This window comes from Pseudomonas sp. Z003-0.4C(8344-21) (genome assembly GCF_900104975.1).
Classification (GTDB): Bacteria; Pseudomonadota; Gammaproteobacteria; order Pseudomonadales; family Pseudomonadaceae; genus Aquipseudomonas; species Aquipseudomonas granadensis.
In genome coordinates this window covers 4,953,261-5,008,263 of sequence record NZ_LT629756.1, presented here as the reverse complement: position 1 = coordinate 5,008,263, position 55,003 = coordinate 4,953,261, and the positions used below count along the sequence as shown (strand labels likewise).

Below are 55,003 nucleotides of genomic sequence, written 5' to 3'. Positions count from 1 at the left end.
ACCAACGGAATTGCTCACGCCAGTACCCTTCACGTGATCAATGCGGGCACCGGTATCTTGACGATCAGTCCGGCAGCCAATGAACAGATCGAAACCTGTAACGGCACATTCGGACCGCTGAAGCTGGATCTTGGTGATTCCGCTTATCTGATCAAGCTGAGCAATCAGTGGCGATTGTATGGGGGATCGGTCAGCGACAGGTACGCCACAGCGCATTCCGGTGTCGTAGGCAACGTCGGTTATCAACGCTATCCCAGCGGTAACATCGACCAGTGGGGTGTTGGCACCACGGATGCCAAAGGCGACGTTAATGTCAGCTTTCCTATCTCTTTTCCTAACGCGTTTTCATCGATCGTGGCCATCCACTCGGGGGGCGATGGCGCGATGGTTACCATGTACTCCAACTCTGCGACGAAACAGGGCTGCCGGCTGAAGGTGCGAAGCTACACCGGTGACGTCAGTGCGAACTGGGGTGTTTTTTACCTTGCAAAGGGCTACTGAATGAATCCGTTCAATATTTTGTTCAGCGCCAGTACCCGGGGCGCCTATGTACCGGGTATCAATTCGTCGGACATTCCCGACGACGTTATCGAAATTCCTCAGGGGTACTGGATCTCGTTGCTGCAGCAGATGGCGGTCATCCCGAAAGTGATTGGTGTGCGTGCCGATACCGGCTATCCGGTTCTGGTCGATCCACCGCCGCCTTCACCGGATGAAGCTGCTGACATCGAGCGCTTGTGGCGTACAGCGCAGCTCGCCGCCACCGACGGCCTGGTCGCACGCGACCGCGATGAACTGGAGGACGGCGGCGGCACGACATTGACCACTGAGCAATACGCCGAACTGCAAACGTATCGACGGGCGTTGCGCGAGTGGCCGCAAGGTTCATTCTTCCCATTCAGTGAGCATCGGCCGGTGGCACCGCGCTGGCTGGCTGCCGCGCTTTAAATCATCAGGGACGTGATATGGATTATCCGAAAAGCATTCCGGGCTCAGGTCTGGAAAACGGCAGGTTTGTCGACGAAGACCCGATTGCAGGAAAGCCGGGGTCGCTGATTCCGGCGAGTTGGGGCAACAGTGTTACCCAGGAAATTCTCAATGCAATTACAGCCGCTGGCCTGACGCCTGACGAAGAACAGACCGATCAATTGGCCCACGCCATTCGACAGCTTTCCAGGCCTGACCCGTTGCAACAATTCCCGGTGCAGGTCTATTGCAGGAATTTGTTGATCAACGGTGATTTCCGGATCTGGCAGCGTGGCACAACCAACCAGGGGCCCAATACCGGCGGCTATGTGGCGGACCGATTTCGCTGCGACTGGAACGGTAATGCGGGCGTGAGCATCACTCGTCAGAACTTTGCTCTCGGGCAAGGCGAGGTCTCCGATGAGCCGGCCTGCTTCCTGCGCTGGCAGCAAACCGCTGCGGGCGCGGGCGCGACCGTTCACAAAATCTCCCAGAATATCGAGTCGGTCAGAACGCTCGCGGGTAAAACCGCGACGTTGACGTTTTGGGCCCGATCCGATGCCGCGCGATCATTACAAGTAACCATTGCGCAACAATTCGGCGCGGGCGGATCGGCCCCCGTTGGCAAGCTGGTCGATGCGTTTCAATTGAGCACGGCATGGACTCGCTACACCGCAACGTTCCAGGTTCCTGCCATTGCCGGGAAGATGCAAGGCAGCGGCGACTGCCTGATATTGGCGTTCGACTTGCCTCTCAACGTTCTGCAAACGGTGGACCTGGCACAGGTTCAATTGGAGGAGGGTCCGGTATCCACTCCCTTTGAACATCGGTCCATCGCGCAAGAGCTGGCGTTGTGTCAGCGCTACTATGAAAAGTCTTTCGCGTCCGGGCTGCCGGTCAAAGCCAACAATGGCACCAATACCTGTATCTCGACCTTCACCCAGGTCCCGGCAGGAAACACCGGCCAATACGGGATGACGATCGGCTTTCTGGTGCAGAAAAGAGTTCAGCCGACTGTTACCGCCTATTGCCCGGCAGACAGCAGTAATCAGGTATGGAATCAAACAATCAGCAAGGCTTGCACCGGTACGCTTCTTCAGGGCGTAACCGATCGTAGTGTTTCTTTTGCTACTGTCACGCCGGTCGGCAGCGCACCGGGGCAGACCTTGCAACTTGAATGGACAGCGGACGCTGAAATCTAGGAGCGACATTCATGGCTTATCAACTCAGCGCCTGCGGCGTGCTGCGCCTGGCTGACTGTGCATTTATCCCCGAGGAACCCGGCAATCGCGACTGGCTGGAATTTCAACAATGGCAGCTATCGGGGGGGCAGGTGCTGCCGGTGGATGGAGTACCCGCAGAAACTGGCGCGACCGGAACCCTGAAAACTCTGGCAAATAAATGGTTGGCACGCAGCAACCGCCAGCCATGATTCAATCGGGGCAATCCAGGGAGAATCAAGCATTATGCAAATAACCGAAAACAACCTTATCGACATCATGCCCAACGCCCGCTCCCAAGCGGGCGTTTTTGTTTGTGCACTGAACAACGCCATGGCGCGTCGTCGCATCGACTCGCCCAAGCGCATTGCCGCGTTTCTTGCGCAGATCGGCCACGAGTCGGGACAGTTGCGTTACGTGCGCGAACTGGGCAACAACCAGTACCTGAGCAAATACGACACGGGTACGTTGGCATTGCGTCTGGGCAACACGCCGGAGGCTGACGGCGACGGGCAGAAGTATCGCGGCCGCGGCCTGATCCAGATCACCGGCCGCAGCAACTATCGCCAGTGCAGCCTTGGGTTGTTCGGCGATGAACGCCTGTTGTCCCTTCCCGAACTGCTTGAGCAGCCACAGTGGGCGGCCGAGTCTGCGGCATGGTTTTGGGAACAGAAGGGCCTGAATGAGCTGGCCGATCGTGATCAGTTCAACATCATCACCCGACGCATAAACGGCGGGTTGAACGGTTTGCAGGATCGACTGGAAATCTGGGCGCGGGCGAGGGCGGTGCTATGCCAATCCCCTGGCGAGTGATTGGCATTGTATGGCTGGCCGCCGGTGCTTTTGCGGCGGCCTGGCAGTTTCAGGACTGGCGTTACGGGCGGCAACTGGCGGAGCAGTCACGGTTAAACGCTGAAGCCGTCAATCAACAGAATCTCGCCGCCGCCACCGCGCAACAGGCTGAACAGGATAAACGCCTGGCACTGGAGCAGCGGCTCGCGAGCAGTGAACAAACCCATTTTCGAGCGCTGAGCGATGCCCAACGTGATCAGGATCGCCTGCGCGATCGTCTTGCTACTGCTGATGTGCGCCTGTCAGTCCTTCTCGACGCCGGCGACGTTGCCCCAGGCTGCAACGTGCCAGCCACCGCCGGCCCCGGCCGCGTGGATCATGCAGCCGTACGCGCCCGACTTGACCCGGCGCATGCTCAACGAATTGTCGCCATCACCGACACCGGCGACCGCGGATTGATTGCCTTGCAGGCCTGTCAGGCCTATGTCAGAGCGCTGGCGCCTGCACATTTTGAATGATTCTGTGTAGTGAAGATGCAACCGGCTCGTGTACGGTGGTACGCATTCCACACGATCCGGAGTGCGCCGTGAAAGAGATCACCCAACTGGCCGCCGAACTTGGCCGTCGTCTGCAAGTGCTCAATGCTCATGTGACTACTGCCGAGTCCTGTACCGGTGGCGGTATCGCCGAAGCAATTACCCGGGTTCCAGGGAGTTCGGCGTGGTTCGAGGCCGGTTACGTGACCTACTCCAACCGGCAGAAGACCCAGCAGCTGAATGTGCCGGCCGAGCTGTTCGAGACGGTGGGCGCGGTCAGTCGCGAGGTGGTCGAGGCGATGGCGCGTGGTGCACAGGACAAAAGCCTGGCGCGTTTTGCCGTGGCGGTCAGCGGTGTGGCCGGGCCGGACGGCGGCTCGCCGAACAAACCGGTCGGCACGGTGTGGCTGGCATGGGGAGTGGGCGATGCGATTTCCAGCGAGGTTCAGCACTTCCCCGGCAACCGCGACGAGGTCCGCCGACAAACGGTGAAGGCCGCGCTAGAGGGGCTGTTGCGACTAGCGGCACGAGAAATCGAAAATCAGGGGTAGGCGATCTTCGAACGCTGTGGAATAATACTGGCTACTTATACAGGTGTTGGCCGTCAGGCCTTATTGATTACGTGAGGACTTTAATGGACGACAACAAGAAGAAAGCCTTGGCTGCGGCCCTGGGTCAGATCGAACGTCAATTCGGCAAGGGTGCCGTAATGCGTATGGGCGATCAGGACCGTCAGGCGATCCCGGCCATCTCCACTGGCTCTCTGGGTCTGGACATTGCACTCGGCATCGGCGGCCTGCCAAAAGGTCGTATCGTTGAAATCTACGGCCCTGAATCTTCCGGTAAAACCACGCTGACGCTGTCGGTGATCGCCCAGGCGCAAAAAGCCGGTGCGACCTGCGCATTCGTCGATGCCGAACACGCCCTCGATCCAGAGTACGCCGGCAAGCTGGGCGTCAACGTTGATGACCTGCTGGTTTCCCAGCCGGACACCGGCGAACAGGCACTGGAAATCACCGACATGCTGGTGCGCTCCAACGCCGTTGACGTGATCATCGTCGACTCCGTGGCTGCGCTGGTGCCGAAGGCTGAAATCGAAGGCGAAATGGGTGACATGCATGTGGGCCTGCAAGCCCGTCTGATGTCCCAGGCGCTGCGTAAAATCACCGGTAACATCAAGAACGCCAACTGCCTGGTGATCTTCATCAACCAGATCCGCATGAAGATCGGCGTGATGTTCGGTAGCCCGGAAACCACCACCGGTGGTAACGCGCTGAAGTTCTACGCCTCGGTTCGTCTCGACATCCGCCGTACTGGCGCGGTGAAGGAAGGCGACGAAGTGGTCGGCAGCGAAACCCGCGTCAAGGTTGTGAAGAACAAGGTCGCTTCGCCGTTCCGTCAGGCTGAATTCCAGATTCTTTACGGCAAGGGCATCTACCTCAACGGCGAGATGATCGACCTGGGCGTACTGCACGGTTTCGTTGAAAAATCCGGCGCCTGGTATGCCTACGAAGGCACCAAGATCGGTCAGGGCAAGGCCAACTCGGCCAAGTTCCTGGCGGACAACCCGGAAATCGCCGCGAAGCTCGAGAAGCAACTGCGTGACAAGCTGCTGTCGCCAGCAGTGATTGCCGACTCCAAGGCTTCCGCTGTCAAGGAAACCGAAGACGATCTGGCTGACGCTGATATCTGATAGCAGCGATGACCACCGTCGTACTCGATACACTCGTCGCAGTGCGACGAACCGCCATGGACCTGCTCGCACGGCGCGAGCATGGTCGAGTCGAGCTGACGCGCAAGTTGCGCCAGCGCGGCGCTGAAGCGGAAATGATCGAAACAGCCCTCGACCGACTGACGGAAGAGGGTCTGCTTTCTGAAGCCCGTTACCTCGAAAGCTTTGTTTCCTATCGCGCCCGTTCCGGCTATGGCCCTTTGCGGATTCGTGAGGAGCTTAGCCAGCGCGGTCTGCAGCGTGCCGATATCGAACTGGCCCTGCGCGAAAGCGGTATCAACTGGCAGGAGCAACTTCAGGAAACCTGGCGGCGCAAGTTCTCCGGGCATTTACCGATTGATGCGAAAGAACGGGCCAAACAAGGCCGGTTCCTGACCTATCGGGGATTTTCGATGGAGATGATCAACCGCTTGTTCAGCGGTCGAGGGATGGACGATTAGAACGATTCAATAAAAAACGGCCCGCTATGAAAATAGCGGGCCTTTTTTTTTTGCCTTCAAATTGCCTTTGAGGGCTCCCGGCTGCGCTGAGCGGTTTGTGGTTGAGAATGAGCCCAGTTTTCCGGCAGGTTTATATAGTCAATCAATTCCCTCAGACGGCCATGGGTGCGAGCGTTGAAGGCGAACGCCAGCCGCGCCAAATGGCTGAATTGAGCGTCATCATGTTCCTCGCCGGCATAGGCGTGTTGATGAAACCGGTCGCTCAGGCACAGGTCGGCAAAGGCGTCCTGCATGTGTTCCAGTGCCTGATCGCTGAGTTTGTGATTCATGCGGATCACAAACTGGCGCTTGAGCCAGCGGCTGGAGTGGAAGTTGCTGTAGAACTGATTGATCTGCTCCACCGCCTCGTCAACGCTGAAGACCAACCGCATCAACTTCATGTCGGTTGGCAGGATGTATCGGTTGGCCTCCAGTTGCTGGCAAATGAAATCCATTGCGCCCTGCCAGAATGTGCCGCCCGGTGTATCGAGCAATACCACTGGGACCAAGGGGCTCTTGCCTGTCTGGATCAGCGTCAGCACTTCCAGTGCTTCATCCAGTGTGCCAAAACCGCCCGGACATAAAACCAGCGCGTCAGCTTCCTTGACGAAGAACAGTTTACGAGTGAAGAAGAAGTGGAACGGCAGCAGATTGCCGGTGCCGTCCACGGTCGGGTTGGCGTGTTGTTCGAAGGGCAAGGTAATGTTGAAACCGAGGCTGTGGTCACGACCGGCCCCTTCGTGGGCCGCGGCCATGATTCCGCCACCGGCGCCGGTGATCACCATCATGTCGGAGCGCGCCAGTGCGGCGCCGAGCTCACGCGCCATTGCGTACAAAGGATGTTCAAGCGGCGTGCGGGCCGAGCCGAATACCGTAACCTTGCGCCGCCCCTTGAATTGTTCGAGCACGCGAAAAGCCTGTTCCAGCTCGCGCAGGGCCTGCAGAGTGATCTTGGCGTTCCAGCGGTTGTGGTCGTCCTGGGCCATGCGCAGCACGGTGAGGATCATGTCGCGGTAGATCGGAATGTTCGGGCTGTTGGGGGAAACACGGTTGAGTTGCTCTTCGACCTTGCTGATGAGGTCGGGGCCGCTTTCCTGAAAATGACGACTCAAGAGGTCATTCGGTTGGTAAGGCATTCAATGTCTCCTTTGTGCACAGAGCGGGTGGCCCTGACGAGCGGCGTCAGTGCCGCGCTGCAAAAACACACCTCTGGGCAGTTCCTTGGCTGCCGTCAACAGATGATCGGGAATACTCTGAATCTAGACCTTCGCGCGGCATTACGCTGTGACTTCTTTTGTAAGCAACCGAGAATGGCTCAGCGCGAAGCGCTACCGCTCATCCGAGCGCTTACTGAGCAATCAGCCCTCTGATTATGCGACAACTTCGCGGCGATCAGTACGCAAGTGACAGGCTATTGAAGGATTTGCAGGTGACAAGGAGGCGGGACAGATGGCCAGAGTAGTACTGGAAATCGATACGCAGCTGTATCGAATGTTACCGGCAGCGGCCGAGACCAGTCAGATCAGTCTCGAAGAGGAGCGTTGCCGTGGTCTGGCGGGCGGCGAGTGCCGTTCTCAATATCTGCAGGCCTTGCTGGCCGAATTGCGCGCCGAGGATGAACAGCGGCGCGCCAATTCGCGGTGATTACTTCTTCTTCGCCGGGGCGGCTTTCGGGCAGTCGGATTCCTGATAGCTCGCCGAGCCGATCGCCTTGTTGGTTTTCACTTCAGTGAAGTCGTAACGCATGATCGCGCCCTTGGCCATCAGCTTGCGGTACGACGGGTTGTTGCACACCGAAGCGCCCAACTGAAAGTACACGGCTTTGGGGTCAGCACGCATTTTGTCGGCGTGGCTCTTTTGTACGCTCAGGTGATTGATCAACTGAGTGCCTTCAACGGTGTAGCCCTGATCGAGAATGTCTTCATTGATTGCCCGAGGCGTGCCGACGCTGCTCTGGGCGGCGACATTGCGCAGCTCTCTGTTCAGATTCTGCTCACTCAGGGACGCTGCCTGAGCGGTGAAGGACGACGCCAGCAGAATGGCAGCGGTGGGAACGATAAGGCGCAGCATGAAACTCTCCTGGTTCAGTGACTGGTGGTTCGACCCGTCACGTGACTGTGCGTTCAGTGGCGGCGAATTATAGGGGAGCCGGTCGGGAGGGTACAGGCTTGTGCCTCTCGCTCTGGTAAACTGCCGGCCTTTATTGCCCTGCCGAGTGTTGTTCGTGTCGAGTTTCCCTGCCTGCCGACGTCGCCTGCGATGAACCATGCCCCCAACGCCGTAGCCCGTCTGCGCGATCAGCGTGAAGATGAAGGCATCAAGCCGATTCAGGCCCGGGGCTTTCGCTCCGAGCGCTGCCGCGACTGCCGGGTGATCATCAGCCATTGCCTGTGCGCCTGGCGGCCGACTGTCGAAACCCGTTCGGGCGTGTGCCTGATCATGACCGGTAAAGAGGTGTTCAAACCCAGCAACACCGGTTGGCTGATTGCCGATGTGGTGCGCGACAACCATGCGTTCATCTGGTCGCGCACCGAGCCAGACCCGCAGTTGCTGGCATTGCTCAACGATCCGCAATGGCAGCCGTATCTGGTGTTCCCGGGCGAGTATGTCGAGCCGTCGCGAGTGACCAACACGGTCGCCGCCGATAGCCGCAAGCGCCCGCTGTTCATTCTGCTGGATGCGACCTGGACCGAAGCGCGGAAGATTTTCCGCAAGAGTCCGTATTTCGATCGGCTGCCGATCTTGAGCTTGTTGCCCGACAAGCTCTCGCGCTACCGCTTGCGCCGCTCGACCCGCAGCGAGCATCTGTGCACCGCAGAAGTGGCAGCGCTGTGCCTGGAACTGGCCGGTGATGCGGATGCCGCTTCGGCGCTGGACGCGTATTTCGACGTGTTCAGCCAGCATTACCTCGGCGCCAAACAGCAACTGGACAAGAACGAGGCGACGCCGGCCCATGCCGAGTTGCAGCGGTATATACCAAAGCCGCAGGCGGAGTTGGCGCAATAGTGGCCCATACTGTACGAGCCAACGGCCGCGCTGCTTGACCACCCTGTCTTCGCTGGGCATGCTTGGCGCCGTTCTGGGTGCGGCCAAGGTTTGAAACGCCGTGTTTGCTGTTGATTGGCGTTGAACGTGCCCCTGTGGATATCGCTTGCGAGCGGCATCTCGAGTTGCTTTGGTCTGGCCGGAATGCCCCGGCCGGCCATCAAAAACAGGATCATTTGAAAAATGGCCACATACGACATCCTGATTGCCGATGATCACCCGCTGTTTCGCAGCGCCCTGCATCAAGCGGTGACGCTGGGCCTCGGCCCGGACGTGCGGCTGGTGGAAGTCGCAAGCATCGCCGAGCTGGAAACCCGCCTGACCGAAAAAGCTGACTGGGATCTGGTCCTGCTGGACCTGAACATGCCCGGCGCCTACGGTTTTTCCGGATTGGTCTTGCTGCGCGGGCAATACCCGCAGATTCCGGTAGTGATGGTCTCGGCCCAGGAAGAGGCTTCGGTGATGGTCAAATCCCGCGAGTTCGGCGCCAGCGGCTTTATCCCCAAGTCCAGCGATCTGAGCGTGATTCAGCAAGCCGTGCGCAAGGTCCTCGACGGCGATGTGTTCTGGCCGCCGCAAGCGTTCGAAGCGGTGAGCGTGTCCGACGAAGCCAAAGCCGCCAGCGATGGCCTCGCCAGCCTGACACCGCAGCAGTTTCGCGTATTGACCATGGTCTGCGAAGGCCTGCTGAACAAGCAGATTGCCTATGAGCTGAGTGTGTCGGAAGCGACCATCAAGGCCCACGTCACGGCGATCTTTCGCAAACTGAATGTGCGCACCCGCACGCAAGCGGCGTTACTACTGCAACAACTTGAGTCAATTCCGAGCCAGTGATCGCTGGCGGTTTCACGCTTTTTTGACTTTCGTTGATCTAGCTTCCCCACTCCTTTTTGGTTGGTCTCTTCCATATGTCACCTTTCAAGGGCCAGACCGGCCTGAAACGTATTCTCAACGCCTCCGGTTATTCGCTCGACGGCCTGCGCGCAGCGTTTACCGGCGAAGCGGCGTTTCGCCAATTGGTGTTGCTCAATGTTGTCCTGGTCCCGTTGACCTTCTTTCTCAATGTCAGCCGTGTCGAACAAGCCGTATTGATCGCCGTATGCCTGCTGGCACTGATCGTGGAACTGTTGAACTCGGCGGTGGAAGCGGCCATTGACCGCATCTCGCTGGAATTGCACCCGCTGTCGAAGAACGCCAAGGACATGGGCAGTGCTGCGCAGTTCGTGGCATTGAGCATGATCGCGTTGGTGTGGGCGGTGATTCTGCTTTAAGCGATGGTCGGCAAAACGATCTCGTCGCTGCGCTGCACCCCGGCGGTAAACGCGCGGCACAGTTCGAGAAACTCGCGCATGGCCGAGGTCTGGTATTTCTGCTTGTGCCAGATGAAGTAAAACTGCCGGGCCAGATCCAGGTCCGGCGTTTCCACCGGCACCAGGCTGCCGCGACGAAACGCATCACGCAGCGCCAGCCGCGAAATGCAGCCAATCCCCAATCCCGATTCCACCGCGCGTTTGATCGCTTCGGTGTGCTCCAGCTCAAGACGGATATTCAGCGCGCTGCGGTGGTGGCGCATGGCTTGATCGAAGGTCAGGCGCGTGCCGGAACCCTGTTCACGGAGAATCCACGCCTCGTGGGTCAGCTCTTCCATGCTCGCGCTGCCACGTTGAGCCAGCGGATGCTGCGGCGCGCAGAACACCACCAGCTCATCCTCGACCCAGCTCTGCACTTCGATGTCCGGGTGACTGCAATCGCCTTCGATCAGACCCAGATCAATTTCATAGTGCGCAACTTGTTGCACGATATTGGCAGTGTTCTGCACATGCAGCTTCACCTGGCTTTCCGGGTGGCGTTGCATGAAGCTGCCAATCAGCAGGGTGGCCAGGTAGTTGCCAATGGTCAGCGTCGCCCCCACTGATAAAGAGCCGAAACCGGATTTACCGTTGAGCAGATCCTCGATTTCCTTGGCCTGGTCGAGCAGGGCCACCGCTTGCGGCAACAGCTGTTTGCCGAGAGCGTTGAGGCTCAGGCGTTTGCCGGCGCGATCGAACAGCTGGCAGCTGGACTGGCGCTCCAGTTCGGTGATCGACGTGCTGGCCGCCGACTGCGAGAGGTTGAGCAGACCCGCAGCACGGGATACGCTTTCCTGCTGGGCGACGGCGACGAAGACTTGCAGTTGACGGAGAGTAAATCGCATATCGATATAACCGATAACCCTTATCTTAATAATCCAGTTAACAGATATTGTCGTCGCTATTAGAATGCGATGCAATTGCGCGCTATGGCCTTGGTGGGCCTGCGCAGACCCAATCTCCAGGAGTCAAACGTACATGAGCAACATGAACCACGAGCGTGTCCTCAGTGTTCATCACTGGAACGACACTCTGTTCAGCTTCAAGTGCACCCGCGATCCGGGTCTGCGCTTCGAGAACGGTCAGTTCGTGATGATCGGCCTGCAGCAGCCCAACGGCCGCCCGCTTATGCGCGCTTACTCGATCGCCAGCCCGAACTGGGAAGAGCATCTGGAGTTCTTCAGCATCAAGGTGCAGGACGGTCCGCTGACCTCCCAATTGCAGCATCTGAAGGAAGGCGACGAGATCATCATCTCGAAAAAGCCTACCGGCACCCTGGTTCTTGATGACCTGAATCCGGGCAAGCACTTGTACCTGCTCAGCACCGGCACCGGCCTGGCGCCGTTCATGAGCGTGATTCAGGACCCGGAAACCTACGAGCGCTTTGAAAAAGTGATCCTGGTTCACGGCGTGCGTTACGTCAACGAAGTCGCCTACCGCGAATTCATCACCGAGCACCTGCCGCAGAACGAGTTCTTCGGCGAAGCGCTGCGTGACAAGCTGATCTACTACCCGACCGTGACCCGCGAGCCGTTCGAGAATCAGGGCCGTCTCACTGACTTGATGCGCAGCGGCAAGCTGTTCAGCGACATCGGCCTGCCACCGATCAACCCGCAGGATGACCGCGCGATGATCTGCGGCAGCCCGAGCATGCTCGATGAGACCAGCGAAGTGCTCGACAGCTTCGGCCTGAAGATCTCGGCGCGGATGCGCGAGCCGGGTGATTACCTGATCGAACGCGCGTTCGTCGAGAAGTAAACAAGTCCCTGTAGGAGTGAGCCTGCTCGCGATAGGGCCGTATCAGTCGACATCTGACGTGACTGGTCCACCGCAATCGCGAGCAGGCGAAGGCCTACAGAAAAGCAAAAAGCCCGCGTTGCCTGAGAAGGCAGCGCGGGCTTTTTCGTTTTCGGGGTTTACGCTGAGGCGGGAATGACTTCGAGCACGCAAATCCGCTCAGGCGTTGGATAATGCCAGCGTACATCCAGATCCCAGAACTGCGCACCGTACTCTCGGTCCGGCGCCGGGGTCTGATAGGCCGGGCGCGGATCCTGCGCCAGGCATTGCTCGATCAGCTCAACCAACGGCTCGCCGAGGCGCTGCGCATGGGTATGCGCCTGTTGTAGCGCTGAATCTGTCCACCGCACTTCGATCAACTGCGGCGCAGCGCTGGCGATGCTGTTGGCGGCGCCGGGAATGATATCGGCGTAAGGCACATAGGGTTTGATGTCGAGCACTGGCGTGCCGTCGAGCAGATCGATGCCGGAAATGAACAGCCGATCGGCTTCGACCCGGTCGAGTTTCACTACCGATTGGCCGATGCCGTTTGGCCGGTGTGTGGCGCGGGTGGCAAACACGCCCATCGACTTGTTGCCGCCCAGCCTTGGCGGACGGACTTTCAGCCGCGGTTTGTCTTCCAGCGCATGGTGAAAGAGGAACAGCAGCCAGACGTGGCTGACCTGTTCCAGCCCCTGCACCGCGTCACCCTGATCGAACGGCGCGACCAGTTCCAGCACGCCACGGGCGGCGGGGGCCAGCTGTGGCTGGCGGGGGATGGCGAATTTCTCCTTGAAGCAGGAGCGCACGAAGCCGATGGGGGAGACGCTGTAAGTCATGGTTTGAAATCGAAGCGGGGCAGGGCGGGCATGATAACCCGGCAGGCTTCAAGTCTGGTGGTGTACGGGCGGACGCCATCGCTGGCAAGCCAGCTCCCACAAGGTTCGCGGGAGGTCGCATCATCTGGGTACTCCACAAAACCTGTGGGAGCTGGCTTGCCAGCGATAGATACACCGCCGATGTCAGAGGCTGAACCCACCATCCAGCGGAATGATATTCCCGGTCATGTAAGCACCGGCGGTACTCGCCAGGCTGATCGCCAACGCCGCCATCTCTTCCTCTCGTCCCCAGCGCTTCATCGGAATCAGGGCGGTGTCCTCGGCCAGCGCCTGCTCATCATTGCCGATATGCAGGGTCATCTTGCTCGGAAACCGCCCCGGCGCGATCACGTTGACGTTGATGTGCTGGCTGACCAGTTCCCGCGCCAGAATTCGCGATAACTGGTGCAGCGCCGCTTTACTCGGCCCGTAGGCATACGCCTGCTCACCAAACGAAGAAATCCCCGCCACCGAACCGATATTGATGATTCGCGCAAGATTCGCCGCCGAGCCGGCCTTGCGCAGCAAAGGCAGGAACTGCTGGATGCAACTGAACACCGACGTCACGTTGAGTTGCATGACCTTCTCCCAGCCCTTTACCGGGTAACTCTCCAGCGGCGCGCCCCAGGTGGTGCCGACATTGTTCACCAGAATATCCAGATGGGTGATCTGCTCGCCCAGGCGCGCAGCCAGTTCCTGCACACCTTCTTCGGTCGCCAGATTCGCCGCCACGCCATGGCAGATGCCCAAGGCGGCAAGTTCTTCAGCGGTTTGATGACAGGCTTCAGCGTCGCGGGAGCAGACGTAGACACGCGCGCCAGCCTCGACAAAGGCTTTGGCGATCATCTTGCCGATACCACGGGTGCCGCCGGTGACCAGAGCGGTGCGGCCTTGCAAGGAAAAGTAGGGGTGCATGGCAAATCCTGAAGATTGGGGTTGAGTACACCCTAGTCGTCAGCCGCGCAAAGCGGAGCCACTATTTTCGGAGGGAATGTGGGGCCATGCGGCCAGCTTCGAGTGGCAAGCTGCAAGCTACAAGTTAACGCGGTGTGGCTACTTGCAGCTTGTAGCTTGTAGCTTGTAGCTTGTAGCTTGAGGCTGCTTTTAAGCTCTCACGCGCAGCGTGAGCCCTTTGAGGAAATTGCGCAGCAACTGGTCGCCACACGGGCGGTAGTTGGTGTGGCCGACCTTGCGGAACAGCGCGCTCAGCTCAGGCTTGGATACCGGAAATTCGGCGGCCTTGAGGATCGCATGCATGTCGTCTTCTTTCAGCTCGAAGGCCACGCGCAGCTTTTTCAGGATGATGTTGTTGGTCACCGGCACTTCGATTGGCTGCGGCGGACGGCTTTCGTCCTTGCCGCGCTTGAAGATCACCAGGCCGTCGAGGAAGTGCGCGATGACTTCGTCCGGGCAGCGCACGAAACCTTCTTCGTCTTCTTCTTTCTTGTCGAGCCAGGTCACTACGTCGGCGAGGGTCACGTCCAGGCCGCCGAGTTTGATGATCTCGACGACTTTCTTGTCGCTGATGTCGAGCATGTAGCGCACGCTGCGCAGTACGTCGTTGTGAACCATGTCGGTATTCCTGATACGTTGTGGGCAGCGCTCACGGGCGCTACCGAAATGTGTGGCGGCGGGGGAAGCGTCAGAACTTCTCTTTGCCGGACAGGTAGCGCCATTGGCCGACCGGGACCTTGCCGATCGACACGCCGCCGATGCGGATGCGACGGATGCCGATGACCTTCAGGCCGACCGCTTCGCAGAACTGCGCGATGATCCCCGGTTGCGGGTTTTTCATGGCGAAGCGCAGGCGGTTTTCGTTCTGCCAGCTGGCCTTGACCGGCGGCAGCTCCTTGCCCTTGTGGGTCAGGCCGTGCTGCAAACGATTGAGGCCATGGGCGACCATCTCGCCTTCGACCTCGACCACGTATTCCTGCTCGATCTTCGCCGCGTCGGCGGTGAGCTTGCGCAGGATTTTCCAGTCCTGGGTGAACACCAGCAGGCCGCTGGCCCTGGGCTGCAGATCGGCACTGGCGGTCAGGCGCAGGAAGTGCCCGCGAAGCGGACGTTTGCTGTAGCGATGCTCTTCGCTGAGGGTCTCGGCGCTGAGCGATTGCATGGCGGTGTCGACGTCCATGCCCGCCGGTGCGTTGAGCAGAATGGTCACGGGCTCCGGCGCGGAGGCCTTGGCGTCCTTGTCGAGCTCGACCTTCTGGTCGCCGACCTTGAATTGCGGCTCATCGATGACTTCGCCGTCCACGGTGACCCAGCCGCCCTCGATGAACAGCTCGGCCTCCCGGCGGGAGCAACCGACCAGTTCGATGAGGCGTTTGGAGAGGCGAATCGGGTCAGTCATGACAGGGCCGTAACAAAAAAGGGGTGAGCATTGTACCTGTGTGGCGCCGGTTAAGCCCGGTTCCATTTGCACGGTGTCCGTATTCCCTGTGGGAGCTGGCTTGCCAGCGATGGCATCACTTCGGTGGATCTGTCAGACCGAGGCGTCTGCATCGCTGGCAAGCCAGCTCCCACAGGGGTTCCTTGGTGTGTCAGGCGTGGCTTGAGCGTTGCTGGTTTTGCCGTAGGCGCATGTGCAATAGCGGATACGGCTGGCCCATGCCATCGACCTCCGAGCGGCCGATCACCTCGAAACCCTGTTTCTCATAGAACCGCAGGGCCTGCGGATTCTGTTCGTTGACGTCGAGTTCATCGGCGTTCAAATGCTGCATGGCGTAATTCAGCAGTTTCTTGCCCAGGCCCTGACCGCGATAATCCGGATCGATGAACAGCATCTCGATCTTGCCCGCCGCCACACCGGCAAACCCGGTGATGCGCTGCTGAGGGTCTTTTGTGCAGATCAGCATGACCGCATCGAGATAGCGGGTGAGCACCAGGTTGCGCAAAAGCTCGATGTAGCTGTCCGGCAGAAAATCATGGGTCGCACGGACCGAGGCCTCCCAGACCCGGGTCAGTTCCTGATAATCGCTGAGTTTCGGCGTGTGGATGACCGAATGGTGACGCATGTGCGTGAGCCTCTTGTACGTTTCAAGGGAGTCCGTCCCCCGCTAAACGATAGCCGCAAAAAAGCCCCGCATCTCATAAAAAGAGCGGGGCTTCTGGATTTATTGCGGTGTCTGCCTTCCCCCTCACCCCAACCCTCTCCCCCAGAGGGGGCGAGGGGGAAGGGAGCTGATCTTCATGCTGTTCAAAGCCTGAGTTCGACTCGATATTTCAAGTCGCCGTCATTCTGAAGAGCACCTCGATCAGTTCCCTCTCCCTCTGGGAGAGGGCTAGGGTGAGGGGCTTTTGACGTTCAGATCAGATCTGCTCAGCCCACAAATCGTATTCGTCAGCATCCGTCACCTTGCACCAGACCTTGTCGCCCGGCTTCAGGTTGCTGCCGTTGTCGATAAACACGTTACCGTCAATCTCCGGCGCATCGAAGAAGCAGCGGCCAACCGCGCCTTGCTCGTCGACTTCGTCCACCAGCACTTCGATTTCACGGCCGATGCGCATTTGCAGGCGTGCCGAACTGATGGCTTGCTGGTGCGCCATGAAACGCTCCCAACGGTCCTGCTTGACATCGTCCGGCACCACTTCCAGGTCCAGATCGTTGGCCGGAGCACCGTCCACCGGCGAGTACTGGAAGCAGCCGACGCGGTCGAGCTGCGCTTCGGTCAGCCAGTTCAACAGGTACTGGAAGTCTTCTTCGGTTTCGCCCGGGAAGCCGACGATGAAGGTCGAACGGATGATCAGGTCCGGGCAGATCTCGCGCCAGTTCTTGATCCGCGCCAGGGTCTTGTCTTCGAACGCCGGGCGTTTCATCGACTTGAGCACTTTCGGGCTGGCGTGCTGGAACGGGATGTCCAGGTACGGCAGGATCTTGCCGGCGGCCATCAGCGGGATCAGCTCATCGACGTGCGGGTACGGGTAAACGTAGTGCAAGCGGACCCAGACGCCCAGCGTGCTCAAGGCTTCGCACAGCTCGGTCATGCGGGTTTTCACCGGCGCGCCGTTCCAGAAACCGGTGCGGTATTTCACGTCGACGCCGTAGGCGCTGGTGTCCTGCGAGATCACCAGCAGCTCTTTGACGCCGGACTTGACCAGACGCTGGGCTTCGTCGAGCACGTCGCCAACCGGGCGGCTGACCAGTTTGCCGCGCATCGACGGGATGATGCAGAACGAGCAGCTGTGGTTGCAGCCTTCGGAAATCTTCAGGTACGCATAGTGACGTGGGGTCAGCTTGATGCCTTGCGGCGGCACCAGATCGATCAGCGGGTTGTGATCCTGACGCGGCGGCACCACTTCGTGCACGGCGTTGACCACTTGCTCGTACTGCTGCGGACCGGTCACGGCGAGCACGCTCGGGTGCACGTTGCGAATGTTGCCTTCTTCCACGCCCATGCAGCCGGTGACGATCACCTTGCCGTTTTCCTTGATCGCTTCACCGATCACTTCCAGCGACTCCGCCTTGGCCGAGTCGATGAAACCGCAGGTGTTGACCACCACCACGTCGGCGTCCTGGTAAGTGGACACCACGTCATAGCCTTCCATGCGCAGCTGGGTCAGGATGCGCTCGGAGTCGACCAGTGCTTTCGGGCAACCCAGAGATACAAAGCCAACCTTTGGATTGGCCGGCGCAGGAGTGGTGGACATGTCTAACCTCGGTGTTTTGTGACGTCGCTTGCTTGATGCGCAAACCGACGGATGGGCGCTTAGGGCGCGCCTCTGATCAAAAAGTGCGCAATTCTAGCGGCGGGCAACGCACTTGACCAGCTTTATGCAGGGAAATACGACGAGTGCTGCGCTATGCTTCGCGCCGTTGAGCTTTACCCATTTCTTGCAGTCAACAAAACGTCTGTAACAACAGGTAAAACAGCGCATGCTGCACCACAAAGCATAGTGCTTCATTCGAAGAAGCCGGTATTGAGATCAGGAGTGTTGGATGGGTCAGGCAAGTAGTCATGCGGCAGGCGCCGAGGGTTCGGCCTCCAGGCCGCTGAGCATGCTGGTCGCGGCGGTCGGGGTAGTTTACGGCGACATCGGCACGAGCCCGTTGTACACCCTCAAGGAAGTGTTTTCCGGCGGTTATGGCGTACCGGTCAATCACGACGGCGTGCTCGGCATTTTGTCGTTGATCTTCTGGTCGCTGATCTGGGTCGTGTCGATCAAGTACATGATGTTCGTGCTGCGCGCCGACAACCAGGGCGAAGGCGGGATCATGGCGCTCACAGCGCTGGCACGCCGAGCGGCGGGGCATCGGCGCAAGTTGCGCTCATTGCTGGTGGTCTGCGGCCTGATCGGCGCGGCGCTGTTTTACGGCGACAGCATGATCACCCCGGCGATCTCGGTACTGTCGGCAATTGAAGGTCTGGGGCTGGCTTTCGATGGCATCGATCACTGGGTCGTGCCGCTGTCGTTGGTCGTGCTGGTTGCCTTGTTCCTGATCCAGCGCCACGGTACCGCGCGGATCGGCATTTTGTTCGGGCCGATCATGGTCACTTGGTTTCTGGTCCTTGGCGCTCTCGGTGTGTATGGCATCAGCCACACACCGGAAGTGTTGCATGCGCTGAACCCGGCGTGGGCGGTGCGGTTCTTCATGGTGCACACCGGCATGGGCGTGGCGATTCTCGGCGCGGTGGTGCTGGCGCTGACCGGTGCTGAAGCGCTGTACGCCGACATGGGCCACTTCGGCCGCAAGCCGATCGCCCGCGCCTGGTTTCTGCTGGTGCTGCCGGCGCTGGTGCTGAACTATTTCGGGCAGGGCGCCTTGCTGCTCGACAACCCTGACGCAGCGCGCAACCCGTTCTATCTGCTGGCGCCGAGCTGGGCGCTGATTCCGCTGGTCGGCCTGTCGACCCTGGCCACGGTGATCGCCTCGCAAGCGGTGATTTCCGGCGCGTTCTCCCTTACCCGCCAAGCGATTCAGCTCGGCTACATCCCGCGCATGTACATCCAGCACACCTCCAGCGACGAGCAGGGCCAGATCTACATCGGCGCGGTGAACTGGGCGCTGATGGTCGGCGTGGTCCTGCTGGTGATCGGTTTCGAATCCTCCGGCGCACTGGCCTCGGCCTACGGCGTGGCAGTGACCGGCACCATGCTGATGACCACCATCCTCGTCTCTGCCGTCATGCTGCTGCTGTGGAAGTGGCCGCCGATTCTCGCGGTCCCGGTACTGCTGGGCTTCCTGCTGGTCGATGGCCTGTACTTCGCCGCCAACGTGCCGAAGATCATTCAGGGCGGTGCCTTCCCGGTGATCGCCGGTATCGCTTTGTTCGTGCTGATGACCACCTGGAAGCGCGGCAAGCAACTGTTGGTCGATCGCCTCGACGAAGGCGCGCTGCCGCTGCCGATCTTCATCAGCAGCATCCGCGTGCAACCGCCGCATCGCGTGCAGGGCACCGCCGTTTTCCTCACCGCCCGCTCCGACGCCGTGCCGCATGCGCTGTTGCACAACCTGCTGCATAACCAGGTGCTGCACGAACAGGTGGTGTTGCTGACGGTGGTCTACGAAGACATCCCGCGCGTGCCACCATCGCGCCGTTTTGAAGTCGAAGCACACGGCGAAGGCTTCTTCCGGGTCATCCTGCACTTCGGCTTCACTGACGAGCCGGACGTACCGCAGGCACTGAAGCTGTGCCATCTGGATGAACTGGATTTCAGCCCGATGCGCACCACCTACTTCCTCAGCCGGGAAACGGTGATCGCCTCGAAACTCGAAGGCATGGCGCGTTGGCGCGAGGCGTTGTTCGCATTCATGTTGAAGAATGCCAATGGTAATTTGCGCTTCTTTAATCTGCCGTTGAATCGGGTGATTGAGCTGGGGACGCAGGTCGAGATGTAAGCCTGGCCTCAACTGAAAAGCCCCCGTCGGCCTTGTGCTGGCGGGGGCTTTTTTGTGTCTGTTGCCCAACTCTCAAAACCACTGCAAAACCCCTGTGGGAGCTAGCCTGCTAGCGATGGCTGAGTGTCAGTCAGCACATCTTTACCAGATCCACCGCCATCGCTAGCAGGCTAGCTGTGATCTCTCTGTAGGTTGTTCACTCGGGGCTTTTCCGGGAAATTGGAGGTGCGAACCAAACCAAGCCCCCGGAGGCCCCGAGTGAACACTCATAAAAATGCCCGATTAACTGTTTCTGGTCGAGCCCTTCTTGTTCAAAGAGTCCTCACAGAGGGTTTGAGAGTTGAAGAGGTGGCCAAGGCCCAAGGGGTCAGCGTTCGCACTGCCTACAAGTGGATAAACCGCTATCGAACCGAAGGCGAAAAAGGTCTCCAGGATCGCTCATCCCGCCCGGCTTCCTGTCCGCACGCTACTGCCCCAGAGTGTCTGGAGAAAATCATCAAGCTTCGCCGTGAGCGAAAAACCTATGGCGAAATCAGTAAGTCTTTGAAGGTGGGGCATAGCACGGTAGGCAGGATATTGAGCCGCAACGGACTCAATCGCCTGGCTTATCTGGAACCGCCAGTTGCGGTTATTCGCTACGAATACTCTCAGCCGGGAGGCTTGCTGCACTTGGATATCAAGAGGCTGGGGCGCTTTAACAAACCTGGTCATCGAGTGACAAAAGACCGTCTGAAAGGCCGTTCTTACCATGTGGGTTGGGAGTTTGGACATGTTGCCATCGACGACCATAGTCGAGTGGCGCACTGTGGTTTATACCCAGACCAAACCGCTCGTAGCGCCTGCCTCGCGCTGATCCGGGCCCTGCGTTACTACAAAACGCTCGGCGTGAAATTCGAGCGGGTAATGACCGACAACGGCCCTTGCTACAAATCCAGGAGCTTCAAGCGCCTGTGCCGGCGGCTGCGGCTTAAGCACATCTTTACCAAGCCTTACACCCCGCGCACGAATGGCAAGGCAGAGCGATTTATACAGACCGCTCTGCGCGAATGGGCCTACGCCAGAAGTTATGAAAGCTCAGATCAACGCGCGACGTATCTGATGCCTTGGTTGCACAGGTACAACTGGCATCGCCCGCATGCCAGTTTGAGTTATTTACCACCGATTAGCCGAATAGCATCCGTGAACAACGTGGTGGGTTTACACAGCTAGCTCCCACAGGGTTAAGCGGTGCGTTCATACAGAGTTTGGGGTTGACGATTCGATAATGCCGATCAAGCAGGTGTCCACGTTTTATGGAATGTGGACACTCGGTTTTTCTTGCTTTGTGCAGAGTCAAGAAATTTGCGGTCTCTGCACAAACTCTGAATTCACCGCCATCCCATGTAGGAGTGAGCCTGCTCGCGATAGCGGAGTGTCAGCCACCTATTTGCTAACTGACACTCCGCTATCGCGAGCAGGCTCACTCCTACAGGGGAATGTGTTCATCGTCCGAGATGTAAAAAGCCCCTGCAACCGTGAAGTTGCAGGGGCTTTTTGTGGGGGGCTCAGATCACTCTTCCGCCACCGAGTCCTTGCTCTGACGCTTCTGGATCAAGTCCACCAAGCGCTTCGCCAGCGCCGGGTAGTTCTCGTCGAAGTGATGCCCGCCAGGCAGTTTCACCGGCTCACCCACTGCAGTCTTGTCCGTGCAGCCACTCTCATCGGTTTCCTCTTCACCGTAGATGCACACCACCTTGGCCGCAGGCAGCCTCGCCATTTCCGGCCCGGTGGCGGCTTCTTTGCCGGCATTACCCAACCAGCCTTCAACTTCGATTTCGAAGCTGCCGGTGCGGGCGAAGGCGAGCAGGATGATGGCGTCGACGCGTTGCTGTTCGTTCTCAGGCAGGCGGTTGTAGATCGCCGGCAGGACGTCAGCGCCGAACGAGTAACCGGTGAGGATGAAGCGTTTGGTGCCCCATTTCTGCCGGTAGTGCTGCATCAGTTCGGTGAGATCCAGCGCGCTTTGCTCCGGGCTCTTGTGCTGCCAGTAGTAGCGCAGGGTGTCGATGCCGACCACCGGGTAGCCGATCTTGGCCATTTCGCCGGCCACATCACGGTCGAGGTCGCGCCAGCCGCCGTCGCCGGAGAGGAACAGGGTCACGGTGTCGTTAGCCTGACCGGCCGGGACTTCCACTACCGGGATCGCCAGACCGCCGTTGGCCTTGTCGCCGCCGACGAGGATCTTGCGCAGTTCGTTGTTCAGCACTTGCGGCAGGTTGATGTCGTAGTCGCTGATGCTGGTTTCGGCGTTCGGTTGATCGCGCACGAAACCTGCGCTGGCGTCGTCCGGGTTGTCATTCCATGCCACCAGCCAGTGGCCGTGGGCGGCGGTCTTCGGCAGCAGGTGGGTGCAACCGGGTTTTTCCAGCGCGAGGTCGACAGAGATGGCTTGAGCCTTGTCGTTTTTCTGCTCGGCCAACCAGCGCCACGCCAATACGGCGCCCGGGCCGATACCGCTGACCAGCGTGGCCGGGCCGTTCAGTTCACGCAGGCCCGATTGCAGCGCGCGGCTTTGCAGCAGGCAGTCCTTGGGCAGAATCACCTGAACGATCTGCGCCGAGGCGCTGCGGCTCAGGGTGGTCAGTTGTTTCTCGGAGAGCTTCTGCTCGTCGGTGACGGCCACCAGCACCTGGGCTTTCGGCTTGCTGCCCGGGATGACGCGCGTCATGGTCGTGCCGTCGGCCGGTTTGAGTTGTTCGACGGTCGGTTCCGGTGCCGGGCGTTTGAGGTACCAGAAGCCGCCGCCGGCAATCACGGCCAGCACGATCAGTGCAGCCAGGATGTACTTCAGGGAGCGTTGAATCATCAGCGTTTCACCAATCCAGTCAAGCCGCCCGCGATCAGGGCAGCAGTATCGGCCAGCGCCACCAACGGATCGAGTCCGGCGGGCACGGCCATATAACGGGGTTCCCAGTCAGGCTGGAACTTGTCTTTGAAGCGGCGCAAGCCTTGGAAGTTGTACAACTGCTCACCACGGCGGAAGACCATCGAGCCCAGCCGCTGAGTCAGTGGTGCACCGCGGCGGGGTTGCAACCCCGACAACGGCACCATGCCCAGGCTGAAGCGCGCGTATCCGTGACTCTTATAATGTTGAATCAGGCCGACCATCATGAATTCCATGGTCAGCTTCGGCGCGTCCGGGTGCGCGCGCATCAGGTCGAGACTGGCCAGATCGTGGCTGTAAGTCTCGAGCAGGTTGGCGAACGCCACCGGGCGGCCTTCGAAGCGAATGACCGCAATGCGGAAATGCTTCAGATAATCGTCGCTGAAGCGGCCGAGGGAAAAGCCTTTCTCGCGCACGTTCTTGCCGGTCAGCCAGGCATCGGAAATCACCTTCAGCTCGTCCATCGGCGCCTGACCCGGCTCATGGATTTCCAGCGACAGACCATCGCGGGTGCCACGGTTCCAGGTGTAGCGCAGATCCTTCATCTCCTTGCCTTTGGCTTCGAGATCAAAGCGCTGCAGATCGACCCGGGCCTCTTCGCCCAGTTTGATCGCCGTCAGACCGATGTCCATGTAGTACGGCAGGTTCTCCGCGCGTACCTGGTAGAACACGGGGCGGGTGTGATGGATGTCGCAGAGGTCGCGGAACTGCCAGATCATTTCCGCGCGTTGCTGGCTCGGCCCGATCGGGTCGTACAGGGCCACCAGACTGCGGCCACGGCGGGCGTACATCAGGAACGCCTCGTCGTTGGGGTGAAACAGCAGCGCCTTGTCACCGGTCAGCGCGAGGCCGCCGTCGGGCTGCGACGACGCCATGAGGATTTTTACCGCGCGATCGAGTTCGTCCGGTGTCGGCAGATGAATCACCGGGCGCGCGGTACGCAGCAGCCAGGTCAGGGCTATCACCAACAGCAGCACGGCAGCGCCGAGCAGCGAACGCAGGCCGCGCGGGGCGTCTGCGTCGAGAGTGAATTGCCACCAGAGTTGATGGCTGTACGGCACGTCCTGATAGGCGAACAACAGCAGCCAGGTCGACGCACCAAGGACGCACAGGCTGGCGACCAGATACAGCGGCGAGAACGGCAACTCGGTCAGGCGACTCGGGCGATAGAACGAGCGACGGAAGACGCCGAGCAGTGCCGCCGTCAGGGTCATCAGCGTGGCTTCTTCCCAGTCGAAGCCCTTGAGCAGCGAGAGCAGGGCGCCGATCAGCAACAGGATGGTGGTCAGCATCCACGCCGCCGACAGACGCCGGCGCAAGCCTTGCGCGAGCAGCAGGCACAACACGCCGATCAGGCTGGCGCCGAAGTGCGAGGCGTCGACCAGACGATGCGGGATCAGAAAGCCGATGTGCTCCAGACGCGTATCGATTTCAGGGGTGGCGCCGGAAAACAGCAACACCACACCCGAAAGAAACACCAGCACCGCCAGAATCGGCGCGGCCAGACCGGACGCGGCACGCATGGTCTGGGTCTGGAACAGGCGCTGACCTTCGTTGATCAGCAGCAGCACACAGGCGACCAGCAGTGGCAGTACCACATAGATCAGGCGATACAGCAGCAGCGCCGCGGCCAGTGGCGCCGCGCCGAGTTTGTCGGCGAACGCGGCGAGCAAAATCGCTTCGAACACGCCAACGCCGCCCGGCACATGGCTGAGCACACCGGCGGCCAGCGCCAACAGGTACACCAGCAGGAACGGCGCGAAGGGCGGCGCTTCCGGCAGCAACAGATAGAGAACGGTGGCGGCAGCTGCGACGTCGAGTGCAGTGATCACCAATTGCAGAAAGGTCAGGCGCCGACCGGGCAGACGCAGGGTGCGGCGCCCGGCCCTGACCAACAGATTGTCGGGGTAGGGTTGTTCCGGCAGACGACGGCGATAGATGCCGATCGCCAATACGGCACTGAGGATCAGCACCGCGGCGGCGACGCACCCCAGTAACACCTCGGACAGTCCAAGTGCTTGCGATGCGGCGGGCAGGTTGCTCAACGTGGCCAGCGCTGCCAGCGGCGGCAAGGCGCAGCCCAGCGACAGGCTGGCGAACAAGGTCATGTGCGCGACTTCCGACGCACCGACGCCCAGCCGCGCATATAAACGATAGCGGACCGAGCCACCCGACAGCAGCGACAGGCCAATCGCATTACCGATCGCAAACGCAGTGAAGCCGCCGAGGGCGAGCATGCGCGGTGGCAATGTCACGCCAGCGTAGCGGCTGGCCGACCATTCATAGCCGAGCAGAATGATGAAGCCGACCACTGTCGCCCCGATGGCACCGAGCAGCGCCGGTTTCGGCACGTCGAGAATCGAGTCGTGCAGCGCGTCGAGATCAAGCTCGGCGAGCAGATGGCGACAGGCAATCAGCGCAATGGCAAACAGCAGCAACGTCACGGCCAGACCGATCGGCTGGCGGTATTTGCTTAACCGATCCAGCCAGCGTAAACGCTCGGGTTTGATCGGTTGTTCTGCTGTAACGGTGTCTTGTGGATCAGACGAGTTGGCGCGCATCAATCACCTCTTGGATTGTGCGCGACAGGATGGAGGTATCCAGCCAAGTTACCAATCCCTGTAGAAAAAAATAATCACAAAATATTACGCCTCTCACCGGGTGTCGGCGAGGGCAGTCTTGGATTGCAGGCGTCTTGTCCGCGACTCAAGCATAGTCGCAACGCGGCGGTTCTGAGATCCTGGACGGTTCACTGCACGATGACAGATCATTGTTGCGAAAGGACTTTTTCCACAGATACAAAAAAGGCCACTCTTTCGAGTAGCCTTTTTTGATGTTTGGTTGCGGGAGCCGGATTTGAACCGACGACCTTCGGGTTATGAGCCCGACGAGCTACCAGACTGCTCCATCCCGCGTCTGTGTGGCGGCATTCTACAGGCGAACGGCGAGGTGTCAACCGCTAATCCTGTAAAGAATCAAATAAGTGCGAAATCGCGGCAAACGGTCGCAGGGGATGCGTAAGTTTCGGAAATGCAACGAGTTACCGTTTCGCTGCCGATTGAGCAGGGCGCCCATTTGTAAAACAGATGCGCACAAAAAAGGCCACTCTTTCGAGTAGCCTTTTTTGATGTTTGGTTGCGGGAGCCGGATTTGAACCGACGACCTTCGGGTTATGAGCCCGACGAGCTACCAGACTGCTCCATCCCGCGTCTGTGTGTCGGCATTCTACAGAGCTTTGCGGGTGTGTCAACCGCCGATTGGAATAAATCTGTTCAGGTTCAATTGGTTAGCGTTTTCCGAGGCGGGTTTTCAGGCTCGCAGGGCAGGCGCGGTAAGGGTTTCGGCTCTATTGGAGGCCTTGGTTTGATTGAGAAATTACATTCAGCGTTTGTTTCCTACAGCCGGTCAGGAACATTCAACACCACTGGTGCTATATACAGGTGTCGGTGAGATACTGCCGCTCTGGCTCGCCACGTTCCCTTTTCTGACATGACTCAGCGAAAAATCATCCACATTGACTGTGACTGCTTTTATGCCGCCATCGAGATGCGCGACGACCCGCGTCTGGCCGGCAAGCCCTTGGCAGTGGGTGGTTCAGCGGATCGGCGCGGGGTGATTGCCACCTGCAACTATGAGGCGCGCGCCTACGGTGTGCGCTCGGCGATGGCTTCGGGGCACGCTTTGAAGCTGTGCCCGGATCTGACCATCGTCAAGCCGCGCATGGATGCGTACCGCGAAGCGTCCAGGGAAATCCATACGATTTTTGCCGATTACACCGACCTGATCGAGCCGCTGTCATTGGACGAGGCTTATCTGGACGTATCGGACAGCGCGCATTTTGGCGGCAGCGCCACGCGTATCGCGCAGGACATTCGGCGGCGCGTCTCCAATCAATTGCACATCACCGTGTCTGCGGGCGTAGCGCCAAACAAGTTTCTGGCGAAGATCGCCAGCGACTGGAAAAAACCCAACGGCCTGTTTGTGATCACGCCGGATCAGGTCGAAGACTTCGTCAGCGGCTTGCCAGTGAGCAAGCTGCACGGCGTCGGCAAGGTCACCGCCGACAAGCTGGGCAAACTCGGCATCGTCGATTGCGCGCATTTGCGTGAATGGGGGCGATTGGCGCTCGTGCGCGAATTCGGCAGTTTTGGCGAGCGCCTTTGGAACCTCGCCCGTGGCATTGACGACCGGCTGGTGCACAACGACAGTCGGCGACAGTCGATCAGCGTGGAAAATACCTACGACGCCGACCTGCCGGATCTGCGCAGCTGTCTCGACAAGTTGCCCGAGTTGCTCGACACCCTGAAAACCCGGATGGAGCGGATCGACAGCAGCTATCGGCCGGGCAAGCCGTTCGTCAAAGTGAAATTCCATGATTTCACCCAGACCACGCTGGAGCAGGCCGGGGCAGGGCGGGATCTGGGCAGTTATCAGTTGATGCTGACGCAGGCGTTCAATCGTGGCGGTAAGCCGGTGCGGTTGCTTGGGGTTGGGGTGAGGCTGGAGGATTTGCGCGGCGGGTTTGAGCAGATGGAGCTGTTTGAGCGGTAGATTTGCGCGGAATGTAATGGCCTCATCGCGAGCAGGCTCACTCCTACATTGAAATGCGTTCCAATGTAGGAGTGAGCCTGCTCGCGATTGGCTTTAATTCGGTCCTGGATCCGCCACCAGGCGTCCAGCATCCCGAGTCAACGACTTGAGAAACTCAGCCTGCAACTCAGGATCGTTGCGCGTCAGTTCAATCAGGCTTTGTTCCAGTTCGCTGGCTTCTTCTTCAAGGCCCAGCTCCGACAGGCGTTTGACCCGGTGCACCCACTGGCTCACTTCGTCATCCTCCAGATCGTCATAAATCAGCCCGTGCGCTTCCAGCAACTTGTCGCGCAGGTGGCTGCTGAGCATCAGCGTTGAATCAGAGTGCACGTCGTCCTTGGCGTCCTCGACACTGATCTGCAAGCGGCCGATATGATTCAGATCGTTTTCGGCGAACGGGCTGTCGAGTAGATTCAAACGCAGTACGCCGTTGCGATCGGTGGTCATGTCGAAAGTCTGCTTGCCAGCCTTGACCTGTACCGGCCGCTCGCTCCACGGCAGGCTCGAATATTCCGTGCGCTTGTCGCGCTGGACTTCGTCGATACCCGCAAGGTTCTGCTGTGCGCGCCCGTTGGATTGCGCGTTCATGAATGGATTGAGCCCGGCGAAACCGTAGCTGAACCAGTCCTTGGTCACACTGTCCGGCAGGTTGCCCAGCGCAAACACGTTGACCACGTTGGCACCCACACCGCCAACCACGGCGACCGCGCCCAGCGGGATTTCATAGACTTCGCGCCAGGGTTGGTAAGGCGTGTAACGGTCGTAACGACGGGTGACCTCGAACTCGGTGACCTCGAAGGTCTTTTGCTCGTTGATCTTCACGCGTCGTTGCGGCAGCTCAAGCACCTTGGGCTCGCCGACATCGATCTGCAGGCTGTGGTCGAGCAATTTGCGCTCGACCCGCTCTTCGTGCTCGCTGCGCTGCGACATGTGATTGGCGCAGCCGCTGACCAGCAGGGCGCCGCACAGGGCGGCGGCGCCGAGGCCTAAGGTGTTTCGCTTGAACATGACGTCTCTATCTGGTTTCAGCGGCGGATACGGGCCTGCAGGAAGGACAGTACGTCGGCGACCGGCAATGCTTGCGCTTCGCCTTCGGTACGACTCTTGTATTCCAGGTTGCCTTCGGCGAGACCGCGGTCGCTGACCACGATCCGGTGTGGAATGCCGATCAGCTCCATGTCCGCGAACTTGATGCCCGGGCTGGTTTTCTTGTCGCGATCGTCCAACAGCACTTCGAAGCCGGCGGCCGTCAGTTCGGCGTACAGCTTGTCGGTAGCTTCGCGCACCTGCTCGGTTTCATAACGCAGCGGCACCAAAGCGATCTGGAACGGCGCCAGAGTGTCGCTCCAGATGATGCCGTTTTCGTCGTTGTTCTGCTCGATCGCCGCCGCAACCACGCGTGATACGCCAATGCCGTAGCAACCCATTTCCAGGGTAACCGGCTTGCCGTTCTCGCCCAGCACTTCGCACTTCATCGCCTTGCTGTACTTGTTGCCCAGCTGGAAGATGTGCCCGACTTCGATGCCGCGCTTGATTTCCAGCGTGCCCTTGCCGTCCGGGCTTGGGTCGCCGGCGACTACGTTACGCAGGTCAGCAACGGTCGGAACCGGCAGATCACGCTCCCAGTTCACGCCGAAGTAGTGCTTGTCGTCGATGTTCGCGCCGATCGCGAAGTCGCTCATCAGCTCGACCGAGCGGTCGATGATGATCGGCAGCGGCAGGTTCAGTGGGCCGAGCGAACCGGCGCCGGCGCCAATCGCGTCACGCAGGTCGGCATCGGTGGCCATGACCAGCGGGCTGGCTACGCCTGGTTGCTGGGCGGCTTTGATTTCGTTGAGTTCGTGGTCGCCACGAACGACCAGCGCGATCAGCTTGCCTTCTTCTTCGGCGCGCACGATCAGGGTCTTGATGGTCTTTTCAATCGGCAGATTGAATTTTTCCACCAGGGCCGCGATGGTTTTGGTGTCTGGCGTATCGACCAGACGCAGTTCTTCGGTCGGCGCCGGACGCGAAGTTTCCCGTGGCACGGCTTCGGCTTTCTCGATGTTCGCCGCGTAGTCGGAACCGTTGCTGAAAACGATGTCGTCTTCGCCGGACTCGGCCAATACGTGGAACTCGTGCGAACCGGCGCCACCGATCGAGCCGTTGTCGGCTTCAACCGGGCGGAATTTCAGGCCCAGGCGGGTGAATACGTTGCAGTAGGCCTGGTGCATGCGGTCGTAGGTGACCTGCAGCGATGCCTGATCGGCGTGGAACGAATACGCGTCCTTCATGATGAATTCGCGGCCGCGCATCAAGCCGAAGCGTGGGCGGATTTCGTCACGGAATTTGGTCTGGATCTGGTACAGGTTGATCGGCAGCTGCTTGTAGCTGCTCAACTCGTTGCGCATCAGATCGGTGATCACTTCTTCGTGGGTCGGGCCCGCGCAGAAGTCGCGACCGTGGCGGTCTTTGATGCGCAGCAGCTCAGGACCGTATTCTTCCCAGCGCCCCGATTCCTGCCACAGCTCGGCCGGTTGGGTGCTCGGCATCAACACTTCCAGAGAGCCGGCCGCGTTCATTTCTTCGCGAACGATGGCTTCAACCTTGCGCATTACCCGCAGGCCCATGGGCAGCCAGGTGTACAGGCCCGAGGCGAGTTTGCGGATCATGCCGGCGCGCAGCATCAGCTGATGGCTGATCACGACCGCATCGGAAGGCGTTTCTTTCTGTGTGGCGAGCAAAAATTGACTGGTGCGCATGGTTGGCCGTTGTCGGTTGCTTTGACTGGAAATGACGGAGCAGTGTACCGGCGAGTTTTGTCGACGTACAGGCATGCGGCCGCTGGTGAGGTTCGACGGCGGGATTCCTCCCGCCGGCGGCGAAACGTCTTACGATTCTTCGACGACCGGGGTCGGTGTGGGCTCGGGCGTTGGCGTCGGGCCTTCGCGGCGGCTCTCCTGGAACCAGTGCAGCGCGATCAGCACCAGCGTCGGCACGCCGAGCAGGGCAGTGATCAGGAAGAAACTGTGATAACCGAACTTTTCCACCAGCACGCCGGAATAGCCGCCCATCAGTCGCGGCAACAACAGCATGATCGAGCTGAGGAGGGCGTACTGGGTGGCCGAGAACTTGAGGTTGGTCAGGCTCGACAGGTAGGCCACGAACGCCGAGGTCGCCAGGCCGGAACTGAAGTTGTCCAGAGAGATCGTCACCACCAGCATCTGCAGGTTCGGACCCATGTCAGCGAGCATCACGAACAGCAGGTTGGTGCCCGCCGAGGCTACACCGCCGATAAACAGAATCGGCAGAATGCCGAAACGCACGATCAACAGGCCACCCATGCCGGCACCGACGAGGGTCATGATCAGGCCGAAAATCTTGCTGACACTGGCGATCTGATCCTTGGTGAAGCCCTGGTCGATATAGAACACGTTGGCCATCACGCCCATGACCGTGTCCGACATGCGATAGGTGGCGATCAGGCCGAGCAGCAGCAGCGCCTGCCAGCGGTAACGCAAAATGAAGTCGTTGACCGGGGTCAGCACCGGCGCCAGGCCGCGGCGGCCCATGGCTGAAAGGCACAGGCCGGTGAGCAGGGTATAGAGAATGGCGCGCAGGAATGCGCGATCTTCCAGTAACAGGTCGAGCGGGCTCATGTCGCCGAACAGTACGCTGGCGAAATCGGTGTTGTAGAGCTGAGTGAACATCGCCGGCACGGACACCAGCAGGATGATCAGCACGAATACCGACATCAGTTGATGCATGAACGTGTAACGCCCGGCCTGCAATTGCGTACGCAGCGGTACGGGCGGCTCGCGCATGAACAGTGTGGTCAGCAGTGCCGGAACCATCAACGCGCCGAACAGCACATAAGTACCCGTCCAGGCGGCGTGCTTATAGTTGAAACCGGTGGAGCCGAAGCCTTCGGCGAAGAACAGCGCGCCGGCGGTGGCGAGCAGGGCGGCGACGCGGTAGCCGGACATGTAGCTGGCGGCGAGCGCGGCTTGCCGGCTGTCATCGGCGATTTCCAGGCGATAGGCGTCGACGGCAATATCCTGAGTGGCGGAGGCGAAAGCGACCACTACGGCAATCGCAATCAGCCAGGACAGGTGTTTTTGCGGATCGCAGAAACCCATGCCGATCAGCCCGAGAATCACCAGCGCCTGCGAAAGCACCAGCCATGAACGGCGACGGCCGAGCTTGCCAAGCAAGGGCAGGCGCCATTGGTCGAGCAGGGGAGACCAGACCCATTTGAACGCATAGGCCAGGCCGATCAGACTGGCGTAGCCGATGGTTTCACGGGCGACACCGGCTTCACGCAGCCAGACCGAAAGCGTTGAGAACACCAGCATGTACGGCAGGCCGGCGGCAAAACCGAGCAACAACAGCACGAGCGTCGAAGGACTGGCATAGGCGGCGAGCGCGGCGCGCCAGGTTTTACGGGGCATGGGCTGAAGTCTGCCTCAAGATTGCGAAAACAAAGCGCGCACTCTAACCGCTGTGCTCTACCGGACGCCAGCCATGGCGCCGAATATCCACACGATTGTTCTGGACGGTGATGCCTTCCATGCGCAATCGCGCCCGTTGTTCATCGCCGGACGGGCTGCCCACAGGAAGGCTGATGCGCCCGCCAGCGCCCAGTACGCGGTGCCACGGCAGTCGGGTATCGCCGGGTAACTGACTTAATGTGCGGCCGACCCAACGCGCGGCGCGCCCCAAACCGGCCAGTTCGGCCAACTGGCCATAACTGACCACTTTGCCCTCGGGCACTTGCGCGAGAGTGGAGTAGAGCGCCGTGCGTCGGATTTGCGCTTCGCTGTCATGGGCGTCGTTGGGGGCTGTCACGGGCGTGGTTCCTGAGCAGGGGTCTTTTTCAAGGCGTTCAGAGTAATCCGTCGCCGCGCAGTTGAGAAATGAACTCATTGGAAATCGTCCGGTCAGTCCTTGTCAGGGTCTTATTCCTACGGATAATGCCGACCTTTTTCCGACAACCTGAGCCCTCGATTCGCCTATGTTTTCCAGATCCCTGCTGTGCCTAGCTGTTTTCAGTGCGTCCACGCCCTTGCTTGCCGACACCGTCTGGTTGAAGAACGGTGACAAGTTGAGCGGCACCATCAGCGTCTTCGATGGCGGCAAGCTGTTGATCCAGACCAAATATGCCGGTGCGGTGACCATCGACTGGAAAGAGGTCAAGACCCTGGAGAGCGAGCAGCACCTGCTGGTCAAGCAGGACGCTTATACCGGCGAAGTCTCCAAGTCGCTGACTGCGGCGGACGACGGCAAGGTCACCCTGGCCAACGGTGACGCGCCGAAAACCGTCGAGCTGGCGAGCATTCAGCAGATCCTCAAGCCAAAACCGATCGTCACTGACCTGGTGTGGAAGGGCAATGTCGATCTGGCGCTGGATTATCAGCGCGCCGAGAAAGATACCGATGATTACGATGTCGCGTTCAAGACGTCGGCGCGTCACGGTCGTTGGCGTCATACCGCCGAAGGTGAGTACAACCGCGAAGTGCAGGACGCCGAAACTACCACCAACAACTGGCGCGCCGAGTACTCCCTTGACCGCTTCATTACCGATCAATGGTTCTGGCAAGGTCGCCTGAACTACAAGCGTGACCACATCGAAGAGCTGGCGCGTCAGCGGGTGGTCGGTACCGGTCCCGGCTACCAGTTCTGGGACGATGAGTTGGGTGCATTCTCGCTGGGCTCGTTGCTCAACCGCACCGATTACGAATACCGCGATGGCAGCAAGGACAACTTCTACTCTGTTGCCATGAAGTGGGACTACAACCGCTACCTGATCGGCAAGAAAGTCGAGTTCTTCACCAACGGTGAAGTCGGCAAGCCACTCTCGGGTGTGGCGGATTACGCACTGGATGCCGAACTGGGCCTGCGCTACAAGGTCACCGAGTGGGCGTCGCTCAACCTCAAGGCCGAGCGCGACATCATCAGCGGTACCAACGATGCCGATCTGAACAAGACCCGCTATACCGCAGGGTTTGGCGTGGCCTGGTAAGTTATCGATAAAAAATCGCAGCCGTTGTCGGGCTGCGATTTTTTTTGCCTGGACAAAACAGACGCCCACAAAAAAGCCCCGCTTTTGAGGGCGGGGCTCTTTTCTAAAGAAGCTACAAGTTAGATAACTTGTACTTCTTCAGCTTGCATGCCTTTCTGACCGCGGGTAGCGATGAAAGAAACCTGTTGGCCTTCTTTCAGGCTTTTGAAGCCGTCGGATTGGATAGCTTTGAAGTGAACGAACAGATCGTCACCGGATTGTGGAGTGATGAAGCCGAAGCCTTTTTCATCGTTGAACCACTTAACGGTACCGGTTTGGCGATTAGACATGGTGTAACTCCTTGAACAAAGATAACTGCGACTCAGGAAGAACCCTGGCCGAGACTGAGTGCAAAGAGCAGGAAAAATTCTTGTAGATGGTTGGATCGAAATTCAACATATCGTGTAGAGATTCTCAGTGACACAAGCAACACAGTGACGCCACCTTAACCCTTTTTCCGGAACGTGCCAATGCTTGTTGCAAAGGTTTCTGTGTTTTCGGGATCGGCGGTGCGACGGTTCGTCGCCACATCGCGTAAATACGGGGTGTTCGCCGAGAATTGCAGTGCGCACTTTGAACGAGGCGGCGCGCCCGGTAAGATGCCGGACAGAATTTTTCCACCTCGCTATTCAGGACAAACCCGCCATGAGCATCAAATCGGACAAGTGGATTCGCCGCATGGCGCAGGAACACGGCATGATCGAACCGTTCGTCGAACGCCAGATGCGCGGCAGCGACGACAGCCGGGTGATTTCCTACGGCGTATCGAGCTATGGCTACGATGTGCGTTGCACCAACCACTTCAAGGTGTTCACCAACATCAACTCGGCCATTGTCGACCCGAAAAACTTCGACGCCGGCAGCTTCGTCGACATCCACAGCGACGTCTGCATCATCCCGCCGAACTCGTTCGCCCTGGCCAGCACCGTCGAGTACTTCCGCATTCCACGTAACGTGCTGACCATCTGCCTGGGCAAGAGCACGTACGCGCGCTGCGGCATCATCGTCAACGTCACGCCGCTGGAACCCGAGTGGGAAGGTCACGTGACGCTGGAGTTCTCCAACACCACCAACCTGCCGGCGAAAATCTACGCCAACGAAGGCGTGGCGCAGATGCTCTTCCTTGAATCCGACGAGGAATGCGAAGTCTCCTACAAGGATCGCGGCGGCAAGTACCAGGGCCAGCGTGGCGTGACCTTGCCGCGCACCTGATCGGTCATCCGACGGAACGCGGGAATTCTTCGGCGGGCAGACACTCTATGAGGTGTACTGCCCGTTTTTGTTTCCAGCGAAACGGGCCTTCGCCGAGGAGTGCCCTATGAAGATCGATCCGCAAATCACTGCCGAACTGGCAAGGCTTGAGCCCAATCAGGTTGGCGTATTGGCCTGGTCCTTGTTGGCGCATCCGCCTCTGAGCGCGGCTGGCGGAGTTCCCGGTCAGCCTGATCCCGATACTCCCAATGAACAACCGACCGAACCCGGCGAGCCGACTCTGCCGGACGAACCGCCTCCGGCGCCTGTCGCCTGACCCACTGTCACCGGTATGGCCCGTCAGTTACTAACTGACGGGCCATATTTCGTTATCGCCGATCACGAAGACTCTGCAGGTTTCGTCGCGCTCGACCTGAAAGCCTCCGGTGAACGCCCCGAATGCCGGCATCAGGCTGATGCGCTCGCCCAGCCGGAAACAGGCCAGACGCAGGCTCTGCCGCCCCTTGCCGTGCAGTCGATAGACCGGATGCACATGGCCGGCGAGTACGTGCCGTTCGGGATGCGGGTCGGGTTCATGTTGCAAGGCGAACGGGCCCAGCAGCATCGGTTCTGGCACCACGCGAATATTCAGCGAGGCCGGTGGGTCGCCCGCGCGTTTGTCGTGATTGCCACGAATCAGCGTCATCGGCAGATCAGCGTGCCGTGCTCGCCACTCAGCCAACGCGTTCAGCGTATTTGGCGCATGTGAGCCAGGTCCGTGAAGAAAATCGCCGAGGAAGATCAACTGGCGGCACGGCAGCCTCGCCAGCAACGCGTCGATTACCGCAATATTGCTCGCAGTGGTGCCATGCGGCACCGGCTGGCCGAGACTGCGATAGGCCGCCGCTTTGCCGAAATGCACGTCGGCGATCAGCAGTGCCTCCTGCGCAGGCCAGTACAGGGCTTTCTCCGGCAGCAACCATAACTCTTCGCCGGCCAGGCGCACCGGATACGCCGCGCTCATGACGATCTCCCGTTGTCAGCGGTTTTTTCCAGATCACCGACCATTCTTCTGATCCTGTCAGCCAGTTTTTCCGAACTCATGCTTTCACGCATTCGCTCGACCAATAATGGAAAGCCCAGCGGTGTCGGGCGTTTGATCAAATGCACATCAAGTTTCATTCGGTTGATCCGGTGCAAGGTCTGCTCCAGTCGAGCGATATCCAGTTCTTCACGCAACACTTCCTCCCCGGCCTGGGCCAGCAGCAGGTTGTCGGCGTCGTATTGTTTGAACACTTGAAAGAACAAACCGCTCGACGCCTGCACCTGGCGGGTGCTTTTCGGCGCCCCGGGATAACCGGCGAAAACCAGTCCGGCGATCCGTGCGATCTCGCGAAAGCGCCGTAGCGCCAGTTCGCCCGCGTTGAGGCTGGCCAGCACGTCGGCTAACAGTTGATCGGCATTAAACAGCGCGCCATTCAAGTGTTCAGCCCAATCGACGGGCGTGGCACTGAGCAGTTCCAGTCCGTAATCATTCACCGCTATCGAGAATGTCACCGGCTGGCGCTGGCTGACCCGCCAGGCCAACAGACTCGCCAGCCCCAGATGCACCTGGCGCCCGGCGAACGGGTAAAGAAACAGGTGCCAGCCTTCGCGGGATTTCAGTACCTCGGCCAGCAGGTTTTCCTCGGCGGGCAGGCCGGACCAGCGCATCTGCGTGTCCAGCAATGGCCGCAGCGCGTGCATTTCCGGCCCGGTGAACTCACCTTGGGCGGCTGCGGTGAAGCGCCTGACCACGGCTTCGGCCAGCTCGTTGGAAAGCGGCATGCGCCCGCCATTCCAGCGCGGCACCGCGGCTTTTTTCGCGGTGCTGCGTTTGACGTAGGCGGTCATGTTTTCCACGCGCACCAATTCCAGCAAGCGCCCGGCGAACAAAAAACCGTCTCCCGGTTTAAGCCGGGCGATAAACCCTTCTTCGACGCTGCCCAGTTGCTTGCCACCGCCGCCCTTGCTCCAGAATTTCAGGCTGATGCTCGCATCGCTGACGATGGTGCCGATGCTCATTCGGTGGCGCCGCGCCAGACGCGCATCCGGTACCCGCCAGACGCCATGTTCGTCGGGCTCGACCCGGCGATAATCCGGATAGGCTGTAAGAGACATCCCGCCATGGCGTACGAATGCCAGCGCCCAGGCCCAGTCACCCAGCGTCAGGTCGCGGTAAGCCCAGGCGCCACGGACCTCTTCGTACAAATCTTCAGGAATAAACCCACCGCCAAGGGCCATGCTGACCAGATGCTGCACCAGCACATCCAATGGTTTGTGCGGCGACAGGCGCGGCTCGATGCGCCGCTGCTCGACCGCATCGCGTGCGGCCACCGCTTCGATCAGTTCCAGGCTGTGAGTCGGCACCAGCGTCACCCGCGAGGTGCGCCCCGGTGCGTGGCCGGAACGCCCGGCCCGTTGCATCAGACGCGCAACGCCTTTGGCCGAACCGATCTGCAGCACGCGCTCGACCGGCAGAAAATCCACGCCCAAATCCAAACTGGAGGTGCACACCACGGCTTTCAACTGTCCGTCCTTCAATGCCTGTTCGACCCAGTCACGGGTATCGCGTGACAGCGAGCTGTGATGCAAGGCGATCAATCCGGCCCAATCCGGCCGGGCTTCAAGCAGCGCCTGATACCAGATTTCCGATTGCGCGCGGGTGTTGGTGAACACCAGGCTGCTGGCGCAGGTATCCAGTTCGGCGACCACTTGCGGCAGCATCTTCAGGCCGATGTGCCCGGCCCACGGAAAACGCTCTATAGCCGGTGGGAGCAGGGTGTCAACTTGCAGGGCTTTTTCGCTTTGTCCTTGCACACTCACGCCCCCGCCCTGTGGGATCAGCACCTGTTCAGCGTGGGATTGATTACCGAGCGTGGCAGAGACGCCCCAGACGATCAGCTCCGGCTGCCAATGACGCAGGCGGGCGAGGGCCAGTTGCAATTGCACGCCGCGCTTGTTGCCGAGCAACTCGTGCCATTCATCGACGACGATCATGCGCAAGGTCGACAGCGCCGTGCGCGCATCGGCACGGGCGAGCAGCAGGGTCAGGCTCTCTGGCGTGGTGATCAGCGCAGTCGGCAGGCGCCGGCCCTGCCGGGCGCGCTCGCTGCTGCTGGTGTCGCCGGTGCGCAGACCGATGCTCCAGGGGAGGTTCAGGTCATCAACCGGTGCCTGCAAGGCGCGCGCCGTGTCCGCGGCCAGCGCTCGCATGGGGGTGATCCACAGCACCGTCAGCGGTTCGGCGGGTGGCTTGCTTTTGCGCGGTGTTTCGACGGCAGGTCGCTCACGGGCGTAGCGGTTGAGCGCAGCGAACCACACGGCATAGGTTTTACCAGCACCGGTGCTGGCATGCAGCAGCCCGGACTCGCCTTTCTTCACCGCGGCCCACACCTGCTTTTGAAACGCGAATGGCTTCCAGCCGCGGGCGCTGAACCAGGTTTTTGCAAGGTCGGGGGATTTCGCCATGCCGGCTGCGTGCGCTCTGGAGGGGTTTTTTCAGAGACAGCGAAGCGGGGGGACAAGTTTGATTTTTAAGGCAGGCGCGGTTCCCTGTAGGAGTGAGCCTGCTCGCGATAGCGGTTTGTCAGTCACAAAAGCATCGACTGGTATGACGCTATCGCGAGCAGGCTCACTCCTACAGGGGGGTTGTGTACGGCGTTATTTCAGGTTGCCGCTGAGGAACTGCTTCAGCCGTTCGCTCTTCGGGTTGCCCAACACATCCTCCGGCGCACCTTCTTCTTCGACCAAACCCTGGTGCAGAAACAGCACCTGATTCGACACCTTGCGCGCGAAACTCATTTCGTGGGTGACCATGATCATCGTCCGGCCTTCCTCGGCCAGGCCCTGAATCACCTTGAGCACTTCGCCGACCAGTTCCGGGTCCAGCGCCGAGGTGGGTTCGTCGAACAGCATGACTTCCGGTTCCATCGCCAGCGCCCGGGCAATCGCCACGCGCTGTTGCTGGCCGCCGGAGAGAAACGCCGGGTATTGCTCGGCGACGCGCGCCGGCAGGCCGACCTTGTCCAGATAGCGCCGGGCGCGGTCGTCGGCCTCCTGTTTGCTGCAACCCAGCACCCGGCGCGGAGCCATGGTGATGTTTTCCAGCACGGTCATGTGGCTCCACAGATTGAAATGCTGGAACACCATGGCCAGCCGCGTGCGCAGGCGTTGCAGTTCATTGGCGTCGGCGACGTGCATGCCGTGGCGATCGGTGACCATGCGGATCGACTGGCCATCGAGGCTCATGGCGCCGTCGTTGGGTTGCTCGAGAAAGTTGATGCAGCGCAAAAACGTGCTTTTGCCCGAGCCGCTGGCGCCGATCAGGCTGATCACGTCGCCAGTTTTGGCCTTGAGCGAAACGCCTTTGAGCACCTGATGGTCGCCATAGCTTTTATGCAGGCCTTCAACGGTCAGTTTGTACATGGGAGGAACATCCTCAAGGCGAAAGTAGGTAGCCGCTGCGATAGGCTTCAGCGCCCGCAACGTGGGCAATGACCATGCCGGCAGTGGCCATGCGCCGCAGCGAGCGTGCGTACAGCAGGCCGGCGGCGGTGCAATGAATGGGGGTGACGCGATCGTGGATCGGGTCGATGATTTCGGCGATCTGCTGACCGGCCTCCAGGTACTGCCCGGCGGTGGCGGTGTACACCAGCAGGCCACCGACCGGGGTGGTCACCGGTTCGACGCCGGCCAACGGCGTGGCAGGGTAGGGCAAGGACGGCTGCGGCTTGGTTTCGCCGACGATCGCATCGAACTGGATCAGATAGTCGATCAGCGCCTGGCAGTCGCGGCTGGCCAGCGGATGAGTGACGTCACCCTGACCGCGCAACTCGACGGTGACCGAGAAACTGCCCAGCGGAATCTCGAAGTGTTCGCCGAAGCGTTCCTTCAGTTGCCACCAGAGCAGGGTGAAGCACTCGTCGAACGACTGACCGCCAGAGTCAGTGGCAAGCAGGCTCGCCTGGGCACCGATGTAGCGCGCCAGCGGCTCGACCTGCGGCCAGGCTTCCGGCGTGGTGTAAAGGTGCACCACCGATTCAAAGTCGCAGTGCAAGTCGAGCACCATGTCGGCGTCGCAGGCCAGCCGTTGCAAGGTCAGGCGCTGGGATTGCAATTGCGTGCTGGCGGTCTGGCGAGCGAGGGCGGCGCGCAGGCTGGCGCGGATCAGTTCGAGGTTGTGTTGCGGGTCGTCGCTGAGCTGGCCTTCGATGGCGTTGCCGATTTCTTCGCTGAGGTCGACGAACCAGCGGTTGAAGTTCTGCCCGCTCTCCAGTTCGTAGCGACCCAGCGGCACGTCCATCAGCACTTGCTCGAGGCCGACCGGATTGGCCACCGGCACCAGCACGATCTCGCTGCGCAGGCGGCCGGCGGCTTCCAGCTCGGCCAGCCGTTGCTTGAGATGCCAGGCCACCAGCATGCCGGGCAATTCGTCGGCATGCAGCGAGGACTGGATATACACCTTGCCCTTGGCCTGCTCCGGGCCGAAGTGGAAGCTGTGAATCTGTCGTGCGGTCCCCGGCAGCGGGGCCAGCAAGTCATGAATCAGGTGGCGCATTTGCAGGGTTGTCCTAGTGAGTCGGGCCGAGGAAGGCCAGCCATCGGCGTTCGGCAAGGCGGAACAGGCCGACCAGCGCAAAGGTAATGGTCAGGTAGATCAGGGCGGCGATGCCGAACGATTGAAACGTCAGGAAGGTCGCCGAGTTGGCGTCCCGCGCGACTTTGAGGATATCGGGAATGGTCGCGGTGAAGGCCACAGTGGTCGAGTGCAGCATCAGGATCACTTCGTTGCTGTAATACGGCAACGACCGGCGCAGCGCCGAGGGCATGATCACATACGCATACAACTTCCAGCCGGTCAGGCCGTAAGCCTTGGCCGCTTCGACTTCGCCGTGGTTCATGCTGCGAATCGCCCCGGCGAAGATCTCCGTGGTGTAGGCGCAGGTGTTCAAGGCAAAGGCGAGGATCGTGCAGTTCATCGCATCGCGAAAGAAACTGTCGAGCAACGGCTGCTCACGCACGGCCGCCAGGCTGTAGATCCCGGTGTAGCAGATCAGCAGCTGGATATACAGCGGCGTGCCCCGGAACAGATAGGTGTAGAACTGCACCGGCCAGCGAATGTAGAAGTGCGGCGAGACGCGGGCGATCGACAGCGGAATCGAGACGATGAAGCCGATGCAGATCGAGGCGGTCAGCAGCCACATCGTCATCGCCAGCCCGGTGATGTTCTGGCCGTCGGTATAAAGGAAGGCGCGCCAGTATTCCTGGAGGAGTTCGATCATCGCACGGCCTCCCGGGCACCGGCCGCGTAGCGACGTTCGAGCCAGCGCAGAATGAAGTTGGAGGCACTGGTGATCAGCAAGTAAATCAAGGCAGCGAGAACCAGAAAGTAGAACAGTTGATAGGTGCTTTTACCGGCGTCCTGCGCGGCTTTGACCAGGTCGGCCAGGCCGATGATCGACACCAGCGCGGTGGCCTTGAGCATCACCATCCAGTTATTGCCGATGCCCGGCAGGGCGAAACGCATCATTTGCGGAAACACCACGAAGCGAAAGCGCTGGCCGCGTTTCAGACCGTACGCGGTGGCCGCTTCGACCTGACCGCGCGGCACCGCGAGAATCGCGCCACGGAAGGTCTCGGTGAAGTACGCGCCATAAATGAAGCCCAGGGTCAGTACGCCGGCGCTGAACGGGTCGATCTCGATGTATTCCCATTCCATGTAGTCGGTCAGCGACGTCAGCCAGGTTTGCAGGCTGTAGAAGATCAGCAGCATCAGCACCAGGTCCGGTACGCCGCGGATCAGCGTGGTGTAGAGCTGGGCAGGCAGGCGCAGCAGTTTGACTTTCGACAGTTTGGCACTGGCGCCGAGCAGGCCGAGCAACACGGCCACCAGCAGCGACATTGCCGATAATTTGATGGTCATCCAGGTGCCTGCCAGCAGCAACGGGCCGAAGCCCTGCAGACTGAAGGAGGCCAGCCCCAGATTTTGCAGAAGGGTTTCAAACATAAATCAGCAACCTGAACGGATGGAAAAGGCGCCCATCGAGGATGGGCGCCGGGGCATTATTTGCCGCTGTACAGATTCAGATCGCCAAAGTGTTTCTTTTGAATCTCGGCGTATTTGCCGTCGTCGTGTAACGCTTTGATACCTTTATCCAAAAGCGCTTTCAGCTCAGTGTTACCTTTCTTGATACCGATAGCTGTTTTGGCTGGCAGCAATTCACTGTCGACCGGCTGGCTGACTTCATAGCCTTCGCCTTTTGGCGACTTCAAGAAACCCAGTTCGGCTTGCAGCATGTCCTGAATGGCCGCATCGAGACGACCGGAAGTCAGGTCGGAGTAAACCTGATCCTGGTTCTGATAGGCCTGGGTTTTTACGCCAGCCTTGTCCAGCACGGCTTTGGCGTAGGCTTCCTGAATGGTGCCTTGCTCATAACCGACGGTTTTGCCCTTGAGCGACGCAACGTCAGCGCTCAGCCCCGAGCCTTTCTTGAACACATAAGCGGTTGGGCCGGAAAACAGTTCGCTGGAGAAGTCGATGACCTTCTCGCGCGCCGGGGTCACGGTCATCGACGAGATCACACCGTCAAACTTGTTGGCCTTGAGGCCCGGAATCATGCCGTCGAAATCGCTTTCGACCCACTTGCACTTGACCTTCAGTTCGGCGCAGATCGCGTTACCCAGGTCGATATCGAAACCCACCAGGCTGCCATCGGCCGCTTTCGACTCGAACGGTGCGTACGAAGGGTCAACGCCAAAGCGCAGCTCTTTGTATTCCTTGGCCAGCGCGGAGCCGGCGGCCATGCACAACGCCAGTGCAGAAAGGGTCAGCAATGCTTTTTTCATTATTCAATCCCTAAGAACCAATATGAGCGCTTGTGGCGCAGAATTATTGTTACTGCAACGCTTACGACCTATAGAAAGTAGCAATTTCCGAACCAGAGTGCCGAACAGGTGTTTTAAAAGAATGAGACACGAGGGCGAGCACGCGATTGGTGCGAGCGCTTGGCTGGGTCTGGATTCTTGCACAGTTTTGGGGCTTTGCACTGCTCGGCGCTCGACTGCTCACCTTGATCGTTCCCCACGCTCTGCGTAGGGACGCAGCCCGGGACGCTCTGCGTCCCTTCCAAAGCCGAACGCGGAGCGTCCGTTGAGGCATTCCCACGCAGAGCGGGGGTACGATCACCGCGATCACCGCGATCACCGCGATTACTGCGATCACCGGTGCGGGGCGAGGATCAGGCCAGCAGATCCTGCAAGGTAGCCAGGCTATCGGCCTCTTCGACGCTTTTATCCTTGCGCCAACGCAGCATGCGCGGGAAGCGCACGGCGATTCCGCTCTTGTGCCGCCGTGACAGGGCGATGCCTTCGAAACCCAGTTCGAACACCAGGCTCGGTTTGACGCTGCTGACCGGGCCGAACTTCTCTACCGTGGTCTTGCGCACGATGCTGTCGACCTGGCGCATTTCTTCATCGGTCAGCCCCGAATAGGCCTTGGCAAACGGCACCAGCGAGCGTTGGCTCGACTCCGGCGGGCCGTCCCACACGGCGAAGGTGTAATCGCTGTACAGGCTGGCGCGACGACCATGACCGCGCTGCGCATAGATCAACACCGCATCGACACTGAACGGATCGACCTTCCACTTCCACCACACGCCCATGTCCTTGGTGCGCCCGACGCCATACAACGCGTCGCGTGCCTTGAGCATCATGCCCTCGACCCCGAGGCGCCGCGAGGCCTCGCGTTGTTGGGCAAGATCGGCCCAGTCGCTGCCGGTGAGCACTGGCGACGGCAACAGCACCGGACTGTTGCAGCGCGCGATCACGGCTTCCAGTTGTTCGCGGCGTCTGGCCTGGGTCTGGTTACGCCAGTCTTCGCCCTGCCATTCCAGCAGGTCGTAGGCCAGCACCACCACCGGCACGTCTTCGAGAATTTTCTTGTCGAGGGTCTTGCGGCCGATGCGTTGTTGCAGCAGAGCGAAGGGTTGAACCGCCGGCGGCGCCGTGGACTGCGGATTGAAGGCGTCTTCGGTGCTCGGATGGGTGCTTTTCCAAACCACAATCTCGCCGTCGATGACCGTGCCGTCGGGCAAACCATGCACCAGCACATCAAATTCGGGAAACCGTTCGGTAACCAGTTCCTCACCCCGCGACCACACCCACAAACGGCCGTCACGCTTGACCACCTGCGCACGAATGCCATCCCACTTCCATTCCACCTGCCAGTCGCTGACCGGGCCGAGCAATGCCTCGAACTGATCAACCGGTTGCGACAAGGCATGGGCGAGGAAGAACGGGTAGGGCTGACCGCCGCGTTGGGCATGTTCGTCAGCCGACTCAGGGGCGATCAGTTTCAGATAGCTGGCGGCACTCGGCCGGTTGGACAGGTCGGTGTAGCCGACCAGTCGCTGCGCGACACGTTTACTGTCGAGCCCGGCCATCGATGCCAGAGCGCGGGTGACCAGCAGTTTCGACACCCCGACGCGGAAGCTGCCGGTGATCAGTTTGATGCACAGCATCAGGCTCGCCCGATCAAGTTGCACCCACAGTGCCGGCAGTTGCCGCGCCAGAGACTCCGGGGTTTCGCCGCGCAGTGGCAGCAGCTTGTCTTCGATCCACTCAGCAAGGCCGGCTTCGGAGCTGTGCGGGTTTTCAGGCAACACCAGCGAAATGGTTTCCGCCAGATCGCCGACCGCCTGATAACTTTCCTCGAACAGCCACGGTTCCAGCCCGGAAACCTCGACCGCCAGTTCACGCAGGATCTTCACCGGCACCAGTTGCCGGGGCCGACCACCGGAAAGAAAGTACACCGCCCACGCCGCATCCTGTGGCTCGGCCTGGGCGAAGTAGGCCTGCATCGCTGCCAGTTTGGCGTTGCTCGAGGTGGTCGCGTCGAGTTCGGCGTACAGCTCGGCAAACGCTTTCATGTCGGCACCTCGGCCAGGGCGGGCTCGCTGGCGGCGTTTTCTTCTTCGTCATCGCCGTACTCGGTGTTGAAGCCTTGCGCATCCAGACCTTTTTCACGCAGGTGGCGCACCAGCACGCCGATCGAACCGTGAGTGACCATCACCCGTTCCGCGCCGGTCTGTTCGATGGCCCACAGCAGGCCTGGCCAGTCGGCGTGGTCGGAAAGCACGAAACCGCGATCGACGCCACGCCGCCGCCGAGTGCCGCGCAAACGCATCCAGCCGCTGGCGAAACCGTCGCTGAATTCGCCGAAACGACGCATCCATGTACTGCCGCCGGCCGAGGGCGGGGCGATGACCAGCGCCTGGCGCATGATCGGGTCGCTTTTCTTTATATCTCCGGCGTAAAGCGTCGGTGGCAGATACACGCCGGCCTCGCGATAGACCCGGTTCAACGGCTCGACTGCGCCGTGGCTGAGGATCGGCCCGAGGCTGGCGTCGATGCCATGGAGAATTCGCTGAGCCTTGCCGAATGAATAACAGAGCAACACGCTGGCTTTGCCGGTGGCGATGTTGGCGGCCCACCATTGATTGATCTCGGCGAAAATCTGCGCTTGCGGCTGCCAGCGGTAGATCGGCAGACCGAAGGTCGATTCGGTGATGAACGTGTGGCAGCGCACCGGTTCGAACGGCGCGCAGGTGCCGTCCGGTTCGACCTTGTAATCGCCCGACGCGACCCAGACTTCGCCCCCATATTCCAGACGCACCTGCGCCGAACCGAGCACATGGCCGGCCGGGTGAAAACTCAAGGTGACACCGTGATGCGTCAGGCGCTGGCCGTAGGGCAGGGTCTGCAGGTTGATGTCCTGACCGAGGCGCGCGCGCAAAATTCCTTCGCTGGCGCTGCTGGACAGGTAATGCTGGTTGCCGGTTCGTGCATGATCGCCGTGGGCATGGGTGATGACCGAACGTTCGACCGGGCGCCACGGATCGATATAGAAATCCCCGGCGGGGCAATAGAGACCTTCGGGTCGGGCGATAACAAGATCCATGTCGTGACCGGAATGGGGGGCTTGTTACGTATGAGGCGGGCGTGAGGCTGGAAGTTCGATCGGTTTTGCCGCGCTACCCTCACCCCAGCCCTCTCCCGGAGGGAGAGGGGGCCGAGCGAAGTGTCTGACGAGGTGCATCGACCTGATGGACCGAGCTGAATATGGGGCTGACCTCGCCTGGAAGCCGAGCCACTCTGATCGTTCCCACGCTCTGCGTGGGAACGCAGCCCGGGACGCTCCGCGTCCCCTCCAGAGCCGAACGCGGAGCGTCCGTTGAGGCATTCCCACGCGGAGCGTGGGAACGATCAGTGCCGGTTTCGGCAAAATGAAATCCATGCCGGATTCAGCCTCGCTCGATCAGGTCGGCGAATTAGCCACGCATCCCCCAATCAGTCCCCTCTCCCTCCGGGAGAGGGCTAGGCGGGCGGCGTTCCGATGAGGGGCTCTTGATCCGTGCCCTATTTCCCGGGCGTCAGAGTCAGGCGTGTCTTGCCATACACCCGGTCAAAATTCTGCGGCTGCATCGGCAACCCGATGTACTGCCCCTTCAGCCACGCATCGATGCCGTTGAGGTAATTCGGGCTGAGCGGATTACCCGACTGCCCGGTACCGTTCTGCCCCATCAGCGGTTCCGCCTGGCCGAAGTCGACGATGAAACGCATCGACGGTGCCCGCGTGGTCGCGAAATCCTGACCCCAGGCAAACGCAGCGGTGTTCAGCGTCGTGTGATCACCACCCGCCGCCAGCGGCCCGCGCACGGTCTGGCCGTTGGCATTGCTCCATTGGTAGCTGTGCAACTTGCCCCACTGCCAGGCGCGGTGATCGCCGCCCAATTGACTGTCGCCCGCACTGATCGCAGCGGCGAGGCTGCGTGCAAGAATCTGCGCCTTGTCTTCTTTCTGCGGCGTGCGCACGTCATCCCAGAACGGGCTGTCCTCGCGACCGAGCAAATGGTCGGCCTGCGCTGCGTACGACGTATCCCCGTTGGCGACAAACGCTTTCCACGCCGGGCTCGATTGCGGGCCGAGTTCGTCGAGGAAGATCTGCTTCATGCTTTCCTGCAGAAACAGTTCATACAGCGCCGCATCCGCCGAGGTCGGGCTGAGCTTGCCGTCGAACGCCATCAGCCGCGTAAAGGCTTCGCGGGCCTTGCTGCGCTCGGCTTCCGGCAGGGCATCGATCGCCTGCTTCAGCGGTTGTTTCATGCCCGGCGCTTCAAAGACTTTCTTCAGTTTGGCGGCAAAGGTTGTGGTCTGATCGTACTGCATGGCGATCACGCTGCGGCTGTCGTGTTTGCTGCCGCCAGCCAGTTCCGCCAGGCGCTCGCCGCGCTCCGGCGCCGCCCATGATTTCGACAACTGCATGCCGTAACCGTCGGGGATCACGCGCTGGTTGGCGGTGCCGAGCCAGCCTTGCGCCGGGTCCTGATCGTAGGGGTGCAGCATCGGGTCGGCGTAACCGTCCCAATCATAACGACCCTCCCAACCCGGCGAGGGCAGCAGGCCTTCGCCTTCACGGCGGTTGGGGAAGCGTCCGGTGACCTGCCAGCCAATGTTGCTCGCATCGGCGAACACCAGATTGGTGGTGATAGCACGGATTTCGCGGCTGGCGTCGGAAGCACGTTCGACGGTTTGCGCACGGGTCAGGTCAAAAAACGCGTCCAGGGATTTGTCGTCGGTGAAGCTCGGGGTCTGCAAGGCCAGGCCGAAACCGCTGCCTTGCGCTGCCGCTTGAGCGCTGTTGAGGAGCGCGCCGTGACGGGTTTCGTACACCGCTTCACGAATCGGTCGCTGGCCTTTGACGAAATAGGTTTCGTTGCGCACGCCCAGTGGCTGCCATTTGCCGTTGACCTCGTAGGTCAGGCTGCTGCCCTGGCGGCGGATTTTCTCCAGGAACAGGTCCTGATTGTCGCCGAGCACGCTGGTCATGCTCCACGCCACTTTGCCGTTGAAACCGCCCAGCACCATCGGCAAACCGGCGATGGTCACCCCGGCCGCCTGATATTTCGGCGCGCGAATCTGCACGAAGCTCCACAACGATGGCGCCATCAGCGGCCCGTGGGCGTCGCTGGCCAGCAGGCTCTTGCCGCTGCGACTGCGTTGCGGGGCGATCGCCCAGTTGTTCGCCGACGTCGCACCGAGCAGGTTCAGCGTCGACAGTTGCTGGCTGGCGTTGCTCAATGCGCTCAGCCCGGGAATCTGCCCGTTGAGCTTGAGGCCTTGCAGCTTGTCGGCCTCGGCCAGCGGCAGGTTTTCATCCGGAGCAGACGGCGTCAACCAGGCAAGTTTGTCGCTGGTGACGGTTTGCGCGAGCACCAGCGACTGGATTTCTTCCGGCAGGTTGGCCGACTGGCTGAAATTCAGCAGGGCGAAGATCAGCGCCGAATCTTCCGGCTTCCAGTATTCAGGCTTGTAGCCGCTGGCGGCGAGATCGCCCGGCAGCTTGTCGGCGTAGCGGAACAGGTAGGCGTTGACGCCCCGCGCATAGACTTCGAAGAAGCGTTTGAGACGCGGCGATGAAGCCTTGTACAACTCGCCAGCGCTTTTCTTCAGGTTGACCGCGCGCATGTAGCGGTCGGCATCGAGCATCGAGGCCCCGGCCATTTCCGCCAGACGGCCCTGCGCCAACAGACGCAGCGTGACCATCTGGTTGATGCGGTCGCTGGCGTGGACGTAGCCGAGGCTGAACAGCGCATCGTGGAAGGTGTTGCTTTCGATCAACGGCATGCCCATGGCATTGCGGCGTACCGAAACATTCTGCGCCAGGCCCTTGAGCGGCTGCACGCCGGAGGTCGGTGGCAGGCTGTCCTGGGCGTTCCAGGTCTGGCAACCGGACAGGCCCAGGACACCGGCCACTGCTGCGGCAACGCCGAACCGGGGAAGAAAATGTGTGAGGGCTGGCGAGGCCATGGGCGAAGCTCCTGGGGGACAAAGGCTGGGGGCGCAATAAAGGCGCTACGTTAGTGAGCAGGCGAGGGCCGCGCAAGCGGGGTGAGCGGTTATTTCTTCAGTGGTAAGGCGGTCAGTCGACGCGTTTGCAGTTGCCTGACGCGAAGCGGTGATGGTGAACTGAGGAAAACCGATCAAACCTCGTGAGAAAAATCGCCATGGAGCTCAAGGGCAACGCTGCACTGATCATCATTGATCAACAGAAAGGCATTCTGCATCCGCGGCTGGGGCGCCGAAATAACCCGCAGGCGGAAGAACAGATTCTTGATCTGTTGGCGCTGTGGCGCCGGACCGCGCGCCCGGTGATTCATGTCCAGCATCTGTCGCGCTCGCCTGATTCGGTGTTCTGGCCGGAGCAGGAGGGCGTGGAGTTTCAGCCACGATTCGTGCCGCAGCAGGGCGAGTGGCTGGTTCAGAAGCAGGTGCCGGATGCGTTTTCTGCCACTGGACTGGAGGCACGATTGCGTGAGGCGGGGATTGGGCAACTGGTGATTGTCGGCGTGGCTACCCACAACTCGGTGGAATCAACGGCGCGTACCGCCGGTAATCTTGGGTTCGATGCTTGGGTGGTGGAAGACGGGTGTTTTACGTTCGACAAGGTGGATTATTTCGGCACACCGCGGACGGCTGAGGAGGTGCACGGGATGTCGCTGGGGAATTTGCACGGGGAGTATGCGACGGTGGTCAGCAGTGACCGGGTTCTGGCGGCTGGCTGAATATCTCTATTGGTTTTTTTGTTGCTGTGTACATATCCGTTGTTTCGGGTGCTGCGGCTGGCGGTTTCGCCTGACGGCGACTCACTTTTTTTACAAACGCCTAAAAAAAGTAAGCAAAAAAACGCTTGCTCCTGCGTTCGGCCCTCGCAAGCTCGGGTTCCTTCGCTCCGGGACTGATCCGGGCGCAGCGGCTACGGTTTGCTTCGCTGCACCTACTTCCGCTGTGTCTGGCTGCGCCAGACGGTCGCTACGCTCCCACGCCCGGATCAATCCCTCCACTCAGCCTCCCGACGTCGCCGGTGGATCAAGATCAAAAGCACTCGAGCTAACGCTCATTGTTGAGTGGTGAGAAGCGCCGCATGGCTTGGGGTTTGCGGTGGGTTTGCCCCTCAGGAGAGGGAGCCGATTTGTGGGCTGTTCCAGACCTGTGTGCGACTCGGTAATTCACGTCGGCGAAGCACTCGCATCCACCGCGGTCAGTCCCCTCTCCCTCCGGGAGAGGGCTAGGGTGAGGGACTTTTGATTTTCAGGCTGATTTCAAGCCCCAGCCTTCAACGTCGCCGGTGGATCAAAATCAACAGCAGGCGAGCTGACACTCGGCCTGAAGGGGGCGACGGTTTTTTGTGGGAGCTTGCCTGCAAGCGATGGCTGTGTATCAGGCGACAACCATGCTGGATGTGCCCGCCTCATCGCGAGCAGGCTCCCACACTGGACCGCGTTGCAATTGAATAACGCGGTCGAAGGTGGGAGCTTGCCTGCAAGCGATGGCGATCTAACGGGCGAAGAGATGCTCCGCCCAACGCATCACGCGCCGTGGCACTTCTTGAATTTCTTGCCGTTGCCGCATGGGCACGGGTCGTTGCGGCCGACGTCTTTCAAGGCGTTGCGCACCGGTTCCTGGTGGGCGTGGCCGCAGTTCGGGCCGTGCACGTGGCCGTGGTCATGCTCGTGATGATGGTCGTGGTCGTGGTTGCAGTCAGGGCCGTGGACATGAGGTTGCTGGGTCATCGGTGTTGCTCCGGAATTAAATCGGCGGGGATTATCACGCCATTGCGCTCCAGGTGCACGTAGTGGGCGATGAATAAACCGGTTTCCATTTCGCCCTGCAGGCGATAGGGAATCTGCTGATCGGATTTTTTCAGCATTTTCACCACGTCCTTGACCTTCGGCCACAGGTTGGTGCGGATCGGCACCTTGAAATATGCACTGTGTTTCGGTCCGACGCTGAACCAATGCTCGTGTTCACCCTCAGCCAGCAGGATGTCAGCCAGATGGATACGGTATTCCAGACCGCGCACGGTCAGTTCGCTGTCGTTGGGGTTGTCGACGCGAAAATGCAGGATGAATTTCTGTTCGAGCAGTTTCGCCCGCACCACTTCGACTTTCACCAGATGCACGGCGGGTTCGACGCTGTCGTCGCCGAACCACGACGCGCAACCGCCGAGGTTCAACATCAGCATCAGAACAACCAATCGCAACGTGTGACGTTGACCGAGCATCGAGCAGAACTCCCTTTGACCCCAGTCTAGTCGCCAGCCGGTCTACGCGCCGAAATACCCCGAGCAGCATTTCTTGAATTTCTGCCCGCTGCCACACAGGCAATTGTCATTGCGCCCCAACTTCATCGGCACGGTCGGGTCGATGAAATACCAGCGGCCGCCGTTCTGCACGAACGAGGAGCGCTCGCGATGACTGTGCTCGCCCTGGTCGTCATGCCAGCGCGCGGTAAAGGTGACGAAGGCGTGCTCCGGCTGGCCGCCGAAGACTTCCGAGCTTTCCACTTCCAGACCGAGCCAGGTGCTCTGCGCGCTCCAGTCGCGGATCGCCTGCTGATTCAGACCCGCTTGCTGAGCGGGCAGGGTGGTTGCCACCAGATAATCGATCAGCCCCAGCACATAAGCGCTGTAGCGCGAACGCATCAGCGCTTCGGCGCACGGTGCCGGGTGGCCTTCGTGATAATGGCCGCAGCAGGCTTCCAGCAGATTGCCGCTGCCGCACGGGCAAATGGCTGTACTCATTGCATTACCACCAGTATTTCCCGAAATTTTCCGGATTGGCCCAGAATCGCGAATTGAGCCAGTCAGGGACTTGTTTGTAGTCAAGCAGATCGTAGGTGAACAGGGTCAGCACCTGATCGTCGCGCTGGAAACGTTCGCTGGCCTGCAGCGCCAGCGAATAGAAGTCGGTTTCCTGCCAGCCGCTGGCGCTAAGGTCCGCCAATACTGCGATGCGACTGGCGTTGAGGTTACGGATGCCGCCCAACAGGTTCAGGCCGTCGCGCTTGGGCAAATGTTCCAGGCAATCGACGACCAGCGCCAGATCGAAGCGCTGCGCTGCCAGTTCGGCGGGCAATGTACCGGGTGCGGCATGGGCGACGACGGTATCCGGATGCGCCTCTTTGAAAGCGCTCAAGGCCGGAAACTCGCTGGCGCCGATCAGCAGCAAGTGCGCCGGCGCGTAGCGATCCAGCAAGGCAGCCAACGCCTGTTGCGGCGTGCGGGAAGAAATGGCGACGTTCATCAATGCTCCTCAATCAGACCGCCAAGACTAGCCTGCCTGTGCGCGGGGGCAAAGCGTTGCGTCGGCGCGCTCGCCCGACAATCTGGCCAAGCCCTGTGAACACGGTCGCAAACAGCAATGGCCTATTGCTGGCGGAGATTAAAACTCCGGTCTTTACTCCCTGAATCGGTTTTAAGCCGATCCCTCAGGAGAAAACTAGATGAGCATAGTTCGGACAGCATTACCCTTGGTTCTGCTAACCAGTGTGTTGACTGGTTGTGCAGGTTTGCAGAAAACCGACTGGCCGACCTGTGCGGCGGTCGGTGGTGTGGTCGGCGCCGGTCTCGGTGCCACCGAAAGCGCTGCGTGGGCCGGTTACGGTGCGCTGCTGGTCGGTGGTACGGCAGCGGCCTATTGCTGGGTTCATGGTGATGGTGACGAAGACGGCGATGGTGTGCCAGACAGCCGCGACAAGTGCCCGGGCACGCCTAAAGGCGTTCAGGTCGATGCTGACGGTTGCCCGCCACCGGCCCCTGCGCCAGTGGTTGAAGAAGCGGTCGTGGTCAAGGAAGAAACCATCGTCATCCGTGATGTGCACTTCCAGTTCGACAAGGCCACGCTGACCGGTCCTGACAAACAGGTACTGGACAAGGTTGCCGACCGCCTGAAACAGGAGTCCTCGACCGCGCAACTGACCGTGACCGGTCACACCGACAGTGTGGGCAGCGATGCCTACAACAAGAAACTCTCGGATCGCCGTGCGCATTCGGTGGTGGAATACCTGATCCAGCAAGGCGTGCCACGCGCCAGCTTCGTCTCGGTGTCCGGTCTGGGTGAAAGTCAGCCAGTGGCGGATAACAAGTCGGCCGATGGTCGCGCGCAGAACCGTCGCACCGAAATCAAAATCGTCCGCTAAGCCCTCTCGCATCCGCGGCTTGTGCAGTCGCGGATGCGGGTCTTTACTCCTGTGTAACCGGTATGGGCCGGTGACACAGGAGCTTTCACCATGACTGTTTTCGCAAGGTCCGTCTTGCCGGTACTGCTGCTCGGCAGCCTGCTCACCGGTTGCGCCACGCACAGCGATGGCACTGCACCCCTCAATCAACGTACATGGCCGATCTGCAGCCTTCTCGGCGGGCTGGTCGGTGGCGGCCTCGGCGCTATCGAAAGCGCCGGCTGGGCCGGTGGCGGCGCGGCATTGGGCATCCTCACCGGAGGCTTGATCTGTTACGCCCAGGACGGCGATGAAGACAGCGACGGCGTATTCGACCGCCGCGACCGCTGCCCCGATACCCCGGAAAACACCGAGGTCGATCATCGCGGTTGCCCGCTGCCGGTGTACCCGGCTGCGACCAAAGCGCCGGAGCCGGCGCCGCAAACGGAAGTCATCACCCTCAGCGATGCCGGCGACGTGCTGTTCGATTTCGACAAATCCGACCTGACCCCGGCTGCGACGGCGCAGCTCGATACGCTGATGGACAAGTTGCGCAACGCCGACGTGGTCAGCATCAAGGTCATCGGCCACACCGACAGCAAAGGTTCGGATGCCTATAACCAAGCCTTGTCGGAACGCCGTGCCAGCAGTGTTGCGTCCTATCTGCTCAGTCAGGGCCTGGCGCCGAACAAACTGACCAGCGAAGGGCGTGGCGAAAGCGAGCCGGTGGCGGACAACGCCACGGACGACGGGCGCGCACAGAACCGTCGCGTGGAATTGCACATCAATCGTTAGCGCGCCTCTGCAGGGCGCAGGCTAGAGCTGCCGGGCGATCGTTATCGCGCCGGCAGCCATTTAGCGGCACAACGAAGTTTTTTCATTTGACCCTCTGGCTTATCCCCCGTAGAAGCCGGTACTGTGCGCGCAAAGAATAATTCGCAACACGGGGGGCGTATGAAAGTGTTCTGGTGGCTGGGGCGGTTGTTGACCCTGCTGTTCTGCTGCGTGGTGCTGGCCAATCAACTGGTGCCGTTCGTTCATCCGCTGCACCTGCTGGTCAATCTGGCCGGCGGTCTGTTGTTGCTGATCCATGTCATTGAAGTGCTGCTGTGCAACCGCAGCCTCAAAGGTCGCCCGCATCCCTGGCGTGATCGTGGCCGCATCCTGTTGTTCGGCGTCTTCCACCTGCAAACCATCCCGGCCCCGGCCGCTCCGGAGGCTTCTTCCCATGCGTAAACTCTGCCTGCTCGCTGTATTCATCAGTCCCTTTGCCTGCGCCCAGGTGGTCAGCGTCGAAGCCAACTCGCTGATGCGTCTGCCCAACACTGCCAGCACCTTGCAACTGGAGAAGCTGGAAGTCGCCGATTACGGCACCTTGCTGATTCCCTCGAACGTGACCGAATTGAACGTCGGTGAATTGCGCCTCGGCCATGAAGCGCGCATCGCCATTGTTCCGGCCGAACAGGCGCTGGAAATGAAAGTGGCGCGCGCCGATCTCAGCGAAGGCAGCCAGATCACCGCGCGCGGGGCACCGGGCACTTATGAAAAGGCTGCTCGTGCCGGGCGCAATCTGAATCTGCAATTCAAGGCGTTGAACGCGCCGCAGCTGTTGGTTGACGCTCGTGGCGGCACGGGCGCGCCGGGGTTTGTCGGGCTCGACGGCGGTAACGGTGAAGATCCAGGATGCACTTATGGCTCGGCCGGCCATGGTTCCGATGGCAGCAACGGTAGCGACGGCCAGCCAGGCGCGCCGGGAGCGCTGGTGCGCCTTGAAGTGCCGCGTGAATTTCCGGCCGAGCGGATCAAGGTCACCGTGGCGGGCGGTGCCGGTGGGCCGGCGGGTGTCGGCGGCAAGGCGGGCAAGGGCGGCAAGTCCAAGGGCTGCCTGGTGTATCGCGCCGATGGCGGCAAGAACGGCAAGGCCGGCGCGGATGGACAGCCAGGGCCGGCGGGGGCGGCGGGTGCTGTGACTGTGCAGCGCCTTTAACGTCCAACCCGCTGAGTGTTCCCACGCTCTGCGTGGGAACACTGCCCGTGACGCTCAGCGTCACTGGACGCAGAGCGTCCCTTGCGGCATTCCCACGCAGAGCGTGGGAACGATCAAGGCCGTGCCGCCGCAACCGCCACCAGCACCACCCCGACCAGCAGATTAACCCCCACCACCCGGCGAATCCGCCCCAGCACCGCCGCACCCGCCGGCCAGTCCTTTACCTCCACCGCTTTGCGCAGCTCAGGCAGCATCAGCCCCTGGATGCGGATGAACAGCGCGGTCATCACCACATACAAACCGATCATCACCTGCACGTACTTTGGCGCGGTCTCGAACCCGACCTGCTGCAAATGCAGCATGCCCACGCCAGTGATCGGCAAGAGGATCACCGCCACCCAGACCCAACGGAAAAAACCTTGAAACACTTCCACCCACAGGGTCAGCCGGGCCGGCCCCTCCAAAGCCTTCACAGCCGCAGGGCGCAAGACCATCCAGGCGAAAAACATGCCGCCAACCCACACCAGCGCGGCGAGGACATGCAGGGGATAAACGAGGCTAA

General features: G+C 60.4%; 56 protein-coding genes and 2 tRNA genes (2 of these 58 only partly in view). 25 read left to right on the top strand and 33 right to left on the bottom strand.

What is annotated here, in order from left to right:
- From BLU24_RS22655 to recX, 9 genes are all read left to right on the top strand, one after another.
- Positions 1 to 501, top strand: the 3' portion of a protein-coding gene (locus BLU24_RS22655) for a gp53-like domain-containing protein (RefSeq protein WP_093104126.1). The gene continues 396 nt to the left of window position 1, outside the view; only the last 501 of its 897 coding nucleotides appear in the window; its start codon lies beyond the left edge, outside the window; it ends in the stop codon at positions 499 to 501.
- Positions 502 to 948 carry a phage tail assembly chaperone gene (locus BLU24_RS22650; protein ID WP_093104123.1) on the top strand — a complete coding sequence of 149 codons (447 nt, stop codon included), beginning with the start codon at positions 502 to 504 and terminating at the stop codon, positions 946 to 948.
- Between the two features lie 17 nt (positions 949 to 965).
- Positions 966 to 2,168, top strand: coding sequence for a carbohydrate-binding protein CenC (locus BLU24_RS22645; protein ID WP_093104121.1), 1,203 nt, complete (start codon positions 966 to 968; stop codon positions 2,166 to 2,168).
- An 11-nt stretch (positions 2,169 to 2,179) separates the two neighbouring features.
- The gene (locus BLU24_RS22640; RefSeq protein WP_090282061.1) at positions 2,180 to 2,398 is read left to right on the top strand and encodes a hypothetical protein; all 219 of its coding nucleotides are present in this window, start codon (positions 2,180 to 2,182) and stop codon (positions 2,396 to 2,398) included.
- A gap of 34 nt (positions 2,399 to 2,432) precedes the next feature.
- Positions 2,433 to 2,999, top strand: coding sequence for a glycoside hydrolase family 19 protein (locus tag BLU24_RS22635; protein ID WP_093104119.1), 567 nt, complete (start codon positions 2,433 to 2,435; stop codon positions 2,997 to 2,999).
- On the top strand, positions 2,978 to 3,496 hold the full coding sequence (locus tag BLU24_RS22630; protein ID WP_093104117.1) for a lysis system i-spanin subunit Rz: 519 nt from the start codon (positions 2,978 to 2,980) through the stop codon (positions 3,494 to 3,496). The genes BLU24_RS22635 and BLU24_RS22630 overlap by 22 nt, the downstream gene beginning before the upstream one ends.
- 68 nt (positions 3,497 to 3,564) lie before the next feature.
- Positions 3,565 to 4,065 (top strand): CinA family protein, encoded by a 501-nt coding sequence (locus tag BLU24_RS22625; protein WP_093104115.1) that lies wholly within the window; start codon positions 3,565 to 3,567, stop codon positions 4,063 to 4,065.
- Between the two features lie 83 nt (positions 4,066 to 4,148).
- A complete protein-coding gene (gene recA / locus BLU24_RS22620) occupies positions 4,149 to 5,207 on the top strand; it encodes a recombinase RecA (protein ID WP_090282065.1) in 1,059 nt (352 codons plus the stop codon).
- An 8-nt stretch (positions 5,208 to 5,215) separates the two neighbouring features.
- Complete coding sequence (recX, locus tag BLU24_RS22615; RefSeq protein ID WP_093104112.1) at positions 5,216 to 5,686, top strand: recombination regulator RecX; 471 nt, start codon at positions 5,216 to 5,218, stop codon at positions 5,684 to 5,686.
- Positions 5,687 to 5,742: 56 nt separating this feature from the next.
- Here the strand turns inward: recX and BLU24_RS22610 are convergent, their stop codons facing one another.
- The gene (locus BLU24_RS22610) at positions 5,743 to 6,861 is read right to left on the bottom strand and encodes a TIGR00730 family Rossman fold protein (protein WP_093104109.1); all 1,119 of its coding nucleotides are present in this window, start codon (positions 6,859 to 6,861) and stop codon (positions 5,743 to 5,745) included.
- A 313-nt stretch (positions 6,862 to 7,174) separates the two neighbouring features.
- On the opposite strand from BLU24_RS22610, the gene BLU24_RS22605 reads away from it, so the two are divergent.
- Positions 7,175 to 7,369: a hypothetical protein gene (locus tag BLU24_RS22605; protein ID WP_093104105.1), complete on the top strand. Its 195-nt coding sequence runs from the start codon at positions 7,175 to 7,177 to the stop codon at positions 7,367 to 7,369.
- On the opposite strand, the gene BLU24_RS22600 is transcribed toward BLU24_RS22605, so the two are convergent.
- The gene (locus tag BLU24_RS22600; RefSeq protein WP_007908738.1) at positions 7,370 to 7,795 is read right to left on the bottom strand and encodes a PA3611 family quorum-sensing-regulated virulence factor; all 426 of its coding nucleotides are present in this window, start codon (positions 7,793 to 7,795) and stop codon (positions 7,370 to 7,372) included.
- Positions 7,796 to 7,984: 189 nt separating this feature from the next.
- Between BLU24_RS22600 and BLU24_RS22595 the strand changes: the two genes are divergently transcribed.
- The 3 genes from BLU24_RS22595 (at position 7,985) to BLU24_RS22585 (ending at position 10,041) form a co-directional block, all read left to right on the top strand.
- Positions 7,985 to 8,731: a tRNA-uridine aminocarboxypropyltransferase gene (locus tag BLU24_RS22595; RefSeq protein ID WP_093104102.1), complete on the top strand. Its 747-nt coding sequence runs from the start codon at positions 7,985 to 7,987 to the stop codon at positions 8,729 to 8,731.
- A 222-nt stretch (positions 8,732 to 8,953) separates the two neighbouring features.
- Positions 8,954 to 9,604, top strand: coding sequence for a response regulator transcription factor ErdR (erdR, locus tag BLU24_RS22590; protein ID WP_090282070.1), 651 nt, complete (start codon positions 8,954 to 8,956; stop codon positions 9,602 to 9,604).
- Between the two features lie 74 nt (positions 9,605 to 9,678).
- Positions 9,679 to 10,041, top strand: coding sequence for a diacylglycerol kinase (locus BLU24_RS22585; RefSeq protein ID WP_090282071.1), 363 nt, complete (start codon positions 9,679 to 9,681; stop codon positions 10,039 to 10,041).
- Here BLU24_RS22585 and BLU24_RS22580 read toward each other — a convergent pair.
- The gene (locus BLU24_RS22580) at positions 10,038 to 10,964 is read right to left on the bottom strand and encodes a LysR family transcriptional regulator (RefSeq protein WP_093104099.1); all 927 of its coding nucleotides are present in this window, start codon (positions 10,962 to 10,964) and stop codon (positions 10,038 to 10,040) included. The two genes, BLU24_RS22585 and BLU24_RS22580, sit on opposite strands and share 4 nt — an antisense overlap.
- A gap of 133 nt (positions 10,965 to 11,097) precedes the next feature.
- Here BLU24_RS22580 and fpr point away from each other — a divergent pair, with 133 nt between their 5' ends.
- A complete protein-coding gene (gene fpr / locus BLU24_RS22575; protein WP_007908723.1) occupies positions 11,098 to 11,877 on the top strand; it encodes a ferredoxin-NADP reductase in 780 nt (259 codons plus the stop codon).
- A gap of 158 nt (positions 11,878 to 12,035) precedes the next feature.
- On the opposite strand, the gene tsaA is transcribed toward fpr, so the two are convergent.
- From tsaA to rimO, 6 genes are all read right to left on the bottom strand, one after another.
- The gene (gene tsaA / locus BLU24_RS22570) at positions 12,036 to 12,734 is read right to left on the bottom strand and encodes a tRNA (N6-threonylcarbamoyladenosine(37)-N6)-methyltransferase TrmO (protein WP_093104095.1); all 699 of its coding nucleotides are present in this window, start codon (positions 12,732 to 12,734) and stop codon (positions 12,036 to 12,038) included.
- A 183-nt stretch (positions 12,735 to 12,917) separates the two neighbouring features.
- Complete coding sequence (locus BLU24_RS22565; RefSeq protein ID WP_093104093.1) at positions 12,918 to 13,688, bottom strand: SDR family oxidoreductase; 771 nt, start codon at positions 13,686 to 13,688, stop codon at positions 12,918 to 12,920.
- Positions 13,689 to 13,877: 189 nt separating this feature from the next.
- The gene (locus BLU24_RS22560; protein ID WP_090282075.1) at positions 13,878 to 14,345 is read right to left on the bottom strand and encodes a DUF1456 family protein; all 468 of its coding nucleotides are present in this window, start codon (positions 14,343 to 14,345) and stop codon (positions 13,878 to 13,880) included.
- A 70-nt stretch (positions 14,346 to 14,415) separates the two neighbouring features.
- A complete protein-coding gene (locus BLU24_RS22555; protein WP_093104090.1) occupies positions 14,416 to 15,126 on the bottom strand; it encodes an rRNA pseudouridine synthase in 711 nt (236 codons plus the stop codon).
- A 190-nt stretch (positions 15,127 to 15,316) separates the two neighbouring features.
- The gene (locus BLU24_RS22550) at positions 15,317 to 15,790 is read right to left on the bottom strand and encodes a GNAT family N-acetyltransferase (protein ID WP_093104087.1); all 474 of its coding nucleotides are present in this window, start codon (positions 15,788 to 15,790) and stop codon (positions 15,317 to 15,319) included.
- Positions 15,791 to 16,085: 295 nt separating this feature from the next.
- Positions 16,086 to 17,423, bottom strand: a complete 1,338-nt coding sequence (gene rimO / locus BLU24_RS22545) for a 30S ribosomal protein S12 methylthiotransferase RimO (RefSeq protein ID WP_041478077.1) — start codon at positions 17,421 to 17,423, stop codon at positions 16,086 to 16,088.
- Positions 17,424 to 17,772: 349 nt separating this feature from the next.
- Here rimO and BLU24_RS22540 point away from each other — a divergent pair, with 349 nt between their 5' ends.
- Together BLU24_RS22540 and BLU24_RS22535 are read left to right on the top strand one after the other, a co-directional pair.
- The gene (locus tag BLU24_RS22540; protein WP_418951619.1) at positions 17,773 to 19,614 is read left to right on the top strand and encodes a potassium transporter Kup; all 1,842 of its coding nucleotides are present in this window, start codon (positions 17,773 to 17,775) and stop codon (positions 19,612 to 19,614) included.
- A gap of 258 nt (positions 19,615 to 19,872) precedes the next feature.
- On the top strand, positions 19,873 to 20,823 hold the full coding sequence (locus BLU24_RS22535) for an IS481 family transposase (protein WP_093096621.1): 951 nt from the start codon (positions 19,873 to 19,875) through the stop codon (positions 20,821 to 20,823).
- Positions 20,824 to 21,163: 340 nt separating this feature from the next.
- Here BLU24_RS22535 and BLU24_RS22530 read toward each other — a convergent pair whose 3' ends face one another.
- From BLU24_RS22530 to BLU24_RS22515, 4 genes are all read right to left on the bottom strand, one after another.
- Positions 21,164 to 22,459, bottom strand: a complete 1,296-nt coding sequence (locus tag BLU24_RS22530) for a virulence factor family protein (protein WP_093104077.1) — start codon at positions 22,457 to 22,459, stop codon at positions 21,164 to 21,166.
- Positions 22,459 to 25,098 carry a bifunctional lysylphosphatidylglycerol flippase/synthetase MprF gene (gene mprF / locus BLU24_RS22525; RefSeq protein ID WP_093104074.1) on the bottom strand — a complete coding sequence of 880 codons (2,640 nt, stop codon included), beginning with the start codon at positions 25,096 to 25,098 and terminating at the stop codon, positions 22,459 to 22,461. The genes BLU24_RS22530 and mprF overlap by 1 nt, the downstream gene beginning before the upstream one ends.
- 277 nt (positions 25,099 to 25,375) lie before the next feature.
- A tRNA-Met gene (locus BLU24_RS22520) sits at positions 25,376 to 25,452 on the bottom strand.
- A gap of 217 nt (positions 25,453 to 25,669) precedes the next feature.
- Positions 25,670 to 25,746: transfer RNA gene (locus BLU24_RS22515), tRNA-Met, on the bottom strand.
- Between the two features lie 280 nt (positions 25,747 to 26,026).
- On the opposite strand from BLU24_RS22515, the gene dinB reads away from it, so the two are divergent.
- The gene (gene dinB, locus BLU24_RS22510; RefSeq protein WP_093104071.1) at positions 26,027 to 27,088 is read left to right on the top strand and encodes a DNA polymerase IV; all 1,062 of its coding nucleotides are present in this window, start codon (positions 26,027 to 26,029) and stop codon (positions 27,086 to 27,088) included.
- Positions 27,089 to 27,181: 93 nt separating this feature from the next.
- On the opposite strand, the gene BLU24_RS22505 is transcribed toward dinB, so the two are convergent.
- The 4 genes from BLU24_RS22505 to BLU24_RS22490 form a co-directional block, all read right to left on the bottom strand.
- Positions 27,182 to 28,135, bottom strand: a complete 954-nt coding sequence (locus BLU24_RS22505) for a hypothetical protein (protein WP_093104069.1) — start codon at positions 28,133 to 28,135, stop codon at positions 27,182 to 27,184.
- A gap of 17 nt (positions 28,136 to 28,152) precedes the next feature.
- Positions 28,153 to 29,868 (bottom strand): proline--tRNA ligase, encoded by a 1,716-nt coding sequence (locus tag BLU24_RS22500; RefSeq protein WP_093104066.1) that lies wholly within the window; start codon positions 29,866 to 29,868, stop codon positions 28,153 to 28,155.
- 129 nt (positions 29,869 to 29,997) lie between these two features.
- Positions 29,998 to 31,557: an AmpG family muropeptide MFS transporter gene (locus BLU24_RS22495; protein WP_090282085.1), complete on the bottom strand. Its 1,560-nt coding sequence runs from the start codon at positions 31,555 to 31,557 to the stop codon at positions 29,998 to 30,000.
- A 43-nt stretch (positions 31,558 to 31,600) separates the two neighbouring features.
- The gene (locus BLU24_RS22490; protein ID WP_090282086.1) at positions 31,601 to 31,954 is read right to left on the bottom strand and encodes an MGMT family protein; all 354 of its coding nucleotides are present in this window, start codon (positions 31,952 to 31,954) and stop codon (positions 31,601 to 31,603) included.
- Between the two features lie 166 nt (positions 31,955 to 32,120).
- Here BLU24_RS22490 and BLU24_RS22485 point away from each other — a divergent pair, with 166 nt between their 5' ends.
- Positions 32,121 to 33,128, top strand: coding sequence for a DUF481 domain-containing protein (locus tag BLU24_RS22485; protein WP_090282087.1), 1,008 nt, complete (start codon positions 32,121 to 32,123; stop codon positions 33,126 to 33,128).
- A 119-nt stretch (positions 33,129 to 33,247) separates the two neighbouring features.
- On the opposite strand, the gene BLU24_RS22480 is transcribed toward BLU24_RS22485, so the two are convergent.
- Positions 33,248 to 33,457, bottom strand: coding sequence for a cold-shock protein (locus BLU24_RS22480; RefSeq protein WP_002554837.1), 210 nt, complete (start codon positions 33,455 to 33,457; stop codon positions 33,248 to 33,250).
- A 355-nt stretch (positions 33,458 to 33,812) separates the two neighbouring features.
- Here BLU24_RS22480 and dcd point away from each other — a divergent pair, with 355 nt between their 5' ends.
- Together dcd and BLU24_RS22470 are read left to right on the top strand one after the other, a co-directional pair.
- Entirely contained in the window at positions 33,813 to 34,379 is a 567-nt protein-coding gene (dcd, locus tag BLU24_RS22475) for a dCTP deaminase (RefSeq protein ID WP_007940589.1), read from the top strand.
- A gap of 106 nt (positions 34,380 to 34,485) precedes the next feature.
- Positions 34,486 to 34,695 (top strand): hypothetical protein, encoded by a 210-nt coding sequence (locus tag BLU24_RS22470; RefSeq protein ID WP_090282088.1) that lies wholly within the window; start codon positions 34,486 to 34,488, stop codon positions 34,693 to 34,695.
- Between the two features lie 30 nt (positions 34,696 to 34,725).
- Here the strand turns inward: BLU24_RS22470 and pdeM are convergent, their stop codons facing one another.
- The 10 genes from pdeM to BLU24_RS22420 all read right to left on the bottom strand — a co-directional run bounded on the left by pdeM (position 34,726) and on the right by BLU24_RS22420 (position 48,266).
- The gene (gene pdeM / locus BLU24_RS22465) at positions 34,726 to 35,382 is read right to left on the bottom strand and encodes a ligase-associated DNA damage response endonuclease PdeM (RefSeq protein WP_090282089.1); all 657 of its coding nucleotides are present in this window, start codon (positions 35,380 to 35,382) and stop codon (positions 34,726 to 34,728) included.
- Positions 35,379 to 37,868, bottom strand: a complete 2,490-nt coding sequence (locus BLU24_RS22460; protein ID WP_093104063.1) for a ligase-associated DNA damage response DEXH box helicase — start codon at positions 37,866 to 37,868, stop codon at positions 35,379 to 35,381. The genes pdeM and BLU24_RS22460 overlap by 4 nt, the downstream gene beginning before the upstream one ends.
- 192 nt (positions 37,869 to 38,060) lie before the next feature.
- A complete protein-coding gene (locus BLU24_RS22455) occupies positions 38,061 to 38,825 on the bottom strand; it encodes an ABC transporter ATP-binding protein (protein ID WP_090282091.1) in 765 nt (254 codons plus the stop codon).
- 13 nt (positions 38,826 to 38,838) lie between these two features.
- Entirely contained in the window at positions 38,839 to 39,957 is a 1,119-nt protein-coding gene (locus BLU24_RS22450) for a succinylglutamate desuccinylase/aspartoacylase family protein (RefSeq protein WP_090282092.1), read from the bottom strand.
- A gap of 13 nt (positions 39,958 to 39,970) precedes the next feature.
- Entirely contained in the window at positions 39,971 to 40,681 is a 711-nt protein-coding gene (locus BLU24_RS22445; RefSeq protein ID WP_090282093.1) for an ABC transporter permease, read from the bottom strand.
- Complete coding sequence (locus BLU24_RS22440; RefSeq protein WP_090282094.1) at positions 40,678 to 41,406, bottom strand: ABC transporter permease; 729 nt, start codon at positions 41,404 to 41,406, stop codon at positions 40,678 to 40,680. The genes BLU24_RS22445 and BLU24_RS22440 overlap by 4 nt, the downstream gene beginning before the upstream one ends.
- 56 nt (positions 41,407 to 41,462) lie before the next feature.
- Positions 41,463 to 42,245 carry a transporter substrate-binding domain-containing protein gene (locus BLU24_RS22435; protein WP_090282095.1) on the bottom strand — a complete coding sequence of 261 codons (783 nt, stop codon included), beginning with the start codon at positions 42,243 to 42,245 and terminating at the stop codon, positions 41,463 to 41,465.
- Positions 42,246 to 42,637: 392 nt separating this feature from the next.
- Positions 42,638 to 44,326, bottom strand: coding sequence for an ATP-dependent DNA ligase (locus tag BLU24_RS22430; protein ID WP_093104060.1), 1,689 nt, complete (start codon positions 44,324 to 44,326; stop codon positions 42,638 to 42,640).
- The gene (locus tag BLU24_RS22425; RefSeq protein WP_093104057.1) at positions 44,323 to 45,357 is read right to left on the bottom strand and encodes a ligase-associated DNA damage response exonuclease; all 1,035 of its coding nucleotides are present in this window, start codon (positions 45,355 to 45,357) and stop codon (positions 44,323 to 44,325) included. The genes BLU24_RS22430 and BLU24_RS22425 overlap by 4 nt, the downstream gene beginning before the upstream one ends.
- Positions 45,358 to 45,815: 458 nt before the next feature.
- Positions 45,816 to 48,266, bottom strand: coding sequence for a penicillin acylase family protein (locus BLU24_RS22420; protein WP_093104054.1), 2,451 nt, complete (start codon positions 48,264 to 48,266; stop codon positions 45,816 to 45,818).
- Positions 48,267 to 48,463: 197 nt separating this feature from the next.
- On the opposite strand from BLU24_RS22420, the gene BLU24_RS22415 reads away from it, so the two are divergent.
- Positions 48,464 to 49,021 (top strand): cysteine hydrolase family protein, encoded by a 558-nt coding sequence (locus BLU24_RS22415; RefSeq protein WP_093104051.1) that lies wholly within the window; start codon positions 48,464 to 48,466, stop codon positions 49,019 to 49,021.
- Positions 49,022 to 49,825: 804 nt separating this feature from the next.
- On the opposite strand, the gene BLU24_RS22410 is transcribed toward BLU24_RS22415, so the two are convergent.
- From BLU24_RS22410 to BLU24_RS22395, 4 genes are read right to left on the bottom strand one after another with little or no spacing between them, the layout of a single operon-like run.
- On the bottom strand, positions 49,826 to 50,029 hold the full coding sequence (locus BLU24_RS22410; protein ID WP_034154967.1) for an SEC-C metal-binding domain-containing protein: 204 nt from the start codon (positions 50,027 to 50,029) through the stop codon (positions 49,826 to 49,828).
- Entirely contained in the window at positions 50,026 to 50,520 is a 495-nt protein-coding gene (locus BLU24_RS22405; RefSeq protein WP_093104049.1) for an LEA type 2 family protein, read from the bottom strand. The genes BLU24_RS22410 and BLU24_RS22405 overlap by 4 nt, the downstream gene beginning before the upstream one ends.
- A gap of 42 nt (positions 50,521 to 50,562) precedes the next feature.
- On the bottom strand, positions 50,563 to 51,039 hold the full coding sequence (locus BLU24_RS22400) for a YchJ family protein (protein WP_093104046.1): 477 nt from the start codon (positions 51,037 to 51,039) through the stop codon (positions 50,563 to 50,565).
- 4 nt (positions 51,040 to 51,043) lie between these two features.
- Positions 51,044 to 51,541, bottom strand: coding sequence for a DUF6231 family protein (locus BLU24_RS22395; RefSeq protein ID WP_093104043.1), 498 nt, complete (start codon positions 51,539 to 51,541; stop codon positions 51,044 to 51,046).
- A 199-nt stretch (positions 51,542 to 51,740) separates the two neighbouring features.
- Between BLU24_RS22395 and BLU24_RS22390 the strand changes: the two genes are divergently transcribed.
- The 4 genes from BLU24_RS22390 to BLU24_RS22375 all read left to right on the top strand — a co-directional run bounded on the left by BLU24_RS22390 (position 51,741) and on the right by BLU24_RS22375 (position 54,441).
- Positions 51,741 to 52,436, top strand: a complete 696-nt coding sequence (locus tag BLU24_RS22390; RefSeq protein WP_090282103.1) for an OmpA family protein — start codon at positions 51,741 to 51,743, stop codon at positions 52,434 to 52,436.
- A 90-nt stretch (positions 52,437 to 52,526) separates the two neighbouring features.
- Positions 52,527 to 53,249: an OmpA family protein gene (locus BLU24_RS22385; RefSeq protein ID WP_093104040.1), complete on the top strand. Its 723-nt coding sequence runs from the start codon at positions 52,527 to 52,529 to the stop codon at positions 53,247 to 53,249.
- Positions 53,250 to 53,408: 159 nt separating this feature from the next.
- On the top strand, positions 53,409 to 53,690 hold the full coding sequence (locus BLU24_RS22380; protein WP_093104037.1) for a DUF1145 domain-containing protein: 282 nt from the start codon (positions 53,409 to 53,411) through the stop codon (positions 53,688 to 53,690).
- Positions 53,683 to 54,441, top strand: a complete 759-nt coding sequence (locus tag BLU24_RS22375; protein WP_093104034.1) for a hypothetical protein — start codon at positions 53,683 to 53,685, stop codon at positions 54,439 to 54,441. Before BLU24_RS22380 ends, BLU24_RS22375 begins: the two co-directional genes overlap by 8 nt.
- Positions 54,442 to 54,554: 113 nt before the next feature.
- On the opposite strand, the gene BLU24_RS22370 is transcribed toward BLU24_RS22375, so the two are convergent.
- A protein-coding gene (locus BLU24_RS22370; RefSeq protein ID WP_093104031.1) for a CopD family protein crosses the window boundary here: on the bottom strand, positions 54,555 to 55,003 show its 3' portion. The gene runs 10 nt beyond the window's last position; the window shows 449 of its 459 coding nt (coding positions 11-459); its start codon lies off the right edge, out of view; its stop codon occupies positions 54,555 to 54,557.

Bases quoted from the DNA above. Each gene is read 5' to 3' on its own strand.
- BLU24_RS22650 (WP_093104123.1), top strand. From the start codon at position 502: ATGAATCCGTTCAATATTTTGTTCAGCGCCAGTACCCGGGGCGCCTAT.
- BLU24_RS22645 (WP_093104121.1), top strand. From the start codon at position 966: ATGGATTATCCGAAAAGCATTCCGGGCTCAGGTCTGGAAAACGGCAGG.
- BLU24_RS22640 (WP_090282061.1), top strand. From the start codon at position 2,180: ATGGCTTATCAACTCAGCGCCTGCGGCGTGCTGCGCCTGGCTGACTGT.
- BLU24_RS22635 (WP_093104119.1), top strand. From the start codon at position 2,433: ATGCAAATAACCGAAAACAACCTTATCGACATCATGCCCAACGCCCGC.
- BLU24_RS22630 (WP_093104117.1), top strand. From the start codon at position 2,978: ATGCCAATCCCCTGGCGAGTGATTGGCATTGTATGGCTGGCCGCCGGT.
- recA (WP_090282065.1), top strand. From the start codon at position 4,149: ATGGACGACAACAAGAAGAAAGCCTTGGCTGCGGCCCTGGGTCAGATC.
- recX (WP_093104112.1), top strand. From the start codon at position 5,216: ATGACCACCGTCGTACTCGATACACTCGTCGCAGTGCGACGAACCGCC.
- BLU24_RS22610 (WP_093104109.1), bottom strand. From the start codon at position 6,861: ATGCCTTACCAACCGAATGACCTCTTGAGTCGTCATTTTCAGGAAAGC.
- BLU24_RS22605 (WP_093104105.1), top strand. From the start codon at position 7,175: ATGGCCAGAGTAGTACTGGAAATCGATACGCAGCTGTATCGAATGTTA.
- BLU24_RS22600 (WP_007908738.1), bottom strand. From the start codon at position 7,795: ATGCTGCGCCTTATCGTTCCCACCGCTGCCATTCTGCTGGCGTCGTCC.
- BLU24_RS22595 (WP_093104102.1), top strand. From the start codon at position 7,985: ATGAACCATGCCCCCAACGCCGTAGCCCGTCTGCGCGATCAGCGTGAA.
- erdR (WP_090282070.1), top strand. From the start codon at position 8,954: ATGGCCACATACGACATCCTGATTGCCGATGATCACCCGCTGTTTCGC.
- BLU24_RS22585 (WP_090282071.1), top strand. From the start codon at position 9,679: ATGTCACCTTTCAAGGGCCAGACCGGCCTGAAACGTATTCTCAACGCC.
- BLU24_RS22580 (WP_093104099.1), bottom strand. From the start codon at position 10,964: ATGCGATTTACTCTCCGTCAACTGCAAGTCTTCGTCGCCGTCGCCCAG.
- fpr (WP_007908723.1), top strand. From the start codon at position 11,098: ATGAGCAACATGAACCACGAGCGTGTCCTCAGTGTTCATCACTGGAAC.
- tsaA (WP_093104095.1), bottom strand. From the start codon at position 12,734: ATGACTTACAGCGTCTCCCCCATCGGCTTCGTGCGCTCCTGCTTCAAG.
- BLU24_RS22565 (WP_093104093.1), bottom strand. From the start codon at position 13,688: ATGCACCCCTACTTTTCCTTGCAAGGCCGCACCGCTCTGGTCACCGGC.
- BLU24_RS22560 (WP_090282075.1), bottom strand. From the start codon at position 14,345: ATGGTTCACAACGACGTACTGCGCAGCGTGCGCTACATGCTCGACATC.
- BLU24_RS22555 (WP_093104090.1), bottom strand. From the start codon at position 15,126: ATGACTGACCCGATTCGCCTCTCCAAACGCCTCATCGAACTGGTCGGT.
- BLU24_RS22550 (WP_093104087.1), bottom strand. From the start codon at position 15,790: ATGCGTCACCATTCGGTCATCCACACGCCGAAACTCAGCGATTATCAG.
- rimO (WP_041478077.1), bottom strand. From the start codon at position 17,423: ATGTCCACCACTCCTGCGCCGGCCAATCCAAAGGTTGGCTTTGTATCT.
- BLU24_RS22540 (WP_418951619.1), top strand. From the start codon at position 17,773: ATGCTGGTCGCGGCGGTCGGGGTAGTTTACGGCGACATCGGCACGAGC.
- BLU24_RS22530 (WP_093104077.1), bottom strand. From the start codon at position 22,459: ATGATTCAACGCTCCCTGAAGTACATCCTGGCTGCACTGATCGTGCTG.
- mprF (WP_093104074.1), bottom strand. From the start codon at position 25,098: ATGCGCGCCAACTCGTCTGATCCACAAGACACCGTTACAGCAGAACAA.
- dinB (WP_093104071.1), top strand. From the start codon at position 26,027: ATGACTCAGCGAAAAATCATCCACATTGACTGTGACTGCTTTTATGCC.
- BLU24_RS22505 (WP_093104069.1), bottom strand. From the start codon at position 28,135: ATGTTCAAGCGAAACACCTTAGGCCTCGGCGCCGCCGCCCTGTGCGGC.
- BLU24_RS22500 (WP_093104066.1), bottom strand. From the start codon at position 29,868: ATGCGCACCAGTCAATTTTTGCTCGCCACACAGAAAGAAACGCCTTCC.
- BLU24_RS22495 (WP_090282085.1), bottom strand. From the start codon at position 31,557: ATGCCCCGTAAAACCTGGCGCGCCGCGCTCGCCGCCTATGCCAGTCCT.
- BLU24_RS22485 (WP_090282087.1), top strand. From the start codon at position 32,121: ATGTTTTCCAGATCCCTGCTGTGCCTAGCTGTTTTCAGTGCGTCCACG.
- BLU24_RS22480 (WP_002554837.1), bottom strand. From the start codon at position 33,457: ATGTCTAATCGCCAAACCGGTACCGTTAAGTGGTTCAACGATGAAAAA.
- dcd (WP_007940589.1), top strand. From the start codon at position 33,813: ATGAGCATCAAATCGGACAAGTGGATTCGCCGCATGGCGCAGGAACAC.
- BLU24_RS22470 (WP_090282088.1), top strand. From the start codon at position 34,486: ATGAAGATCGATCCGCAAATCACTGCCGAACTGGCAAGGCTTGAGCCC.
- pdeM (WP_090282089.1), bottom strand. From the start codon at position 35,382: ATGAGCGCGGCGTATCCGGTGCGCCTGGCCGGCGAAGAGTTATGGTTG.
- BLU24_RS22460 (WP_093104063.1), bottom strand. From the start codon at position 37,868: ATGGCGAAATCCCCCGACCTTGCAAAAACCTGGTTCAGCGCCCGCGGC.
- BLU24_RS22455 (WP_090282091.1), bottom strand. From the start codon at position 38,825: ATGTACAAACTGACCGTTGAAGGCCTGCATAAAAGCTATGGCGACCAT.
- BLU24_RS22450 (WP_090282092.1), bottom strand. From the start codon at position 39,957: ATGCGCCACCTGATTCATGACTTGCTGGCCCCGCTGCCGGGGACCGCA.
- BLU24_RS22445 (WP_090282093.1), bottom strand. From the start codon at position 40,681: ATGATCGAACTCCTCCAGGAATACTGGCGCGCCTTCCTTTATACCGAC.
- BLU24_RS22440 (WP_090282094.1), bottom strand. From the start codon at position 41,406: ATGTTTGAAACCCTTCTGCAAAATCTGGGGCTGGCCTCCTTCAGTCTG.
- BLU24_RS22435 (WP_090282095.1), bottom strand. From the start codon at position 42,245: ATGAAAAAAGCATTGCTGACCCTTTCTGCACTGGCGTTGTGCATGGCC.
- BLU24_RS22430 (WP_093104060.1), bottom strand. From the start codon at position 44,326: ATGAAAGCGTTTGCCGAGCTGTACGCCGAACTCGACGCGACCACCTCG.
- BLU24_RS22425 (WP_093104057.1), bottom strand. From the start codon at position 45,357: ATGGATCTTGTTATCGCCCGACCCGAAGGTCTCTATTGCCCCGCCGGG.
- BLU24_RS22420 (WP_093104054.1), bottom strand. From the start codon at position 48,266: ATGGCCTCGCCAGCCCTCACACATTTTCTTCCCCGGTTCGGCGTTGCC.
- BLU24_RS22415 (WP_093104051.1), top strand. From the start codon at position 48,464: ATGGAGCTCAAGGGCAACGCTGCACTGATCATCATTGATCAACAGAAA.
- BLU24_RS22410 (WP_034154967.1), bottom strand. From the start codon at position 50,029: ATGACCCAGCAACCTCATGTCCACGGCCCTGACTGCAACCACGACCAC.
- BLU24_RS22405 (WP_093104049.1), bottom strand. From the start codon at position 50,520: ATGCTCGGTCAACGTCACACGTTGCGATTGGTTGTTCTGATGCTGATG.
- BLU24_RS22400 (WP_093104046.1), bottom strand. From the start codon at position 51,039: ATGAGTACAGCCATTTGCCCGTGCGGCAGCGGCAATCTGCTGGAAGCC.
- BLU24_RS22395 (WP_093104043.1), bottom strand. From the start codon at position 51,541: ATGAACGTCGCCATTTCTTCCCGCACGCCGCAACAGGCGTTGGCTGCC.
- BLU24_RS22390 (WP_090282103.1), top strand. From the start codon at position 51,741: ATGAGCATAGTTCGGACAGCATTACCCTTGGTTCTGCTAACCAGTGTG.
- BLU24_RS22385 (WP_093104040.1), top strand. From the start codon at position 52,527: ATGACTGTTTTCGCAAGGTCCGTCTTGCCGGTACTGCTGCTCGGCAGC.
- BLU24_RS22380 (WP_093104037.1), top strand. From the start codon at position 53,409: ATGAAAGTGTTCTGGTGGCTGGGGCGGTTGTTGACCCTGCTGTTCTGC.
- BLU24_RS22375 (WP_093104034.1), top strand. From the start codon at position 53,683: ATGCGTAAACTCTGCCTGCTCGCTGTATTCATCAGTCCCTTTGCCTGC.